Here is a 55,827-nt window from a genome sequence, read left to right as displayed (position 1 = left end):
TGAAGCGGGAGGTCAGCTCGCCGATGGTCTCGCCGTTCTCCACCGCGCGACGGATGATCTTGTCGTCGATGTCGGTGATGTTGCGCACGTAGGTCACGCGATAGCCGAGCTGGCGCAACCAGCGCTGCACGATGTCGAACACCACCATCATCCGCGCATGGCCGATGTGGCAGTAGTCGTAAACCGTGATGCCGCACACGTACATGCGCACTTCGCCGGGCTGACGCGGCACGAAGACTTGCTTGTCACGCGCGAGCGTGTTGTAGATGCGCAGTGATTCCATAGAGAACAAACGAGAGCCGATGAGTGCCGCCCTGGCGAAGGGCGCCTGCGTGTGAATCCGCTCGGAGCACCCGCCGCTGCCCGGCACGACGCACCGTCGACATGGAGGCGTCGGTCGGACGACGGGCGAAGCGGTAACGGCCGCGAGAGGCAAAAGACAGTCCGCGGCTCGCCGGAACGCGCGGACGATTTGCTAGAATGGCTCGGAGTATAACATTGCGATTTGAGCCTATGAAATCTTCCCGCGGCCGCGCGACGAGCGCTGCGACCCTCCTTGCGACCACCGTCCTGGGCGTCGCGCTGGCGCTCCCGGCCTGGGCGCAGAAGGCCCCCGCCACCGCCGACGGCACCCCGGAGATCGACGCCTCGATCACCAGCCGCAACTGGTCGGCAGCCCTCTCGCAGCTCGATGCGCGGATCGCCGCGAACCCGCGCGACGTGCAGGCGCAGTTCAAGCGCGGCACCGTGCTGGCCCGGCTCAATCGCGACGACGACGCGATCGCGCAGTTCCTCGCGCTGACCCAGGCCTACCCCGAACTCCCCGAGCCGTACAACAACCTCGCCGCGCTCTATGCCAAGCATGGCCGTTACGACGACGCGCGCGCGGCGCTGGTCACGGCCACCCAGGCGAACCCCGACTACGGCCTCGCCTACGAGAACCTCGGCGACCTGTACCTGCGCCTCGCCTCCGAATCCTACAAGCGCGCGCGCTCGCTGGGCCGCACGAGCGGCGCGAGCGCGCAGCGCCTGGCCGACATCGAGCGGATCATCGCGCCGCCGGCCGCCGCGCAACAGGCAGCGCAGGCCAAGGCCGACAAGCCCGCCGCCGCGAGCCGGGCCGAGGGCGTCTCGGCCGATGCCACCTCGAACCTGTCGATCATCACGCCGCCTCAGCAGTCGAACTTCGAGTTCAACGGCGGCGGCGGCGCGACGCTGGCCACCCCGCCCTACGTCGCGCCCTCGCACTGAGGCGGCCGGGCCGTCATTTTTTCATCAACCAGAGGATCGTCATGAAACGTCTGTTGTTGGCGCTCGGCAGCGCCGCCCTCGTCGCGACCGCGCCGGCCCATGCGCAAACGGCCGCCGCGCATCCCGTCGTGCAGTTCAAGACCACGCAGGGCGACATCCGTGTCGAGCTCTACCCGGAGAAGGCGCCGAAGACGGTGGCGAACTTCCTCGACTACGTGAAGGCCGGCCAGTACAACGGCACGATCTTCCATCGCGTGATCCCGGGCTTCATGATCCAGGGCGGCGGCTACAAGGCGAACTTCGACGAGAAGCCGACGCGCGCGCCGATTCCCCTGGAAAGCCGCAACGGCCTGAAGAACCTGACGGGCACCATCGCGATGGCGCGCACCAGCGATCCGAATTCGGCCACCGCCCAGTTCTTCATCAATACCGTCGATAATTCCAACCTCGACTACCCGAACCCGGACGGCAACGGCTACGCCGTGTTCGGCAAGGTGGTCTCGGGCCTGGATGTCGTGAAGAAGATCGAGGCGACCCCGACCACCTCGCGCGGCTCGATGCGCGACGTGCCCGAAAAGACGATCACGATCGAATCGGCGAGCGTCGTCGGCAAATAATCCGGCGCGCCACAAGCGCCCCTCACGCGGCCGCGTCGTCACGACCGGCCGCGTGCCATTTCACCCACCTCAACGAAGGAACCATCATGGTTGAACTGCATACGAACCACGGCGTGATCAAGCTCGAACTCGACGCCGCCAAGGCACCGAAGTCGGTGGAGAATTTCCTGAACTACGTGAAGGCCGGCCACTACGACAACACGGTGTTCCACCGCGTCATCAACGGCTTCATGATCCAGGGCGGCGGCTTCGAGCCGGGCATGAAGCAGAAGCCGACCGAGGCACCGATCGACAACGAGGCCAACAACGGCCTGAAGAACGACACCTACACGGTGGCGATGGCACGCACCAATGATCCGCACTCGGCCACCGCGCAGTTCTTCATCAACGTCAACGACAATGACTTCCTGAACCACTCGTCGCCGACGCCGCAAGGCTGGGGCTACGCCGTGTTCGGCAAGGTGGTCGAAGGCCAGGACGTGGTCGACGCGATCAAGAAGGTCAAGACCGGCAGCAAGGGCTTCCACCAGGACGTGCCGGCCGACGACGTGATCATCGAAAAGGCCGTGGTGGTCTGACGCCGTCGAGGGAGGCACTTCGATGCTGCAGGAAACACCGCCGCGAAGCGTCTCCGGGGGCGTGCCGGGCGAGCAGGGTCTCGCGCATGCGGCACGCCCGTTTCTGTTCATCTCCGACCTGCACCTGAGCGAGGCGATCCCGCGCACCGTCGCCGCGTTCGAGCATTTCGTGCGCGTCACGGCCGACAGCGCCGACTCGGTGTTCATCCTCGGGGACCTGTTCGAATACTGGGTCGGCGACGACATCCTCGACGACGACCCGTTCGCGCAGCGCATCGCCGCGCTGCTGCACAGCTTCTCGGAGCGCGGCATCGCGCTCTATGTGATGCACGGCAATCGCGACTTCCTGCTCGGCCGGCGCTTCATGAAGGCCGCGGGCGCGATGCTGGTGCCGGACCCGTCGGTGGTGCTCGCCTTCGGCCGGCGCATCGTGCTCACGCACGGCGACGCGCAGTGCACGGCCGATCGCGGCTACCAGTGGTTCCGCGGCTTCGCGCGCAATCGCCTGGCGCAGTGGCTGTTCCTCGCGCGCTCGCTGCGCTGGCGGCGCGGCCTGGCCGAGCGCATGCGCGCCAGGAGCGAGGCGGGCCGCGACCGGCCGATGCTGCCGCGCTACGACGTCACGCGCGAGGGCATCGCCGAGCTGTTCGAGCGCAGCAGCGCCGACACCATGATCCACGGCCATACCCATCGCCCCGCGCGGCACATCGAGCCCGAGGGCACGCGCTGGGTGCTGCCCGACTGGGATCTCGACCATGGCAGGCCGCGCGGCGGCTACCTGCGCATCGACGCCGAGGGCGTCGCGGCGCTGCCGCTGGAGCACTGAAACGACAAGGGCGGCCTCTCGGCCGCCCTTTTCCATTGGCGATTCCTTTCGCGATCCGGGCTCAGCCCGTGTGCTCGACCGCGCGCCCTTCCAGCGCGGCCGACAGGCGGCGCAGGTCCAGCCGGCCATCGGCCTGGAGCGCCTCGAAGCGCTCGCCGAGCCGCTCCAGCGCGGCGACGATCTCGTCGACGCGCTGCGATTCCTTGGCCGCATGATCGATCAGGCCGTGGATCGCCAGCGACATCGGATCGTCGGCGTTCGGCGTGATGCCGTAGGCGCAGAACGCGGCGCGCTCGGGCGCGGCGGGCCGGCTCTCGGCCGGCAGCACCACGCGCGCGGGATTGCCGACCGCCGTGCCGCCCGCCGGCACCGGCTTGACCACCACCGCATTCGAGCCGATCTTGGCGCCCTCGCCGATCGTGAAGCCGCCCAGCACCTTGGCGCCCGCGCCGACGATCACGCCGCGCTCGAGCGTGGGATGCCGCTTCGCGCCGCGCGTGAGCGAGGTGCCGCCGAGCGTCACGCCCTGGTAGATGGTGCAGTCGTCGCCGACCACGGCGGTCTCGCCGATCACCACGCCCATGCCGTGATCGATGAACACGCGCCGGCCCAACGTCGCGCCGGGATGGATCTCGATGCCGGTCATGAAGCGCCCGACCTGCGAGACGAAGCGCCCCGCCCAGCGCTGGCCGCGTCGCCAGAAGGCGTGCGCGAGCCGATGGAAGATCAGTGCATGGATGCCCGGATAACAGGTGAGCACTTCCCAGGCGCTGCGAGCGGCGGGATCACGCTCGCGGATCGTCGCGATGTCTTCTCGAAGTCTCGTGAACATGGTGTGTCGGTGACCGGGGAGGAATGTTCTTGCCGCCTGCCGCGCGGCGCTTATGCCTTATCGCCATTTGCTTATGACGCGCGACGATTGTAGGGCGACTCGCGCGCGGCTGCTGGCGACGGATTTTGTCCCCATCGGCGCCGGGGGTATTCGCCGGCGCGCATCGCGGCTAGGCTCGGAGAATCCTCAGGAACGCCAAGCAAGCGCCGGGCGCCTGCCGCCGTCGACGGCGGCCTCGGCGCCCGTGCCCGAGGCTCAGTGCTCGCCGCCCGACTTCATCAGGATGTGCTTGGCGACGCCACGCAGGATGTTGACCTCCTCGCGCTCCAGCCCGGCGCGCGAGAACAGCCGCCGCAGCCGCGGCATCAGCTTCTTGGGATTGCGCGGATCGAGGAACTCGAGCGCGACCAGCGCCTGCTCCAGATGGGCGAACATCTTCTCGATCTCGTCGGCCTGCGCCAGCGTGCCGGCGGCACCGTCGTGGTGCTCGGCGGCCTGGCCCTCCAGCAGCGCGACGCGCAGCTCGTAGGCCAGCACCTGGATCGCCTGCGACAGGTTCAGCGAGCTGTAATCGGGATTGGCGGGGATATGCGCGATCGCGCTGCAGCGCTCGACATGCTCGTTCGACAGGCCGACGCGCTCGTTGCCGAACACGAAGGCGATCTCGCCGCCGTCGAGCTGGCGCCGCGCCTCGCCGGCGGCGGCGCGCGGCGCCAGCCGCGGCGGCCCGTATTCGCGGCTGCGCGCGGTCAGCGCGGCCGACCAGGACACGCCGGCCAGCGCCTCGTCGAGCGTGGCCACGATGCGGGTGGCGGCCAGCACGTCGTCGGCGCCGCTGGCCATCGCGATCGCCTCCGGGTCGGCCAGCACCTCGGCCACGCGCGGCGCGACCAGCACCAGTTGCGAGAAGCCCATGGTCTTCAGCGCGCGGGCGGCGGCGCCGACATTGCCGGGATGGCTGGGCTCGACGAGCACGAAGCGCGCGGCACGGAAGGCTTGCGGCGGGGCGGGGATCGGGGGCGAAATGTCCAACGTCGATGGGTCCGGCTGAGAAAACGGCAAGGAAATGGGAAACAATCGGGAAACGAACAGGCGGTATGGTATCGCCAACGCCGTCCCAATCCCACCCGTCCGAACGGCCGGGCCGGCGGCCCCGGGCGCGAGACAGTCGGAAAAACGCCGCGACTCGGGTAAAATGCCGCTTTCCGCGCTCGCCGGCCGCCCCGTCTCCCCGTTTTCCGAGGCTGTCCGCCGCCTGGCGCCCCGTTCTTTGCCAATTCGCGTCTTCCGTCGACGAAACGTCCGTCCGCCTTGCGGCGGGCGCGCTTCGCCGGTTCCAGTCACCTCGTGGCGGCCCCGTGCCGCCGGCTACAGGATCCAGCTCCATGCATCCCATGCTCAATATTGCTGTCAAGGCTGCGCGCCGCGCCGGACAGATCATCAACCGCGCCTCGCTCGATCTCGACATGATCGAGATCCGCAAGAAGCAGCAGAACGATTTCGTGACGGAAGTCGACAAGGCCTCGGAAGAGGCCATCATCGATACGCTGAAGACGGCCTACCCCGACCACGCGATCCTCGCCGAGGAATCGGGCAAGTCGGACAACGAGTCCGAATTCGTCTGGATCATCGATCCGCTCGACGGCACCACCAACTTCATCCACGGCTTCCCCTACTACTGCGTCTCGATCGCGCTCGCGCATCGCGGCGTGGTCCAGCAGGCGGTGGTCTACGACCCGAACAACAACGACCTGTTCACGGCCACCCGCGGCCGCGGCGCCTTCCTGAACGACCGCCGGATCCGCGTCGGCCGCCGCGACCGCCTGTCGGACGCGCTGGTCGGCACGGGCTTCCCGTTCCGCGAGAAGGACGGCCTCGAGGCCTACACGCGCCTGTTCGTCGAGATGACCCAGGCCTGCACGGGGCTGCGCCGCCCGGGCGCGGCCGCGCTGGACCTGGCCAATGTCGCCGCAGGGCGCCTGGACGCCTTCTTCGAGCAGGGCATCAGCGCCTGGGACATGGCCGCGGGCAGCCTGCTGATCACCGAGGCCGGCGGCCTGGTCGGCAACTACCACGGCGACGCCGACTTCCTCGACCGTCATGAGATCGTCGCGGCGAACCCGAAGATCTACGCGCAGATGATCCCGATCCTGAACCGCTACTCGCGCGTCGGCGGCGAGGCACCGGCCCAGCAGTAAGCATCGGCGCCGGGCAGCACGGCCCGCATCCCCCGGGATGCGGGCCGTTGTCGTTTACGGCCGGCCGCATCGATCACGCCGCGCACCAGGATCGGACGTCCGCACCATTTCGGACGCCGCCGCGCACCAGCCGCGCAGTCCGCCGCCGATGCGATCGAAACGCGTCGCACCCGGGCCCGCTCGCTCCTGCCTCCCGCCGAGCCTTGCCCGGCAAGCCTTCCCCGCCTTCCCGCCGCTCACGCCGGCGCCCCTGGCACGCAACATGCATCTTGAACGCCATCTTGAATACAAGATTGAGTTCCGAATGCCAGACCGACAACGCACCTCGATGACCACCCTGCTCGCCGACTACGCGGCAGGCACGCTGACCGTCGCGAACCGGATCGACGCGGCGCTCGCCGCGCTCGAGGCGATGGACCGCCCCGAAGCCTGGATCCACCGCGTCGACCCCGCCGAACTGCATGCTCGCGCGGCCGAACTCGACGCGCTGCGCGCCGCGCACGGCCCCGCCGTCGTCGAGCGCATGCCGCTGTTCGGCGTGCCCTTCGCCGTCAAGGACAACATCGACGTGGCCGGCCTGCCGACCACCGCCGCCTGCCCCGCCTTCGCGAGCACGCCGGCCGAATCGGCCCAGGTGGTCGCGCTGCTGCTGGCCGCCGGCGCGGTGCTGATCGGCAAGACCAACCTCGACCAGTTCGCCACCGGCCTGGTGGGCGTGCGCTCGCCCTATGGCGCGGTGCGCCAGGTCGACCATCCCGACTACGTCTCGGGCGGTTCCAGTTCGGGTTCGGCGGTAGCGGTGGCGGGCGGCGCGGTGGCCTTCTCGCTGGGCACCGACACGGCCGGCTCGGGCCGCGTGCCGGCCGGCTTCAACGGCATCGTCGGGCTCAAGCCGACGCTCGGCCTGCTCAGCAAGCGCGGCGTGGTGCCGGCCTGCCGCACGCTCGATACCGTGTCGATCTTCGCGCCCGAGGTGGAAGACGCCTGGCGCGTGCTCGGCGTGCTGGCCCGCTTCGACGCGGCCGATCCCTATTCGCGCGCGGTGCCCTCGCTCGGCCTGCCGAACCGCGCCTGGCGCATCGGCGTGCCGGCCCAGCCCGAATTCTTCGACGACGCGCAGGCCGAGGCCGCCTACATGCAGACGCTGCGCCACCTGGCCACCGACCTGCTGGCCGACCCGGTCGCCGTCGACATGGCGCCCTTGAACGCCGTCGCGCGCCTGCTCTACGACGGCCCCTGGGTAGCCGAGCGGCGCGCCGCGATCGGCGGCTTCCTCGACACCGAGCGCGAGGCGATGGACCCGGTGGTGGCCGCGGTGGTGGCGCGCGCCGATGCCTTCAGCGCCGTCGACGCGTTCAACGCCCAATACGAACTGGCCGAGCTGCGCCGCGCCGCCGAGGCGATCTTCGCCGAACTCGACGTGCTGATCGTGCCGAGCGCGCCGACCCATCCGACCATCGCCCAGGTTCGCGCCGATCCGATCGCCGTCAACAGCCGGCTGGGCTACTACACCAACTTCGTCAACCTGCTCGACCTGTGCGCGCTGGCGATCCCCGCCCTGCCGCGCGCCGACGGCCTGCCGGCCGGCATCACGCTGATCGGCAAGGCGGGCGCCGATCACCAGCTCGCCACGCTCGGCCGCGCGCTGGTGGCGCGGTTGGCTGCGCAATCCGGCGCTCGCACGGGCGCGCAAACGGCTGCTCCGTCGCCCTCTTCGGCGGGCGCGTCATCGACCCTGTCATCGGCCCTTTCATCGACTGCTGGATCGCCGGCTTCATCAGCCTCCCTGCCCGGCTCGCAATCGGGCGCGCGCCCCGCCGATACGTCCGCCAGTCAGCCCTCGACATCCGGCCCGGCAGCCGAACCCCTGCCGCCGCTGCCCGCCAACGAGCCCACCCTGATCGTCGCCGTGGTCGGCGCGCACCTGCGCGGCCAGCCACTCAACGGCCAGTTGCTCGAAGCCGGTGCGCGCTTCGTCGAAGCCACCGTCACCAGCGCCGACTATCGCCTCTATGCACTGGCCGGCACCACCCCGCCCAAGCCGGCCCTGGTCCACAGCCCCGGCGACGCCGACGGCCGCGCGATCGCGATCGAACTGTGGGAGCTGCCGCTGCGCCTGTTCGGCGGCCTGGTCGCCCAGGTGCCGGCGCCGCTGGGCATCGGCACGGTGCGCGTGGCCGACGGCCGCGCGGTGAAGGGCTTCATCTGCGAGCCGGCAGCGCTCGCCGCCGGCCGCGCGCTGGACATCACGGCCCACGGCGGCTGGCTCGCCTACCTGCGCGAGCACGCCGCGCCGACGAGCGCCGCCACCTCCTCCCTCCCCCTGAACGCCTGACGCTGAACGAGAACGCCTCATGACCACACGCCGCCATTTCCTCCACACCGCGGGCGCCCTCGCGCTCGGCGCGATGCTGCCGCTCGAGCGGGCGCTGGCCGCCTCCGGGCTCACCGTCGGCGCGCTCTATGTCGGCGCGCGCGGCGACTACGGCTACAACCAGGCGCAGGCCGCCGCCACCAACGTGATCCGCAAGCTGCCCGGCGTGAAGATCGTCGAGGAGGAGAACGTGCCCGAGACCATCGCCGCGCAGAAGTCGATGGCCGCGATGATCGAGCAGGACGGCGCGAGCCTGGTGTTCGCCACCTCGTTCGGCTATTTCGACCCGCACGTGCTGAAGATGGCGGCCAAGTATCCGAAGGTGCGCTTCGCGCATTGCGGCGGGCTCTGGAAGGCGGGCAACCCGGCCAACATCACCAGCTATTTCGGCTACATCGACGAGTGCGAGTACCTGAGCGGCGTGGTGGCCGGCCACATGACGAAGACGAAGAAACTCGGCTTCGTGGCCGCCAAGCCGATCCCGCAGGTGCTGCGCAACATCAACGCCTTCACGCTCGGCGCGCAGTCGGTCGATCCGTCGATCACCACGCACGTGATCTTCACCGGCGACTGGTCGATGCCGGTCAAGGAAGCCGAATCGGCCAACAGCCTGGTCGACCAGGGCTGCGACGTGCTGACCTGCCACGTCGACGGCCCCAAGGTGGTGATCGAAACCGCCGAGAAGCGCGGCGCGATGAGCTGCGGCTATCACGCCAACCAGTCGGCGCTCGCGCCCAAGGGCTACCTGACCGGCGCCGAATGGGACTGGGCCACGCCCTACACGCAGCTGGTGCAGGCCGTCCAGGCCGGCAAGACGCCGCCCAACGTGATGCGCGGCGGCCTCAAGGAAGGCTACGTGAAGCCCTCGCCCTACGGCGCGAAGGTGACGCCCGCCGCGAAGCAGGCGGCCGACGCGGTGAAGGCCAGGATGCAGGCCGGCGACTTCGTGATCTTCAAGGGCCCGCTCAAGGACAACAAGGGCGGCACCGCGATCGCGGCCGGCGTGAGCCATGCGCAGACCGACATCGTGCTGGAGAGCATGAACTACCTGGTGGCCGGCGTGGTGGGCCAGATCTGATGAAGGCGCCGACCGACCGCGCCCGATCAGGAGCCCGATCAGGAGCCCGATCAGGAGCCCGACCATGCGCCTGAATCCGCTCGCCGCGCGCTGCGCGCTCGCGCTGCTGCCGGCCCTGCCGACGCTGGCCGCGCTGGCGGCCACCGTGCTGCTGTTCGCGGCCTTCCTGGCCGCCGCGCACGCCCCGGCGCTCGATGCGCTGGGCCTGATCGCGCAAGGCGCGTTCGGCTCCTCGTTCGCCTGGCAGAACACGCTGCTGCGCGCAGCCCCCCTGATGCTGACCGCGCTGTGCGTGGCGCTGCCGGCCCAGGTCGGGCTGATCGTGATCGGCGGCGAGGGCGCGCTGGCGCTGGGCGGCCTGGCCAGCGCGGCGGTGCCGCTGCTGCTGCCGGCCGGCACGCCGCCCTGGCTCGGGCTGGCCGCGATGGCGGTTGCCGCGATGCTGGCCGGCGGCCTGTGGATCGGCGCGGCCGGCGCGCTGCGCCAGTGGCGCGGCGTCAACGAGACGATCAGCAGCCTGCTGCTGTCCTATATCGCGATCGCGGTGTTCAAGTTCCTGGTGGAAGGGCCGCTGCGCGACCCGGCCAGCCTCAACAAGCCCTCCACGCGGCCGATCCCCGACGCCTTCGCGATCGGCTCGCTGCCCGGCCTCGACGTGCACTGGGGCCTGCTGTGGGGCGCGCTGGCCTGCCTCGCGGCCTGGGTGCTGGTGCGCCACGCCACCCAGGGTTTCGCGATGCGCATCGTCGGCGGCAACCCGCGCGCGGCGCGCCTGGCCGGGCTGCCGGTGGCGCGCCTCACCTTGCTGGCCTGCACGCTCGGCGGCGCGGCCGCGGGCCTGGCCGGCCTGTTCGAGACCGCGGCCGTGCAGGGCGCGGCCAATGCCTCGCTGCTGGTCGGCTACGGCTACGGCGGCATCCTGGTGGCCTTCGCGGCGCGCCACAACCCGCTCGCGATCGTGCTCTGCGCGATCGGCATCGGCGGCATGGAGGCCAGCGGCAGCCTGCTGCAGCGGCGCCTGGACCTGCCCGATGCCACCACCCTGGTGCTGCAGGGCCTGCTGTTCGCCAACCTGCTCGCCTTCGAGGCGCTCGGCCCGCGCCTGGCCGCCTGGCGCCTGAAGCTGCAGGACACGGCCCGCGCCGCCCGGCCGCTCGACACCGACACAGCACTCGCCACCATGGAGAACACCCATGCCTGAGCTGCATTCGCCCCTGGCGATCCTGCTGTTGTCGCTGGCGGCCGGCGCGATCCGCGTCAGCACGCCCTACCTGTTCGTGAGCCTCGGCGAATGCCTGACCGAGAAGGCCGGCCGCGTCAACCTGGGCCTGGAAGGCGTGCTGGTCTCGGGCGCCATGACCGGCTACGCCACCGCCTGCCTGAGCGGCTCGCCCTGGCTCGGGGTGCTCGCCGCGGCCGGCGCCGGCCTGCTGCTGGGCGCGCTGCACGGCCTGGTCTGCTCGCTGCCGCGCGTCTCGGACATCGCCTTCGGCATCGCGCTGATGCTGCTCGGCACGGGCCTGGCCTTCTTCCTCGGCAAGCCCTTCATCGAGCCGCAGGCGCCGATGCTGGGCTCGCTCGATCTCGGCCGCTGGGCCGCCGGCCTGCCGCAACTGCACAACGCGCTGCGCATCAGCCCGCTGTTCCTGCTCGGCATCGTGCTGGCGCTCGCGCTGCAATGGGGCCTGCGCCACACGCGCTGGGGCATGGTGCTGCGCCTGGTGGGCGACCACGCCGAAACCGCGCGCGCGCTCGGCTACCACGGCACGCGGGTGCGGATCGCGGCCACCTCGGTGGGCGGCGCGCTGGCCGCGGTGGGCGGCGCCTACCTGTCGCTGGTCTACCCGGGAAGCTGGAACGAGGGGCTGTCGAGCGGCCAGGGCCTGATGGCCGTGGCGCTGGTGATCTTCGCGCGCTGGCAGCCGCTGCGCTGCCTGGCCGCCTCGCTGCTGTTCGGCGCGGCCGGCGCGCTCGGCCCGGCCCTGCAGGCGATCGGCGTGACCGCCGGCTACGACCTCTGGAACGCCGCGCCCTATGTGCTGACGCTGGCCATCATGATCCTCCACTGCCGTCCCGATCGCCGCTTCGCCGGCGCGCCGGGCGAGCTGAGCCTCACGCGCTGACGCGCATCGCCAAGGAACGCCTCACCGATGAACCGCCATATCGAAGCCAAACCCTATCCCTGGCCCTATGACGGCGCGCTGCGCCCCGACAACACCGCCCTGGTCGTGATCGACATGCAGACCGATTTCTGCGGCCACGGCGGCTACGTCGACAAGATGGGCTACGACCTGTCGCTCACGCGCGCGCCGATCGAACCGATCGGCCGCGTGCTGGCGGCGATGCGCGCGCAGGGCTACACCATCATCCATACCCGCGAAGGCCATCGCCCCGACCTCTCCGACCTGCCCGCCAACAAGCGCTGGCGCAGCCGCCAGGCCGGCACCGACGGCGTCGGCATCGGCGACGACGGCCCCTGCGGGCGGATCCTGGTGCGCGGCGAGCCGGGCTGGGAAATCATCGAGGAACTCGCGCCGCTCGCCGGCGAGGTGGTGATCGACAAACCCGGCAAGGGCTCGTTCTACGCCACCGACCTGGAGCTGATCCTGCGCACGCGCGGCATCGCCAACCTGATCCTGACCGGCATCACCACCGACGTGTGCGTCCACACCACCATGCGCGAGGCCAACGATCGCGGCTTCGAGTGCGTGATACTGGCCGACTGCTGCGGCGCCACCGATCCCGCCAACCACGCCGCCGCCTTGCACATGGTGACCATGCAGGGCGGCGTGTTCGGCGCGGTGTCGAGCTCGGCGGCCCTGCTCGCCACGCTGGGAGCCGCGTCGTGATGCGCCGCGTGGCGCGCCCGATCGGCGCCGCCGGCGCCGCCGATGCGCTGGACGCCGCCAACGGCCGCGCGCTCGGCATCGAGGTGATCGGCGCGAGCAAGTCGTTCGGCGCGTTCCGCGCGCTCGACCAGGTCTCGCTGAAGATCGCGCCGGGCAGCGTGCATGCGCTGCTCGGCGAGAACGGCGCGGGCAAGAGCACCCTGGTGAAGGGCCTGGTCGGCTACGGGCCGCTCGACGCGGGGCAGATCATCGCCGGCACGCGCGAGGTGCGGATCGCCTCGCCGCGCGACGCGCAGGCGCTCGACATCGGCATGGTCTACCAGCACTTCACGCTGGCCGCGGGCATGTCGGTGGAGGAAAACCTGCTGCTCGCGCGCGCCGCGCTGCCCTGGCGCATCGACTGGCGCGCCGAGCGCGGCCGCCTGGAACGCTTCCTGGCGCGCATGCCGTTCCGGCTAAGGCTGGATGCGCCCGTGTCCAGCCTCGCGGCGGGCGAGAAGCAGAAGCTGGAGATCCTCAAGCAGCTCTACCTGGAGCGGCGCTTCCTGATCCTCGACGAGCCGACCTCGGTGCTCACGCCGCAGGAAGCCGACGAGGTGCTCGGCCTGATGCGCGAGCTGGCCAGCGCGCGCGTGCTGACGGTGCTGATGATCACCCACAAATTTCGCGAGGTGCTCGATTTCGCCGACGCGGTGACGGTGCTGCGCAAGGGCCGCGCGGTGGCGCAGGCGAACGTGGCCGATACCAGCCGCGACGAGCTGGCGGCCTGGATGATGGGCGTGGAGACGGCGGCACGAGAAGCGGCCGATGACGCGACCACGAATGCGACGATTGCGACGACAAGCGCATCGGCAAACTTGACGACAAGCGCGGCGAAAAACGCGGCAACGAGCGCAACGACGATCGCGACGACAGGCGCCGTGACGAGCGCGACCTCCAGCCCCGCCGCATCCCTGCCCGACACGACACTCGCGGCGCGCGCCACGCGCCGCCCCTGCCTCGCCGACGCGCCGATCGGCCTCGAGGCCAGCGGCCTCACGGTGCGCGACGACCTCGGCCTGCCGGCCGTGCGCGAGCTCTCGCTGGCGGTGCGTCGCGGCGAGATCCTCGGCATCGCCGGCGTCTCCGGCAACGGCCAGAAGGCCCTGGTCGAGGCCCTGATCGGCCAGCGCCAGCCGGCGGCGGGACGCATGGCGGTGGGCGGCCGCCCCTATCGCGCCACCCGCGAGGAGATGCGCGAGCGCCGCGTGTTCGCGATCCCCGAGGAGCCGCTGCGCAATGCCTGCATCGCCTCGATGAGCGTGGCCGAGAACCTCGCGCTGCGCGACTTCGACCGCGCGCCGCTGCGCGCGCAAGGCTGGCGTCTCGACCGGCGCGCGCTGCGCCGGCGCGCGGCCGAGCGCATCGCCGAATTCAAGGTCAGCCCGCCGCTGCCCGAGCGCGCGATCGGCACCCTGTCGGGCGGCAACGTGCAGCGCGCCGTGCTGGCGCGCGAGCTGGGCCAGCCGGTGGAGGTGCTGATCGTCGCCAACCCGGTGTTCGGCCTCGACTTCGCCTCGGTGGCCGACATCCACGCGCGCCTGCTCGCCGCGCGCGAGGCCGGCGCCGCGATCCTGCTGGTCAGCGAGGATCTCGACGAGCTGCTGGCGCTGTCGGACCGGATCGCCGTGATGTCGGCGGGACGGCTGGTGTTCGAGACCGAGGCGGCCGGCGCCGATCGCGCCGTGCTGGGCCGCCACATGGCCGGGCACGACGAGGCCGACGAGCCTGCCGCGTCTTCCGGCAGGCCCGGCGCCGCGCACGCGCATCGCGAGCCGGCCCGGCCGGCCGATGCGCCGGGCACCCATCGCTGAAAGAGAGAACATCCCGATGCACTTCGAGGTCCCCGCCCGCCCCGCGCCCTATCGCTACGACCCGGCGCATACCGCGCTGATCGTGATCGACATGCAGCGCGACTTCATCGAGCCCGGCGGTTTCGGCGCCGCGCTCGGCAACGACGTCGCGCCGCTGGCCGCGATCGTGCCGAGCGTGGCCGCCCTGCTCGCCTTCGCGCGCGAGCAGCGCTGGAGCGTGGTGCATACGCGCGAATCGCACGCGCCCGACCTGTCCGATTGCCCGCCCGCCAAGCGCCTGCGCGGCGCGCCCAACCTGCGCATCGGCGACAGCGGCCCGATGGGCCGCATCCTGGTGCGCGGCGAGCCCGGCAACCAGATCGTCGAGGCGCTCGCGCCGCTGGCCGGCGAAACGGTGATCGACAAACCCGGCAAGGGCGCCTTCCACGCCACCGCGCTCGACGCGCTGCTGCGCGAGCGCGGCATCACGCACCTGGTGTTCGCGGGCGTGACCACCGAGGTCTGCGTGCAGACCTCGATGCGCGAGGCCAACGACCGCGGCTACGACTGCCTGCTGGTGGAAGATGCCACCGCCAGCTACTTCCCGGCCTTCAAGGCCGCTTGTCTCGAAATGATAAGCTCGCAGGGCGGCATCGTCGGCTGGACCGCGCCGCTGGCCGCCCTGCTCGAAGCGGCCCCGCTGCCCGCCGCCCCATCCGCCAGCCCACAGCCATGACCATCGAACTGAATCGCCCCGAGATCCTTGCCGAAGTGCGCGCGGCCTTCGAGGCCTACGAGCGCGCGCTGGTCGACAACGATGTGCCGACCATGGACGCGCTGTTCTGGAACGCGCCCGAGGTGGTGCGCTACGGCATCGCCGAGATCCAGCACGGCGGCGCGGCGATCCGCGCCTGGCGCGCGAGCTGCGAGCCGGTGCCGCCCTCGCGCCGCCTGCATCGCACCGTGATCACCAGCTTCGGCGGCGAGCACGCGACCGTCAGCACCGAATTCAGCAGCGACGCCACCACCCTGCTGGGCCGTCAGATGCAGACCTGGGCGCGCCTCGACGGGACCGACACGCTGCATCGCGGCTGGCGCATCGTCGCCGCGCACGTGAGCCTGATCGACGCGCCCGAGCCGCGCGCCGCGCACTCCTCCACCGGACCCAGCCCAGCGTGAGCGATTCCCCTCTCTCCCCCGGGCTCGCCGACGACGAGCAGGCGGTCAATCGCGCCAACCCGCTCGCCGAGCAGGTCTACCAGCAATTGAAGAGCGATATCTTCGGCTTCCGGCTGCTGCCGGGCGACCGCTTCTCCGAAACCGATATCGCCCGGCATTACGGCGTATCGCGCACGCCGATGCGCGACGGGCTGTTCCGGCTGCAGCGCGAGGGTTATCTGGAGGTGGGTTTCCGGCGCGGCTGGAAGGTCGCGCCGATCGACTTCGCCCAGCTCGACCAGCTCTACGAGCTGCGCATCGTGCTGGAGCTCGCCGCGATCGAGCGGCTCACGGCCGGCGCCGGCAACTGGGCCGATGCGCTGGCCACGCTGCACGCCACCTGGTGCGTCGCGCCCGAGGCGCGCGAGACCGATCCCGCCGAGATGTTCCGCATGGACGAAGCCTTCCACCGCCAGTTGGTGGCGGCTACCGGCAATGCCGAGATGCTGCGCGTGCATAACGAGGTGACCGAGCGGATCCGCATCGTGCGGCGGCTCGACTTCCTGAAGGCGCATCGCACCTCGGCCACCTACGAGGAACACGCCAAGATGATCCGCCTGCTGGAGCGCGGCGCGATCGCCGAGGCCGGCATGCTGCTGCGCGCCCACATCACGCAGAGCCGGCTGGAAGTGCGCAAGATCACGCTGTCGATGCTGGCCGAGGCGCGCGGCAGCAAGCTGCCCTTCGTGCTCTAGCTGCGTGCTCTAGCTGCGTGCTCTGGCGCCGTGCTGCAGCCGCACGCGCGCGCCATCGCCGATCGACCGGCGCGCGATGCCCGGCGCTCAGGCCTCGATCGGCCCCATCGGCCCCTGGCCGCGAATCCACGACCAGTCGGCGCGCTCGGCCATCTCCTTGTCGCCGCGGCTGTCGCCATAGGCATAGAGCTTCGCGGGCGGCTCATCGCCCCACCAGGCCGCGAGCCGCACCACCTTCTGCGGTCCCCAGCAGTTCTCGCCGTCGAAGCGCCCCGCGAAGACGCCGTCCCGCCAGGCCAGCCGCGTGGCCAGCACCGCGTCGAGACCGAGGGTGGCGGCCCACTTCTCCAGGTACAGCGAGGGCGAGGCGCTCACCAGCACCACCTGGTGGCCGCGCGCCTGATGCTCGCGCACGCGCTCGAGCATCTCGGGACGCACCAGCGTGGGCAGCTCGGTCTGCACGAAGGCGGTGGCCAGCGCATCGAGCTCGCGCGCCGGCATCGGCCCGAAGGCGAACCAGGCGAAGCGCGCCTTGGCCGCGCCGCGCGAGATCAGCCCGGTCTTCATGGCGAGGATCCAGGGCAGCGCGCGCAGGCCCGCGCAGGCGAAACGGCGGGTGCCGACGGCTCGCCGGACGAAGTGCTGGAAGCTGTCGGCGGTGGTGATGGTGCCGTCGAAATCGAAGGCGGCGACGATGCGGTCGGTCATGGATTCGGGGGCGGGAGAAAGCAGGGAAACGCGTGCGACCCCGGAAGATAGCAAATTTGCGCGGCCGGCTCGCCAAAACGACAAGGCCGGAGCGCACATGCGGCCCGGCCTCTCGCCCGTCGCGGCGAATCCGCGACGGCGCGCGCCGCCTCTGCCGATGGCGCGCTTGCCCTCCTGCGAGCCTCAGATATGGCCCTGGTGCCCCGACACGCCGACCTGCTGCAGCTTCGCATCGGCCGCGGCCGCGTTGCTGGCCGGCAGGTTGCGGCTGAAGCGGCGCGCCCAGATCGCGGTGACGATCGGCACCAGGATCGCGGTGATCAGGCAGGCGGTGGCCACCGTGGCGGTGGCGGCCGGCACCAGCGGCTTGAACCTGGGTACCATCTCGCCGATGATGGCCGGATTCGCCACCGCGGCGCCCGCGGTCGACGAGGCGGCGATGCCGGCCGTGCCGTTGCCGCCGCCGATGAAGCGGTCGGCCAGGATCAGCGGAATGCCGGTGACGATGATCACGGCCACGCCGAGGATGATGCCCGGGATGCCGCTCTTGACGATCACGTGAAGGTCGATGCCGTTGCCGAGCGCGAAGCCGAAGAACGGAATCAGCGGATGCACGCAGCGGCCGAACAGGTCGCGCAGGTCGCGATCGAGGTTGCCCAGCGCGAAGCCGATCAGGAACGGCAGCACCGCGCCCACGAACAGGCGCGGCTCGAACACCGCCACGCCGGCCGCGCCGAGGATCGTCATGCTGACCAGCGGCCCCGATTCGAGCGACATCAGCACGAAGGCGCCGGCCTCCTCACGCGTGCCGTACTGCTGCATCACGGCCGCGTAGAGCCCGCCGTTGGTCATGTCCATCGAGGCCACGATGGCGAGGATCGAGAGCCCGGCGAACAGCCCCCCCTTCACCCCGTCGTCGGGAATGAACTGCGCGCAGATCAGGGTGACCAGCCAGGCCACCAGCGTCTTGGTCACCACCAGGGTGCCCGACTTGCGCAGCACCACCCCGGTGGCGCGCAGGTCGATGGTGGCGCCCATGCAGAAGAACCACACCGCGAGGATCGGCACCGTGCCGGCGATCAGCCCGTTGGTAAACGAGCCGAAGTATTTCCCCGCATCCGGCGCGAAGGTGTGGACGCAGGCGCCCAGCACCATGGGCACCAGCATCAGGCCGCCCGGTACGCGATCGATCGCTTTCTTGATATTCACAAGGTTCTCCATCCATGGACGTTCGCGTCCGTTGTCGAATCCGCCGTCTCCCCGACGTGATTTCGGAACGTTATTCCATTCTGTGATCGCCTTACATCGCGGTTAACCCTGCAATTGCCGACCGTCACTCAAGCAAACCATCGGCTGTCCCGCCCGTTTCGAAAAAATATATGGAACAACGTTCCGATTTTTATTCGACTGTGATCTAATGCGGAACACGCAAAGGGGCCCCGGCGCCCCGCCTCATCGATCCCCAGGAGACAGCAGATGGAAGTCCGCCAGGCCATACACAGCGAACACGCGAAAACTCTCGATACCGCCGGCTTGCGGCGCCACTTCCTGGTCGAACAGGTGTTCGAGGCCGACGCGCTCAAGCTGACCTACAGCCATATCGACCGCATCATCGTCGGCGGCGCCTTCCCGGCCACCCGCGCGGTGGAGGTGCCCAACGCGCTGGGCAAGACCATCGGCGTGGAGCACCTGCTGGACCGGCGCGAGCTGGGCGCGATCAACATCGGCGGCGACGGCTGGGTGGAGGTGGACGGCCAGCGCCACGCGGTGCGCTTCGAGGAGGCGATCTACATCGGCCAGGGCACGCAGTCGGTGGTGTTCGGCAGCGACGATGCCGCCCGCCCCGCCAAGTTCTACCTGAACTGCGCGCCGGCCCACACCCGCTACCCGACGCGCGTGATCACGCTGCAGCAGGCCTCGCCGGAAACGCTGGGCGACCCGTCCACCAGCAACCGCCGCACCATCTACAAGTTCATCGTTCCGGAAGTGGTGCAGACCTGCCAGCTCTCGATGGGCATGACCAAGCTGGAGCCGGGCAACCTGTGGAACACCATGCCCTGCCACACCCACGAGCGCCGCATGGAGGTGTATTTCTACTTCGGCATGCAGGAGAACTCGGCGGTGTTCCATATGTGCGGCGAGCCGCAGGAAACGCGCCACATCCTGGTCCACAACGAGCAGGCGGTGATCTCGCCGAGCTGGTCGATCCACTCGGGCGTGGGCACCCAGGCCTATACCTTCATCTGGGGCATGGTCGGCGAGAACCAGGTGTTCAAGGACATGGACCACGTCAAGATCGGCGAGCTGCGCTGAAGCACGGCCGCCCGGCCCGCGCCGGGCGTCGCCCGATCCATCACTGGCAATCGAGAGGAGCCCCATGCCAGCCAATTTCTTCGACCTGACCGGCAAGGTCGCGGTCGTCACCGGTTGCAATACCGGCCTGGGCGCCGGGATGGCGATCGCGCTCGCCGAGGCGGGCTGCGACATCGCCGGCGTCAACCGCGGCGCGCCCGACGAGACCATGGCGCGCGTCGAGTCGCTCGGCCGCCGCTTCCTCGATCTGCGCGCCGACCTGTCGAGCACGCAGCCGATCGACGACGTGGTGAACGCCACGGTCGAGGCCTTCGGCCGCATCGACGTGCTGGTCAACAACGCCGGCATCATCCGCCGCAACGACGCGCTCGCGTTCACCGAGGAGGACTGGGACCTGGTGATCGACACCAACCTGAAGACGGTGTTCTTCCTCGCGCAGGCGGTGGCGCGCCAGTTCGTCAAGCAGGACGGGCCCGGCAAGATCATCAACGTGGCCTCGATGCTGTCGTTCCAGGGCGGCATCCGGGTGCCCTCCTACACCGCCTCGAAAAGCGGCGTGCTGGGCTTGACGCGCCTGCTCGCCAACGAATGGGCCTCGCGCGGCATCAACGTCAATGCGATCGCGCCCGGCTACATGGAAACCAACAACACCACGCAGCTGCGGCACGACGCGCAGCGCAACGAGGAAATCGTCGGCCGCATCCCGGCCGGGCGCTGGGGCGTGCCGGGCGACCTGGCCGGCCCCGTGGTGTTTCTCGCCTCGCCCGCCTCCGACTACGTGCACGGCCACACGCTGGCCGTGGACGGCGGCTGGCTGGCCCGCTGATTCAACTCCGACCCGGGACGCGCTATGCTCACGCCTGAATCAAATTCGAGGGATGGTCTGCACATGGAAGCGATGCTCAGGCGCCGGAAGGACGAGGCCGCCTCCCGGGCGCGGAACGACGAAGGCGGCGAGAAGACGGAATCGGCCTCGGCCGCGGGCAAGGTGTTCGCCGTGCTGGAAGCGCTCGGCGCGCACGGGCCGATCGGCATCAGCGAGCTGTCGAACCGGCTCGACATGTCGAAGACCACGGTCCACCGTTTTCTGCAGACGCTGAAGACGCTCGGCTTCGTCGCGCAGGAGGACGAGACCGAGCGCTACCGGCTGACGATCCGGCTGTTCGAGCTCGGCTCGCAGGCGCTGGAGAGCGTCGACCTGGTGCGCGAGGCGGACGTGGAGATGCGCCGCATCGGGCGCCTGACGCGCGAGGCGCTGCACCTGGGCGCCTTCGACGAAGACCACATCATCTACATCCACAAGATCGACGCCGACTACGGGCTGCGCATGCACTCGCGGATCGGCCGCACCAATCCGCTCTACAGCACCGCGATCGGCAAGGTGCTGCTGGCCTGGATGGCGCCCGAGGAGGCGCGCGAGGCGCTCTCGCGCATCGAGTTCCGCAAGTCCACGCAGAAGACGCTGGCCTCGGCCGAGGCGGTCTGGAGCATCCTGCCGCACGTGCGCGAGCAGGGTTACGGCGAGGACAACGAGGAACAGGAAGACGGGCTGGTGTGCCTGGCGGTGCCGGTGTTCGACCGCTTCGGGCGGGTGATCGCCGGGCTGTCGATCTCGTTTCCGACCATGCGCTGCGGCGCCGACACCAAGGCGCATTACGTGGCCCTGCTCAAGCAGGCGGGGCAGGTGATCTCCTCGAAGCTCGGTTATCGCGGCGAGCCGCTCTGAGCGGCGGCGGCGCGCCAGCCCGAACCCAGGCATGACGAACGATCAGGCGGCCCGGCGGGCCGCCTTTCTTTTTGGCGCGGGCGCGGGCGCGGGTGCGGCCGGCTCGTGGCTCGCCGAGGCGAAGGACACGTCGTGCGCGACCTCGCGCATCAGGCGACGGAACCACATCAGCGCCGGGTCGTGCTCCTGGAAGCGGTTGTACTGCACCACCTCGGCCAGCTTCGGGATCGCGAACGGGCAGCGCAGCACGCGCAGCGAGGGCGAGGCGCGCTGCAGCAGGGTGGCCAGCCGCGTCTGCAGCGTCGCCACGCGCTGCGTGCCGTGCAACAGGTGCGGCACCACCTGGAAGGTTTCGGCCGTCACCTCGGCACGGCGCCGGTAACCCAGATCGAGCACGGCGCGGCTGTCCAGCGTGACGATCGCGCCGCCGGCCCACTCCATGATCACGTGCCCCAGCTCCAGGTAGCGCTCCAGCGTCAGGCGGCGCCCCACCTGCTGGTTGCCGTCCCACACCAGGCAGGACCAGCCGTCCTCGAACAGCGGCTCCGAGGGATAGGCCGCGCCGGCGCGGAAATCCGGCGTGATCAGCAGGTCGATCTCGCCGTTCTCGAGATGGACCAGGCCGAGCGTGGCGGCGGTACGCACCCGGAAGCGCATGTTCGGCGCCTCGATCGAGGCGCGCCGCAGCACCTCGCCGAGGAACACGCTGATCACATAATCGGAAGCCTCGATCACCAGGGTGCGGTCCGAGCTGCCCGGATCGAAGCGGGGCGCGTCGTGGGTGATCGACTGGATCTGCCGGAGCACCTCGCGCACCGGCTGGCGCAGATTCTCGGCGCGCGAGGTCGGCACCAGGGTCTTGCCCACCGGCACCAGCAGCTCGTCGTCGAAATACTCGCGCAGCCGGGCCAGCGCGCAACTGGTCGCCGACTGGCTGAGGAACAGCCGCTGGGCCGCCTGGGTCACGCTGCGCGCGTCGAGCAGCGCATCGAGCACCACCAACTGGTTCAGGTCGAGCTTGTTGAAACGCATGGCGGCGGCTCCATTGATGGCCTCAATACATCGGGCGCGAACAATCAATTTTACACAGGCTCGGCGCGCGGGCATCGTGCGGATTCACGCCGCTCCCGGCGCGTCGCCACCGCCTCCTCCCAGCCAAGGAACCGCCCCATGTTTCGCCCCGCTTCACGCTGTCTTGCCTCACGCTTTCTCGCCGCCCTGCTGGCCGCCTCGGCCTGCTTCGCCGGCCCCGTCGCGCATGCCGATCCCGTCTCGTATCACTACGCCAGCGTCGACGGGCTGCGCCTGTTCTATCGCGAGGCCGGCGATCGCGCCAAGCCGACCTTGCTGTTGCTGCACGGTTTCCCGAGTTCGTCGCACGAGTTCCGGGATCTGATGCCCCTGCTCGCCGGGCAATTCCACGTGATCGCGCCCGACTACCCCGGCATGGGCTACAGCGAGGCGCCGCCCGCCGAGCGCTTCGTGCCGAGCTTCGACAAGGTGACGAGCGTGATCGAGCACTTCGTCGCGAGCCTGGGCGAGCCGCATCTGATCGTCTACATGACCGATTTCGGCGGCCCGGTGGGCATGCGCCTCGCGCTAAATCATCCGGACTGGATCGACGGGCTGGTATTCCAGAACGCGGTGATCTCGGAGGACGGGGTCGATCCCGCCCGGCGCCGGCGCGACGCCGCGATCACGGGCGAGGCCACGGAGGCCAAGCGCGCGCTGGCGGAAAGCCATGTCTCGCTGGCTACCGCCCTGCTGCTCTATCGCCACGGCGCGCGCGAGCCCGATGCGCTGAACCCCGATGCCTGGACCAACGACGCGGCCGCGCTCGCCAACCCCGACAGCCGCCGCATCATGACCGACCTGCAACTCGACATCCCGAACAACGTGGCCGCGTTCCCGGCCTGGCAGGCCTGGCTGCGCGAGCACCAGCCGCGCACCCTGGTGGTGTGGGGCAGGAACGATCCGATCTTCGTGCCGGCCGGCGCCGAGGCGATCCGGCGCGAGGTGCCCGACGCGGCGATCCACTACTACGACACGGGGCACTTCGCGCTGGAGGAGGATCACGACGATATCGCCAGGCAGATCGGCGGCTTCTTCGCGCCGGTTCACGTGCGCGGCCGGATCGAGTCGGTGGAGGGCGCGACGGTGACGGTGCGCACCCGCGAAGGCACGAGGCAAGTCCTGAAGCTCGATGCGCGCACGCGGCTGGCCGCCGTCAAGCCCTACGACCGCGCCCGGCTCGAGCCCGGCAGCTATGTCGGCGCGGCGGCCGTGCCGAGCGGCGCCGGACTCGGCGCGCTGGAGGTGATGGTCTATCGCGAGGAGCGGCGCGGCACCGGGGAAGGCCATTACGCCTGGGATCTCGCGCCCGGCAGCAGCATGACGGGCGCCACCGTGACGGCGGTGACGGCCGAGCCCGGCGGCCGCGACCTGGACCTGCGCTACGGCAGCGAGACGCTGCGCGTGCATGTGCCCGATTCGGCGCCGGTGGTGACCTACGCGCCGGCCGGGCGGGAGGATCTGGTGCCGGGTGCCTACCTGTTCGCGGTCGCGGCACCCGGCGATCACGGGCAGTGGCGAGCCGGCGCGATCTCGGTGGAGAAGGACGGCGTCAAGCCGCCGCTGTGATACCCGGCAGGCTTGGCGGGCGCCGCCCTCAGCGCGTGGCCATCACCACCGCCGCGCCGGCCATCATGGTGGCGCTGGCGCGGTTGGCCACCTTCACCGCGCGGCGGCTCCTGAGCAGCCGGCGCGCGCGCGCCGCGAGCAGCGCCCAGCTCAGGTCGACGGCGGCCATCACCACCAGCATGGTCAGCGCCAGCTCGGCCCAGGCCAGCGGCCCGACATGGGAGAGGTCGACCAGCGTGGGCAGCAGCGCCACGTAGAACACCATGATCTTGGGATTGCCGAGCGAGACGGTGAGGCCGGCGGCGAACATGCGCAGCGGCGACTGGCCGCTCGGCAACTGGCCGTCGTCGACGGCGGCCGGCGCGAGCCACATCTTCACGGCCAGGAACAGCAGGTAGACGATGCCGGCGATCTTCAGCAGCAGGAAGGCGGTCGCGAAGGTCTTGGCCAGCGCGGCCAGGCCCGCCACCGCGAAGCTCATCCACAGGATCTCGCCGATCCACATCGCGGCCAGGAACGGCAGCACGTCGCGAAAGCCGTTGCTCATCACGCGCGCGACCAGGGCGGCGATCCCCGGCCCCGGCGAACCGGCGGCCACCATCAGGGCCAATGCGAATACCAACAGGGCGGACAGCGCCATCGAAGCCTCCAGGACAGGCGGCGGCGCACCGGGGCGATGGCTCCGGCAAGGCGCCGCGAGCCGCCATCTTAGCGCAGCCGCGTGCGGCCCTGGCCCGGCTTGGCCGCCAGCGCCGCCTGGCTATCGTCGGCTTGTCGTCGCTGGCTTGTCGTTGCCGGCTTGTCGTCGGCTTGCCGTCGCTGGCCTGCCGCGCCCGCCCTGCCTTCGATGCCTCGCCTCGCCGCAGGCCGGCAGCAGCGCGGCGGCGCGCGGGTCGATGCGCGCGCCGCCGGTTTGCCTGCCTGCTCCCTCGTGCCAAACCCCTTCGCCTCGCCTGCCCGCCTAGCGCGTATTGGCTTCCGCCTGGTGAGGAATCCCCTCGATCGGACATTCGGGCGTGCCCGGCATCGGCCGCGTGATCGCCTCGGCGGCCGCGCGCGCCTTCTGCGGATCATTCACCCAGTCGCGGTAGAAGCCGAACGGGCAGTCGGCCACGCCATGCACGCTGTCGCCCGAGTTGATCGTGCCGGTGTAACCGCGATGCAGCAGCTTGTAGAGATGGTTCTGCGACTGCAGGTTGCGGCGCGCGTCGCGGATCTGCGAGACCGACAGCTCCGCGTACTGCACGCCCATCTCCTCCTCGCCGCATTCGCCGAGCGTGCGGCCGTCGAAGCCGACGATCGCCGAGTGGCCGAAGTAGGAATAGACGCCGTCGAAGCCGGCCGCGTTGGCCACCGCCACGTAGGTGTTGTTCATCCAGGCCATCGCCTTCGAGACCAGCACCTGCTGCTCCTTGGCGGGGTACATGTAGCCCTGGCAGCGCACGATCAGCTCGGCGCCCTGCATCGCGCAGTCGCGCCAGATCTCGGGATAGTTGCCGTCGTCGCAGATGATCAGGCTGATCTTCAGGCCCTTCGGCCCGTCCGTCACATAGGTTCGATCGCCCGGGTACCAGCCCTCGATCGGCGTCCAGGGCATGATCTTGCGGTACTTCTGGACGATCTCGCCCTGGTCGTCGATCAGGATCAGGGTGTTGTAGGGCGCCTTGTTCGGGTGCTGCTCGTGGCGCTCGCCGGTGATCGAGAACACGCCCCACACCTTGGCCTGGCGGCAGGCGGCCGAGAAGATCTCGGTTTCCGCGCCGGGGATGGTGGAGGCGGTCTCGTACATCTCGGCCTCGTCGTACATGATGCCGTGCGTCGAATACTCGGGGAAGATCACCAGGTCCATGCCCGGCAGGCCGCGCTTCATGCCGACCAGCATCTCGCCGATCCTGCGCGCGTTCTCCAGCACCTCGGCCCGGGTATGCAGCCGCGGCATCTTGTAGTTCACCACCGCGACGCCCACGCCGTCGCGGCTGCTCGAAATATCGCCATGTCGCATCGTCTTGCTCCGTTCGCTTGATGAGCGGGATGGCCCCGCTCAGTGACTGATCATCCAGGGCCGGCCGGCGGGCCGCTTGAGCGCGCCCGCCGCCCCACCGCCGCCCGCCGCGCCGATCGCGCTGCCGCCGCTCGCGCCGGCCAGCGTGGCACGGCCGCCCGAACAACACCCGCAGCCGGGCCGGTGCCGGGACGCGGCGCCCTCGCCCGACTGGCGCGGCGCGTGCGCGGCGCGCTCGTTGGTGGCGTGCGCGATGCGCCGCTCGCCCGACATCAGCGCCAGCGACGGCGCCGTGAGCTGGCGCGCGGCGATGGTCCCGCACACGGGACAGGGCGCGGGCCGGTCGCGCTCGGCGATCGAACGCAGCGCCGCGAAGGGCCCGCAGGTGTCGCAATGGAAGTCGTAGATCGGCATCGCGCGCTCCCGGCCCTCAGGCCTTCACGAGGTCGTAGGAGATCGGCAGGTCGACCTCGCCCTTCACATGGCGGATCGGCCCTTCGGCGTTCGGCCGGATGTCGAAGTCGAAGATCTGGGTGGGCAGCCAGAGCGTGGCGCAGGCGTTCGGGATGTCGACCACGCCGCTGATATGCCCCTGCACCGGCGCGCAGCCGAGCAGCGAATAGGCCTGCGCGCCCGAATAGCCGAACTTCTTCAGGTACTCGATCGCGTTCAGGCAGGCCTGCCGGTAGGCCACCGTCACGTCGAGATAGTGCTGGCCGCCCGTCTCGTCCACCGAGATGCCCTCGAAGATCAGGTAGTCGTTGTAGTTCGGCGTGATCGGGCTGGGCTGGAACACCGGGTTGCGGATCCCGTACTTGGCCATGCCGCCCTTGATCAGGTTCACGCGCATGTGGACCCAGCCGGCCATCTCGATCGCGCCGCAGAAGGTGATCTCGCCGTCGCCCTGGCTGAAGTGCAGGTCGCCCACCGAGAGGCCCGCGCCGTCCACGTAGACCGGGAAGAACACCTTCGAGCCGCGCGACAGGTCCTTGATATCGCAGTTGCCGCCATGCTCGCGCGGCGGCACGGTACGCGCGCCCTCGGCGGCGGCGCGGGCCTTGGCGTCACCGCTCAGGCTGCCCATGTGCGCGGTGGCCGCGAACGGCGGATTGGCCAGCGGCGGCACGCGCTCGGGGTGGGTGGCGATCAGGCCGGTCTCGCGCGCATTCCAGGTTTCCAGCAGCTTGGGATCGGGCAGGCAGCCGATCAGGCCCGGGTGGATCAGGCCCGCGAAGTTCACGCCCGGGATATGGCGCGAGCTGGTGTACATGCCGTGGAAATCCCAGATCGACTTCTGCGCCGAGGGGAAATGGTCGGTCAGGAAACCGCCGCCGTTGGTCTTCGAGAAGAAGCCGTTGAAGCCCCACTGGCTGTCCGACTTCGCGCCGATGTCGAGCAGGTCCACCACCAGCAGGTCGCCCGGCTCGGCGCCCTTCACGCCCACCGGGCCCGACAGGAAGTGCACGATCGACAGGTCGATGTCGCGCACGTCGTCGGCGCTGTCGTCGTTCTTGATGAAGCCGCCGGTCCAGTCGTAGGTCTCCAGGATGAAGTCGTCGCCGGGATTGACCCAGCAGGCCATCGGGATGTCGGGGTGCCAGCGGTTGTGGACTTGGGCGTTCTCGTAGGCGGACTGGTTCAGGTCGACCTTGATCAGGGTATCGGTCATCTCGTGTGCTCCTCGCTTCGGCAATGAATGGGATGGCGCGCCTCGGGCGGCGCGCCCTCAGACGGACAGGTATTCGCGGATGCGGTCGGTGTCGCCGGCCTCGCGCGTGCTCTGGTGGACGAAACGGCCGCCCTCGATCACGAACAGCCGGTCGGCCACCTCCAGCGCGAAGCTCAGCACCTGCTCGGACACCACGATCGCGATGTCGCGCGTGGCGCGGATCTGGTTGAGCGCGCGGGCGATGTCCTTGATCACCGAGGGCTGGATGCCCTCGGTGGGCTCGTCGAGCAGCAGCACCTTGGGATCGGTGGCCAGCGCCCGCGCGATCGCCAGTTGCTGCTGCTGGCCGCCCGAGAGGTTGCCGCCCTTGCGGCGGCGCATGTCGAACAGCACCGGGAACAGCGCGTAGAGATCGTCGGGCACGGTCTGCGATTTCGCGTTCTCCAGGCCGGTGCGGATGTTCTCCTCCACCGTCAGCGAGGCGAAGATCTGCCGGCCCTGCGGCACGTAGCCGATGCCGCGCGCCACGCGCCGGAAGCTCTCGTCCCTGGAGACGTCGGCGCCGCCCACCTTCACGCTGCCGCGGCTGGCCGGCAGCATGCCGATCAGCGCCTTGAACAGCGTGGTCTTGCCCATGCCGTTGCGGCCCATCACCGCCACGCTTTCGCGCGTGCCGACCGAGAAGCCGATGCCGTGCAGCACCTCGCTCTGGCCGTAGCTGACGACGAGATCGTCGACTTCGAGCATCTGGGGTTCCTCCTGTTCAGTGGCCGAGATAGACGTCGATCACGCGCGGGTCGGCCTGCACCTTGGCCATCGGCCCCTCGGCGAGGATCCTGCCCTGGTGCATCACGGTGACCTTGTGCGCGATGCGCTCGACGAAGGCCATGTCGTGCTCGATCACGATCATCGAGCGCTGCTGGCAGATGCGCCCGAGCAGCTCGGCGGTGATCTCGCGCTCCTTCACGCTCATGCCGGCGATCGGCTCGTCGAGCATCAATAGTTCGGGGTCCTGCATCAGCAGCATGCCGATCTCCAGCCACTGCTTCTGGCCGTGCGAGAGCAGCCCCGCCTCCAGGTCGAGCGCGGCGGCCAGGCCGATCTCCTCGGCCACCGCCAGCACCCGGTCGCTCACCTCGGCGTCGCGCTTGAAGGCCAGCGCGCCGAACACGCCGCGCCCGCGCGGATAGGACACCTCCAGGTTCTGCGAGACCGACAGGTTCTCGTAGATCGAGGGCGTCTGGAACTTGCGGCCGATGCCCTTGCGCACGCGCCGGTACTCGGCGAGCTGGGTGATCTCCTCGTTGCGGAACTTGATGCTGCCGCCGGTCTCGCGGGTCTTGCCGCAGATCAGGTCGAGCAAGGTGGTCTTGCCGGCGCCGTTCGGGCCGATCACCACGCGCAGCTCGCCGCGCTCCAGGTAGAGGTTCAGCGAGTCGATCGCCTTGAAGCCGTCGAAGGACACGCTCAGGTCCTCCACCGCCAGCAGGAAGTCGGTATTGCTCATGGTCATGCCCCCCGCTGGGTGGTGTCGCCGAGCCAGCGGCGCAGGCGAGCACGCAGATGCGCCTCGTAGAGGCCGGCCAGGCCGTTCGGGAAGGCCATCACCACGCCGATGAACATCGCGGCCATCAGGTACAGCCACAGGTTCGGGAAGCTCTCCGAGAACCAGGTCTTGCCGAGGTTGACCAGGATCGTGCCGACCACCGCGCCCACCACCGACATGCGCCCGCCCACCGCCGCGTAGATCACCATCTCGATCGAGGGCACGATGCCGACGAAGGACGGCGACATGAAGCCGACCTGCAGCGTGAACATCGCGCCGCCGATGGCCGCCAGCATGGCGGCCACGCAGAACGCGAACACCTTGAACATCGCCACGTCGTAGCCGGAGAAGCGCACCCGGTCCTCCTTGTCGCGCATCGCCAGCAGCAAGGTGCCCACCTTGCCGCGCTGGATCCAGCGGCAGGCCAGCATCGCGCCGATCAGCAGCGCCGCGTTGACGAAATACAGCACGTACTTGGCCGAGTTGCCCTGGATGTTCCAGCCCAGCAGCGTGCGCAGGTCGGTGATGCCGTTCACGCCGCCGGTGTAGCCCTGCTGGCCGATGATCAGCACCGAGAGGATCAGCGCCACGGCCTGCGTGATGATCGCGAAATAGACCCCGCCCACGCGCCGCTTGAACATCGCGAAGCCGACCACGAAGGCGAGCAGGGTGGGCACCACCAGCACCGCCAGGATCGAGAACGGCAGCGAGTGGAAGGGCTTCCACCAGGCCGGCAGCGCGGTGAGCTGGTTCCAGTCCATGAAGTCGGGAATGCCCGGCGTGGTCTGCGTCCTGGTCGAAACCGGATCGGACGATTCGAGCTTGAGGAACATCGCCATGGCGTAGCCGCCCAGGCCGAAGAACACGCCCTGCCCCAGGCTCAGCACGCCGCCGTAGCCCCAGGCGATCACCAGGCCCACCGCCACGAAGGCATAGGTCAGGTACTTGCCCATCAGGTTCAGGCGGAACGCGTCGAGCGCGAGCGGAAACACCACGACGATCAGGATCGCCAGCAGCACGATGCCGGCATAGCCGGAGGCGTCGGCGCGGCGCGCCAGCGCGCGCCAGCCGCCGGGGCTGGCCCGGCCGGCGGGCGGCGTCGCGGTGCCGGTGGCGCCGGCGACAGGTTGGATGGGTTCCATGATGGCTCTCCGGTGGGGAGGTCGGGATTCGGTTGAACGGGTCGTGAAGCGGCTCGCCCGCGCTCAGGCGCGGCGCACCTTGGAGGCGAACAGGCCTTGCGGGCGCAGCATCAGGATGATCACCACGGTCAGCAGGGTCAGCACGCGGGCGGTCGAGCCGGACAGGAAGAACTCGCTGATCGACTGCATCTGCGCGATGCCGAAGGCCGAGGCCACCGTGCCGAGCAGGCTGGCCGCGCCGCCGAAGGTCACCACCAGGAACGAGTCGACGATGTAGAGCGAGCCGCTGGTGGGGCCGGTCGAGCCGATCGCCGTGAACGCGGCCCCGGCCACGCCGGCCACCCCGCAGCCGATCGCGAAGGTCATGCGGTCGGTGAGCCGCGTATTGATGCCGGCGGCGTTGGCCATCGGCCGGTTCGCCACCGTGGCGCGCACCCTCAGGCCCCAACGCGAGCGGTACAGCGCCAGCAGCAGGCCGCCCGTCATGATCAGCGCGAGGCCCATCACGAACATGCCGCTCACGGGGATGTCGAGCCCTTGCGACGGCTCCCAGGAACCCATCAGCCAGTCGGGCAGCGCGGGGCTCACCTCCTTCGGGCCGAACGCGGAGCGGAACACCTGCTGCATGCCGAGGCTCAGGCCCCAGGTGGCCAGCAGCGTGTCGAGCGGGCGCCGGTACAGATGGCGGATCAGCGCCCATTCGGCCAGCCAGCCCGCGGCGAAGGCGATGAAGAAGGCCGCCACGATCGCCACGAAGAAGTAGACCGGCGTGAAGCCGTGCCAGACGTTCTGCGCGAACCAGGAGAACAGGTAGACCGTGTACGCGCCGATCGTCATGAACTCGCCATGGGCCATGTTGATCACGCCCATCTGGCCGAAGATCACGGCGAGACCCAGGCCCATCAGCAGCAGCACGCTGAACAGGCTCAGGCCGGCGAAACCCTGCATCAGGGTGATATTGAAAATGTCGGTGGCGGACATCGGTTTTCTCCTCGCGCGGTGGCCGCAAGCGGCCGCCGCGCGTCGGCTAGGCGCAAGGCGGGATGGCGGGACGGGCGTGGGCGGCTGGGCCCGCGCCGCTTACATGTAGCCCTTCGGAAACGGGTTCGGCTGGATCGGGTCGGTGGATTGCGCCACCACCTTGAACTGGCCGTCGGCCTGCCCCTCGCCGATCAGCGAACGGCTCCAGAGGTGGTGGTTCGCGTCGACCTTGGCGTAACCCTGCGGCGCGTTCTTCAGCTCGATGCCGGCCGAGGCGGCCACCACCTTGTCGACGTCGAAGCTGCCGGCGCGCTCGCAGGCGGCCTTCCAGATCCAGGGCCCGAGGTAGGCGGCCTGGGTGACGTCGCCGATCACGGCCTTCTGGCCGTAGCGCGCCTTGAAGGCCTGCACGAAGGCCTTGTTGTTGTCGTTGGTGAGCGACTCGAAATACTTCATCGAGGAATAGAAACCCGCGAAGTTCTCGCCGCCGATGCCGAGCACCTCGTCCTCGGTGACCGACAGGGTCAGCAGGAACTGCTTCTGCGGCGTGATGCCGGCGGCCTTCAACTGCTTGTAGAAGGCCACGTTCGAGCCGCCCACCACGGTCGTGAAGATGCAATCCGGCCGGGCCAGCTTGATCTTGTTCATCAGCGAGTAGAAGTCGGTGGTGCCCAGCGGGTAGTACTCCTCGCCGACCACCTTGGCATGCAGGTGCTGCTCGATATGGCGGCGCGCGATCTTGTTCGAGGTGCGCGGCCAGATGTAGTCGGAGCCGACCAGGAAGAAGCTCTTGGCCTTCTTGGTGTTGGAGGCCCAGTCGAGCGCCCAGAGGATCTGCTGGGTCGCTTCCTGGCCCGTGTAGAACACGTTCTTCGACTGCTCGAGCCCTTCGTAGAAGGTCGGGTAGTACAGCAGGCCGTTGTCCTTCTCGAAGATCGGCAGCACCGCCTTGCGCGAGGCCGAGGTCCAGCAGCCGAACACGGCGGCCACGTGGTCGTTCTCCAGCAGCTTCTTGGATTTCTCCGCGAAGGTCGGCCAGTCCGAGGCGCCGTCTTCCTGGATGATCTGGATCTTGCGGCCCAGCACGCCGCCCATCGCGTTGATCTGCTCGATCGCCAGGCGCTCGGCCTGGATCGAGCCCGTCTCCGAGATCGCCATGGTGCCGGTGGCCGAGTGCAGCTGGCCGACCGTCACGGTGGTGTCGGTGACGGCCAATTTGGTGGTGTTGACCTTGGCGGTCGGCGGGGTTTGCGCGCTGGCGGCGCGCGGCAGGCCCAGCGCCATCAGCGGGGCGGCCGCGAGGCTGCCGATCAGGCGCCGGCGCAGCGCCGAGGGGGCTTCGTCATCGTGTCGATCGTCCATGGACATCCCGTTCTCCTTGTCGGTTCGGTCCGCCGGAGCAGGTGGCCGGCGTGTGGAGCGGAATGTAGGAAGCCAAATAAAGCACCGGAATACGTCGATTGACGTATATGCCGAGGCGCGCCTGGAATGTAACTTGCGTGACGCATCCCGCCCGCCATCCGCGCACCAACCTGGATCACCCGACATGGCTCCGATGCACCAGTCCGTCGCCCCCGAGCCCGCGGGGCCCGATCTCCGGCCGATCACGCAGCGCATCGTCAAGGTGCGCCGCGACTACAACGCCTGGGTCGGCGACGAGACGCTGGAGGACTACGCGCTGCGCTACACGCCCAGCTCGTTTCGCCGCTGGTCGGAATTCCGGGTCGCGAACACCGCGATCGGCGCGGTCTCGTTCCTGGTGCTGGAGGCGATCGGCGGCAGCCTGGTGATCGACTACGGCTTCACCAACGCGGTCTGCGCGATCGCGGCGGTGTCGCTGCTGATCTGGCTGACCAGCCTGCCGATCAGCTACTACGCGGCGCGCCACGGCGTCGACATGGACCTGCTCACGCGCGGCGCCGGCTTCGGCTACATCGGCTCGACCGTCACCTCCCTGCTCTACGCGAGCTTCACCTTCATCTTCTTCGCGCTGGAAGCGGCCATCATGTCGCTCGCGCTGCAGCTGGTGTTCCCGATCTCGATCGGCCTGGCCTACGTGATCAGCTCGCTGGTGGTGATCCCGATCGTGATGTTCGGCATCACGCTGATCAACCGGCTGCAGAGCTGGACCCAGCCGCTGTGGCTGGTGCTGTTCGTGCTGCCCTACGGCGCGGTGCTCTGGCACCACCCCGGGCTGCTGCGCGAATGGACCACCTTCGCCGGCTTCGCGCCCGAGGGCCGCGCGTTCAGCGCGATCGCCTTCGGCCAGGCCGCCACCGTGGTGTTCGCGCTGATCGTGCAGGTCGGCGAGCAGGTCGACTACCTGCGCTTCCTGCCGCCGCTCACCGCGCGCAACCGGCGGCGCTGGTGGATCGCCCTGCTCAGCGCCGGGCCCGGCTGGATCGTGCCGGGCGCGCTGAAGATGCTGGGCGGCGCCTTCCTCGCCTTCATCGCGATCCAGCACGAGATCGACGCCACCCAGGCCGCGCAGCCCACCCAGATGTACCTGCTCGCCTACCACCTGCTGCTCGACCCGCTGGGGCTCGCGTCCTGGGCGGTGCCCGTGGCCGTGCTGTTCGTGATCGTCTCCCAGTTGAAGATCAACGTGACCAATGCCTACGCGGGGTCGCTGGCCTGGTCGAACTTCTTCGCGCGGCTCACGCACAGCCATCCGGGGCGCGTGGTGTGGCTGGTGTTCAACGTGCTGATCGCGCTGCTGCTGGTGGAGATGGGCGTGTTCGAGGCGATCGGCAAGGTGCTGTCGATGTACGCCAACGTGGCGATCGCCTGGGTGGGCGCGCTGTTCGCGGACCTGGTGGTCAACAAGCCGCTCGGCTACAGCCCGCGCGACATCGAGTTCAAGCGCGCCCACCTGTACGACATCAACCCGGTCGGGGTGGGCGCGATGACGATCGCCACCGTGGTGGCGATGCTCGCGCACGGCGGCGCGTTCGGCGAGCTGGCGCGCGCCATGTCGCCCTTCATCGCGCTGGGCGTGGCCTTCGTGAGCGCGCCGGCGATCGCGATCGCCACGCGCGGGCGCTACTATCTCGCGCGCCAGGCCGAGCCGGGGCCGCCCGGCGGCCTGCGCCGCTGCGCGATCTGCGAGAACGAATTCGAGCACGAGGACACGGCCCACTGCCCCGCCTACGGCGGCACCATCTGCTCGCTGTGCTGCTCGCTCGATTCGCGCTGCCACGATCGCTGCAAGCCGCATGCGCGGCTCGGCGCGCAGCTCGACCGGGTGCTGCACCGCCTGTTCCCGAACGCACGGCTCGGCGCCACCGGGCTGCGCCTGGCCCACTACCTGAGCCTGCTGCTGGCGATCTCGCTGCTGCTGGCCACGGTGCTCTACCTGATCTGGTCGCAGAGCGCCGATTCGCTGGCCACGCCGGGCTCGCCCGCCTGGCGCGAACTCGCCAACGCCTATGTGAAGGTGTTCGTCGCGCTCGCGCTGATCGGCGGCATCGCCGCCTGGTGGCTGGTGCTGGAGCGCGAGAACCGGCGCGTCACGCAGGAGGAATCGCAGCGCCAGACCGAGCTGCTGATGCACGAGATCGAGGCGCACCAGAAGACCGACGCCGCGCTCAAGCGCGCGCGGGCCGCGGCGGAAGCCGCCAACAGCGCCAAGAGCCGCTACGTGACGGGCTTGAGCCACGAGCTGCGCACGCCGCTCAACAGCATCCTCGGCTACGCGCAACTGCTGCTGCAGGCGCGCGAGGAGATCCCCAGCGCTCGGCTCAACGCGATCCGCACCATCCACCGCAGCGGCGAGCACCTGCTCGCGCTGGTCGACGGCCTGCTCGACGTGGCGCGCATCGAGGCCGGCAAGCTGCAGCTGAACATCGCGCCGATCTCGCTGCCCGACTTCCTCGCGCAGATGAATTCGATGCTGCGCCCGCAGGCGGTCGAGAAGGCGCTCGAGTTCGCGGTGCAGCCGGCCGGCTGGCTGCCGCCCACCGTCAAGACCGACCAGAAGTGCCTGAGCCAGATTCTCACCAACCTGATCGGCAACGCGATACGCTTCACGCAGGCGGGCGGCGTGACGCTGCGCGTGGGCCACGCGCTCGACACGCTGACCTTCGAGGTGGTCGACACCGGCCCCGGCATCGCGCCCGAGGAGATGGAGCGGCTGTTCCTGCCCTTCGAGCGCGGCACCGCGGCCAGCGCGCACGATCACGGCGCGGGGCTGGGCCTGACCATCTGCAAGCTGCTCACGCATGCGCTCGGTGGCAGCCTGGAGGTGGACAGCGAGCCGGGGCGCGGCACGCGCTTCGTGGTCAAGGTGTTCGCGCCTGCGGTGCGCAGCGCCGCGCCCGCGCGCACCGAGCTGGCCGATATCGGCGGTTACCGCGGGCCGCGGCGCACCCTGCTGATCGTCGACGACCTGCCCGACCAGCGCGCGATCGTCGCGCAGATGCTCGCGCCGCTCGGCTTCGGGATCGTCGAGGCCGGCAGCGGCATCGATGCGCTGCGCTGGCTCGGCACGCAGGCCGCCGACGCGATCCTGATGGACATCTCGATGCCGGCCATGGACGGCTACGAGACCAGCCGGCTGATCCGCGAGCGGCGCATCTCGGCCGCGCCGATCATGCTGCTGTCGGCCAATGCCTTCGCCGACGATCGCGAGCGCGCGATCGCGATCGGCTGCGACGACTACCTCGTGAAGCCCGTGCAGGTGCCGGTGCTGCTCGACAAGCTGGCGGCCCTGCTCGAACTCGAATGGGTGATGAAGGACGAGGGGCCGGCGCAAGCGAGCGCCGCGGCGTCGACGGCCACGCGCATCGAGCGCGCGGCAGCCGGCGGCCATGCGATGACGGCGGCGGCCGCGTCATCGATCACGGGCGGTTCGCCCGCGGCCGCCGACGCACCCGCCTTCGCGGTCGCGCCGACGCCCCTGCCCCGCGCGATCCACGCGCAACTGAAAACCCTGCTCGACGTCGGCTACGTACAGGGCCTGATCGAGGCGCTCGACGCGGCCGTCGCGTGCCGGCCCGGTCTCGCCCCCGCGCTGGCCGCGCTGCGCGAGCGCGCCGAGCTGTTCCAACTGAAGGATTTCGAGCATGAGCTTGACCGTCTCCCGCTCGGCGCCGATGACTGAAGCCGCGCGCCCGCTCCCCGATGCCGCGCTGCCCGGCGTGCTCGGCAACCGGCCCGTGGTGCTGATCGTCGACGACACGCCCGACAACCTCGCCCTGCTGTCCGACACCTTGCGCGCCGACGGTTACGCGGTGCTGGTGGCGCTCAGCGGCGACGACGCGCTGAAGTGCCTGGCGCGCGTCACGCCCGACGTGGTGCTGCTCGACGCGATGATGCCGGGGCTCGACGGCTTCGAGACCTGCCGGCGCCTCAAGCTCGACCGGCGCCACGAGCACCTGCCGGTGATCTTCATGACGGCGCTGGCCGAGAGCGAGCACGTGGTGCAGGGCTTTCGCGTGGGCGGCATCGACTATGTGACCAAGCCGGTGCGCCCCGAGGAGGTCTGCGCGCGCATCGCCGCCCATGTGCAGCGCTCGCGCGCGCAGCGTTATGCCGACACGGTGCTCGGGCTCGAGGCGCGCGCGGCGGTGATCGTCGACGGCGCGGCGGCGATCCGCTGGCAGAGCCCGCAGGCCGCGCCGCGGCTGGCCGGCTACGACCCGCTCGGGCGCGAGGCGGGCCTGTCGGTGGCGCGCGCGAAACTGCCGCCGCCGCTGGCGCGCTGGTTCGCGCAATGGCTGGAACAGGGTTGCCCCGAGGATGCCGTGCATGAGACCGCCGACGGCGGCGTGCGCCGCTCGGCGCGCGTGAGCGGCACGCGCGAGCAGGGCGAATGGGTGATCGTGCTGGAAGCCTGGGACGACGGCGCCCAGGTGGCCGCCCTGCTCGAACGCTTCGGGCTGACCACGCGCGAGGCCGAGGTGCTGCTGTGGGTCTCGCGCGGCAAGACCAATCGCGATATCGGCGACATCCTCGACATGGCGCCGCGCACCGTCAACAAGCACCTCGAGCATCTGTTCCGCAAGCTGCATGTGGAGACGCGCTCGGCCGCCGCGGCGCTGGCGGTGAAGGCGGTGGGACGCGCTTGAGGCTGGGGGCTCGCGGCGCGGGCTCAGCGGTCCGCGTGCGACGGCGCCCTAGCCGAGCATCGCAATCGCGGTTGCCAGCACTTCGCGCCTGAAGGCCGCCGGCCGCGCCGGCAGGGACGAGAACGCAGCCAGCACGTGGCTGTAGGAGACGGTCTTGCTGACGCCGTTGGCGATCATCGAGAACAGGATCTCGGGGTCGCGCGCGGGCATCTCGCCAGCCTTCATGGCGCGCGAGATCAGCGGCAGGAACACGTCGTGAACCGGGCGCACCAGGCGATCGATCAGGAAATCGAGCCGCTCGCCGTGCTCGGTGGCGGCCGTCGAGAAGAACATGCCGACATCGGGCATGGCGAACACCTGGTCGATGAAAAACGCCATCGCCTGCTCCACGCGCTGGCGCGGCGACAGCTCCGGCGTCTCGTGCAGCGCGCGGATGCGCTCGATCATCGGCGCCACTTCGTCCGCGATCTGCTCGACCACGGCCGCCCACAGCGTTTCCTTCGAACCGAAATGATGGCCGACCAGCGCCGCGTCGACGCCGGAGACGCGCGCGATCTCGCGCGCGCTGGTGGCGTGGTAGCCGCCCTTGGCGAAGGCCGCGCGCGCATTGCGCAGCAGCACGTCGGCACCGCCCGCGTCGCTGGCGGCGGGCCGGCCGCGCGCGCGGCGTCGTTGGGTGGCCGTCGCGGCAGCATCCAGGGAATCGTTCGGGGACTTCATCGGGTCGAGATCGGCAAACCGGGAAATGACGAAGTTTAACCCTTGCCTCCCACCCGGCAGCCCCCCTCGCATTGACAGCGAACAAGGCCTGCCCTTACCATCGTCCGTCGAATTCAACACATGATGAATAAATCGCGATGAAACACCGACCGAGAATCGTCGTCGTGGGCGGCGGCATTGCGGGCCTGTTGCTGGCCACGCGCCTGGGCGACACGCTCGGGCGCAAGCAGCGCGCCGACGTGACCCTGATCGACAAGAGCCCCACGCATATCTGGAAACCGATGCTGCACACGATCGCCGCCGGCACGCGCGAGATCCAGCAGCAGCAGGTGATCTTCCTCGCGCATGCGCGCGAACACGGCTTCACCTACCAGCCCGGCGAGATGGTCGGCATCGATCGCGCCACGCGCGAGATCGACCTGGCCGCGATCGAGACCTCGGCCGGCGAGACCCTGATCGGGCCGCGCCGGATCGGCTACGACGTGCTGATTCTCGCGGTGGGCAGCCGCGCCAACGATTTCGGCACTCCCGGCGTGACCAGCCATTGCCACTTCATCGACAACCAGGTCGAGGCCGAGGCCTTCAACGAGGCGCTGCGCGTGCGCATCTTCCAGAGCGTGGTGACGAATCGCGACCTGCGCGTGTCGATCGTCGGTGCCGGCGCGACGGGCGTGGAACTGGCCGCGGAGTTGAGCCACCTGCTCGAGGTGGCGAGCAGCTACGGCGACCCGGCGATACGCGAGCGGCTCAAGCTGTCCTTGTATGAAAGCGGGCCGCGCATCCTCGCGGCGTTTCCGGAAACCGTGTCGAAATCGAGCGAGGCGCAACTGCGCCAGATCGGCTTCGAGGTGCACACCGGAACGCGCGTGACGGCGGCCGGGGCCGATGGCCTGCAGCTCGCCGACGGCGGCAGCCAGCCGGCCGACATCATGGTCTGGTCGGCCGGGGTGAAGGCGCCGACCTTCCTCGGCCAGTTGGCCGGCATCGAGGTCAATCGCTCCAACCAGGTCGCGATCGGGCCGACCTTGCAGAGCGTGGACGACGAGCACATCTTCGCGCTCGGCGATTGCGCGAGCTACACGCCGGCAGGCCGGGAGCGCCCGCTGCCGCCCACCGCCCAGGTGGCCACGCAGCAGGCACGCTTCCTGGCCAGGCACCTGCCCGCCTGGCTCGACGGCAAGCCCCTGCCCGAGTTCCACTTCCAGGATCTCGGCGCGCTGGTGTCGATCAGCGACTACAACGCCTTCGGCACGCTCGGGCAGTTCGGCTTCTTCCGCGGCGGCTTCATCAAGGGACGTTTCGCACAACTGAGCCATGCGATGCTGTATCGCCAGCATCAATACGCGCTGCACGGCCTGAGGAAGTCGGCCCTGCTGTGGAGCGCCGAGCGCCTGAACGGCTGCGTGCGGCCCACGATCCGGATGACCTAGGCGTCACGATCATGGCGCGCACGGGCGCGGCTCAGAGCGGCATCACCATCTCGTGCCAGGCCATGCCGCCATGGTCCGATTCCGAAGGCTTCACGTACTGGTAACCGAGCTTGCGATACAGCTCGACGTGGCGGTCCTTGCACATCAGGTGGATGGTGGCCTTGCCCATCGCCCGCATGCGCGCCACGAAGCTGTCCATCAGGAGCTTCGCATAGCCCTTGCCCTGCTCGGCGGGGTCCAGCACCACCGACATGATCACCACGTTGGGCGCCTCGGCGTCGTGCCCGACCAGCTCCTTGAAGGCCTCGTTCGACATCACCACCTGGTGGGCACAGCCCGAATTGATGAAGCCGATCACGCGGCCCTCGCGCTCCAGGACGAGAAATCCCTGCGGATATTGCGCGATGCGCGTGGCGATCTTCTCGCGCGTGGCCGCCTCGTCGCCCTCGTAGGCCGAGATCTCGATCGCGTAGCAGCGATCCACGTCAGTCGGCAGCGCGTCGCGCAGGTGGAGTTCGTGGTTCATCCCGGGTACCTGTTCAATCCAATCGATTCCAAGCACGCGATCATAGGGCGCCGGGGCAAACCGCGCGCTGAAACTTCTTCATGGGCGGCTGTATGCCATGCAGTTTGCCGCTCGGCCGAGCCTCAGGTTCCGCGCCGCTTTTTCCGTAGCTTCGCGGGCAGCGAGGGATTCGCCGCCTCCAGCGCCTGCCGCAGTTGCTCGCGCATCCAGGCATGCGCGGGTGTGCCGGCATGCCGAGCGTGGAAATACACGCGCAGGGTGTAGTCGGGGCTCGCGAACGGCGTCGGGAACAGCGACAGCGACGTGGCCCGGCTCAAGGCCTCGGCCGCGCGACGCGGCAAGGTGAGCAGCAGCTCCGTGTTCGCGACGATGAAGGGCGCGGCCAGCACGCTCGGCAGGCAGACGGCGACCTGGCGCCGATGTCCGCCGCGCGCCAGCACCGCATCGATGATGCTGCCCGAACTCGCCCAGGGCAGCACCGCCACGTGTTTCTCCGCCAGGTAGGTGTCGAGCGGGAGCGAACCCGCGATGCGCGGATGCGGCTGGCGCGCGACGACCACATAGTCGTCGGTGTAGCAGGCGAAGGACTCGACGCCCTCGCCGGAAGGCCCTTCCTCGTCGGAGAATCCGAGCGCGAAATGCGCGCGGCCGGCAGCGAGATCCTCCAGGGCATCGCGATGGCTCGAATACACGACGTTCACCCGCAGCTCGGGCGCCAGCGCCTGCAGGCGCGCCATCAAGCCCGGCAGTACCGCGAAGGCCGTGAAATCGGTGGCCGCCAGCGTGAACACCTGGGTGCTGCTGGCGGGCACGAACGGGCCGGCCGCGCCGAGGTGGTCCGACAGCAGGCGCAGCGCGTCGCAGACGGCCGGCGCGATCTGGTCGGCCAGGGCCGTGGGCTGCATCGCGCTGCCGTAGCGCACGAACAGCTCGTCGTTGAAGCGCGTGCGCAGGCGCGACAACGCGTGGCTGCAGGCCGAGGCGCTCAGGGCCAGCTCGTCGGCGGCCGCCGCCACGCTGCGATGGCGGTGCAGCGCGTCGAGCACGAGCAGCAGGTTCAGGTCGAGACGGCGCAGAGCATCATGCATGACATACATTTTTCGAGACGAGAGATGCAGTATGCACAGCATTGGGCGGGCTCGCGAGAGGACGGCGCGGCAGCACCGCCGATTGGCCGGGCACGCATGGATTATTTGTTTTCCTGTGACGAATTCCGGTTCAATGGCGGTTCGTACATCCATGAACCCTCCTTGAACCTCATGACCAGTCATCCCATCGACAGCCAAGCGCCGGACCAGCCCTACTCGATTCGCCGCGCGCGCGTGGACGACCTGCCATTGCTTTACGAAGGCGAGCTGTCCTATATCCTGGCCATCGAACCCGAACAGGAAGCCGGCTGGCGCCGGGCCATGGGCGCGCATCTGCGCCAGTGGATCCGCGGCCTGCCCTTCATGTATGTGGCGCAGCAGCAGGGCACGCCGATCGGCTATTGCTTCTGGGAACGCCACGGCGAGCAGGCCGTGCTTGCCTCGATCCATGTCGTCGAGGCGCATCGGCGTCGCGGTGTCGCGCGCAAGCTGCTCGACGCCTATATCGCGGACGCCCGCTCGCACGGCCCGCTCGAACTGGTGCTCGGCGTGAAGGCCGACAACCCCGCCCGGCAGCTGTATGAAACCGCCGGCTTCGCGTTCACCCACGAGGCGGACGGTTATCGCCATTACCGCTACTCGGCCGGATAAACGCGCGCTCCCGCTGCTTGCCGGACGACGGTGACGCGAGCGGCCATGATAGCGCCGGAACATCGCCCTCCCCGGTCTCAGGCGCCGCCCGTCAACGGGCGCGGCTCCATGAAGGTGTGCCGGAAATACTCGCGCACGGCCAGCATCGCCGGGCTCAGCTCGGCGTTGCGGCGCCAGGCGAGCCCCACGCTCATCGGCGGCACCGGATCGCGCAGCTGCATGGTCTCGATGCGCCGCCCTTCCAGCGACCAGGGCCGATACACCATGTCCGACAGGATCGCCACGCCGCTGCCGTTCGCCACCATGCTGCGCACCGCCTCGACCGAGGACGTGCGCAGCTTCACGTTCGGCCGGTAAGGCGTTTCGTTCCAGTAGCGCAGGGCCGTGTAGGCGGCCTCGTCGACGGTCAGCATCACGAAGGGTTCGGCCGCCACGTCGGCGAGCGTGACGTTCTCGCGCTTGAGCAGCGGATGCTGCGCGCACAGCCAGAGACGCCGCGGCGAATGAATCACCGGCTCGAGCATCAGCTCCGGATTCGCGACGTTGGAGGTCAGCAGCACGGCCATGTCGTAGCGATCGGTGATCAGGCCTTCCTCGATCGACTCGCGATTGAGCTCGTGCAGCTGGATGTTCAGGCGCGGATACAGGGTGCTCATGCGCTGCAGGTGATGCGGCAGGAAATAGCCGAGCACCGTGTAGCTGGCGGCCAGCGTGAGCGTGCCGCTCAGCGTGCTTTCCAGGTTCGGGATGCGCATCGCCTCGTCGACCGAGGCGAGGATCGTGTAGGCCTGGTTGAGGAAGCGGCGCCCCGTGGTGGTGAGGGTCACGCCCGTCGCGGTACGCATGAAGAGCTGGGTGCCGAGGCTGTCCTCCAGCTCCTTGATCGCGTTGGTGACCGCCGACTGCGAAATCGTCAGTTGAATCGCCGCCTGGGAGATCTGGCCGAGTTCGGCGGTCGCGACGAAATACTTCAGCTGGCGCAGCGTCAGGGCCATGGCAATCATCCGAAAAATCGATATCGAGATGGCCGATATCTTATTCCCACCAAAATCCATCGGGTGCGAGCCTGTCGATACGCCCCTGGCGACCGGCTCCGCGCCGATTTTCACGCATTCCGGCGGCGCCCACCCCATCTGAAAAACAGATACGGTGCCATATAAAAATAGAACTATTTTGACCGGCGGCCAGCGGCTACTGTGCTTCTCGATGGGGTGAACGCGGCTTGCCGGCCGCGTCCTCGCCCCGCATCGAGGAGAACGCCAGCATGAAGAAACACCGCGTCGACCTGAACTCCGACATGGGGGAAGGCTTTGGGGTATGGACCGTCGGCGATGGCGTCGACGAGGAGATCATGCCGCTCATCAGCTCGGCCAATATCGCCACCGGCTTCCACGCCGGCGATCCCAACATCATGGCGCGCACCGTGCAGCTCGCCCGCCAGGCGGGCGTCGGCGTGGGCGCGCATCCGGGCTTTCGCGATCTGGTCGGCTTCGGCCGCCGCACGCTCACCGAGACGCCGCAGACGCTGGTCAACGACATCGTGTTCCAGCTCGGCGCGCTGCGTGAATTCGCGCGCCTGCACGACGTGAGCGTGCAGCACGTCAAGCCTCACGGCGCGCTCTACATGCTGGCCGCGCGCGACGAGAACCTGTCGCGCCTGCTGGTGGAGACGCTGCAGCGGCTCGACCCGACCTTGCTGCTGTATTGCATGGAAGCCTCGGTGACCTACCGGATCGCCCGCGAACTCGGCCAGCCGGTGGTGCGCGAGTTCTACGCCGACCGCGACTACGACCGCAGCGGCTCGATCGTCTTCACGCGCCGGGTGGGCCGGCTCGACCCCACGCAGGTGGCCGCCAAGGTGCTGCGCGCCTGCGTCGAGGGGTGCGTCGCGACGGTCGACGGCGAGGACATCGAGATCGACTTCGATTCGGTCTGCATCCACAGCGACACGCCCGGCGCGCTGCAACTGGTCGAGGCCACGCGCGCGGCGCTCACGGCGCACGACATCCGGGTGGCGGCGCCGAGCTACCCCGTCGCGCGCTGAACCGCGCGCCCCGAATATCGATGAGGACTACCGAGATGGCACAACACGAGATCGTCAGCCCCCTGCCCGGCACCTTCTATCGGCGCGCCTCGCCGGACGCCGCGCCCTATGTCGAGGTCGGCACGCCGGTCGACAGCGACACGGTGGTGGGACTGGTCGAGGTGATGAAGCAGTTCAACGACGTCGAGGCGGGCGCGGCGGGCCGCATCGCGGAAATCCTGGCCGAGGACGGCGAACCGGTCGATGCCGGCCAGGTCCTGATGCGCATCGAGGCCTGAGCATGATGAACCCGTCGAAACCTTCCCACGACAGCGCCGCCGGCGCGGCCTTCTATCGACCGAAACGGATCCGCACCGTGCTGGTCGCCAATCGCGGCGAGATCGCCGTGCGCGTGATCCGCGCGGCACACGAACTCGGCATGCGCGCCGTGGCGGTGGTCAGCGATGCCGATCGCGACAGCCTGGCGGCGCGCCTGGCCGACGAGGCGATCCCCATCGGCTCCTCGCACGCGGCCAAGAGCTACCTGAATCCGGCGGCCATCCTCGCCGCCGCGCAACAATGCGGCGCCGACGCGATCCATCCCGGCTACGGCTTCTTGTCGGAGAACGCGGACTTCGCGGCCCAGGTCGAGGCGGCCGGGCTGGTCTTCGTCGGCCCCTCGCCGGCCGTGATCGCCACCATGGGCGACAAGGCCAAGGCCCGCGAAACCGCGCAGCGCGCCGGCGTGCCGACCGTGCCAGGCAGCAACGGCGTGGTGCTGTCGCTCGACGAGGCACGCGGGATCGCAGAAAGAATCGGTTACCCGATCATGATCAAGGCCGCGGCCGGCGGCGGCGGTCGCGGCATCCGCGTCGCGCACGACGCGGCCCAGCTCGACGCCGAGCTGCCGCTGGCGCAGCGCGAGGCGCAGGCCGCCTTCGGCAACGGCGGCGTGTACCTGGAGCGCTTCATCGCGCGGGCCCGCCATATCGAGGTGCAGGTACTCGGCGACGGCCGCGAGGTGGTGCATCTGTTCGAGCGCGAATGCTCGCTGCAGCGGCGCCGCCAGAAGATCATGGAGGAGGCGCCCTCGCCCTCGCTCACGCCGGAACTGCGCCAGGCGCTGTGCGCCTCGGCCACGCGGCTCGCGCGCCAGGTCGCCTATCGCAGCGCGGGCACGCTCGAATATCTGTTCGACGAGACGCGCGGCGAGTTCTATTTCATCGAGATGAACACGCGCATCCAGGTCGAGCACCCGGTCACCGAGGCGATCACCGGCGTCGATCTCCTGCGCGAAACCCTGCGCATCGCCGACGGCGAGCCCCTGCGCCTGAGCCAGGACCAGATCGTGGCGCGCGGCGCGGCGATCGAATGCCGGATCAACGCGGAAGACCCTGTACAGGACTTCCGGCCCGGCCCGGGCCGCATCGACGAACTCGCCTGGCCGACCGGCCCCGGCGTGCGCATCGACTCGATGCTGTTCCAGGGCTGCACGGTGCCGCCGTTCTACGACTCGCTGCTGGCCAAGCTGATCGTCGCCGACGAGAGCCGGCCTGCCGCGCTGGCGAGGCTCGAGCGCGCGCTCGCGGAGCTGCATGTCGGCGGCGTGAAGACCACCGCGCAACTGCATCGCGCCCTGCTGGCCGACCCCGACGTGCGCGCCGGGCACTATCACACGAATTTCCTGGAAGCCTGGATCCCGGCCTGGCGCGAGCGGCTCGCCGCCGCTGCCGAGCCTCGCGAGGAGGCCGCATGACCACGCGCTACACCTTCGGCGGCGACGAATTCATCTTCGTCGAGATCAGCGAGGAGATGTCGCTCGACGCCTTCTTCAAGGGCACCGCGATCACGCGCGAGCTGCAACGGCGCGCGGTGCCCGGCATCGTCGACATCTGCCCGGCCAATGCCTCCTACCAGGTTCGCTACGATCCGGACCTCATCGATCCCGAGGCGCTGCTGGCCCTGCTCAAGCAGATCGAGGCGGAAACCGGCGACGCGCAACTGGAGATCGCCACCCGCATCATCGAGATCCCGGTGCTGTACAACGATCCCTGGACCCACGAGACGCTGATGCGCTTTCGCGAGCGCCACCAGGACCCGGATTCGACCGACCTGGAATACGCGGCGCGGATCAACGGCAAGCGCGATGTCGACGAGTTCATCGCCGCGCATTCCGGTTCGCCCTGGTTCGTGTCGATGGTGGGTTTCGTGGCGGGCCTGCCCTTCATGTTCCAGATGGTCGAGCGCGAGCGGCAGTTGCAGGTGCCCAAGTACGTGCGGCCGAGGACCGACACGCCGAAGCTGACGGTCGGCCATGGCGGCTGCTTCGGCTGCATCTACTCGGTGCGCGGCGCGGGCGGCTACCAGATGTTCGGCGTCACCCCGGCGCCGATCTTCGATCCCGAGCAGCGGCTCGACTACCTGCGCGACTTCATGGTGTTCTTCCGCCCCGGCGACATCGTCAAGTTCAAGCCGATCGACCGCGCCGCCTACGACGAGGCCGTGGCCGCCGTGGAAGCGGGCAGCTTCTCTCTGCGCGTGCGCGAGGTGAACTTCTCGCTCGAATCCTTCCTGCGCGATCAGGACGCGTACAACCGTTCATTGGTCGAGGTGCTCCATGCCGACTGACTCCCGCCCCGCCATCGAGGTCGTCAAGCCCGGACTCGCCACCTCGGTGCAGGATACCGGCCGGCCCGGTTATTACCGCGTCGGCATCCCGCCTTCCGGCGCGCTCGACCAATACGCGCTGCGCGCGGCCAACCTGCTGGTCGGCAACCACGAAAGCGCCGCGGCGCTCGAATGCACTCTGCTCGGCCCGCAACTGCTGTTCCATGCCGAGGCGCTGATCGCCGTGACCGGCGCCGACATGCAGCCGAAGATCGACGGCGTGCTCCAGGCCTGCAACGTGGCGCTGCGCATCAAGGCGGGCAGCACGCTGAGCTTCGAATACGTGAAGGGCGGCGCGCGCGCCTGCCTGGCCGTGGCCGGCGGCATCGACGTGCCGGTGGTGCTCGGCAGCCGCTCGACCTATGCGCTGGGGGCCTTCGGCGGCCACCAGGGGCGGCGCCTGCAGAAGGGCGACCAGCTCGCCATCGGCCGCGATCGCGGGCCGGCGCGCGAAGGCACCGAGCTGCCCGGGCGCCTGCGCACGCCGCTGGCGCGCGAGGTGGCGCTGCGCGTGCTGCCGGGCCTCTATCACCACCGGCTCACCGACGAATCCGCCCGGACCTTCTTCGAGGACAGCTGGACCGTCGCTCCCGAGGCCGACCGCATCGGCTATCGCTACAAGCAGGGCCGCCCGCTCGCCTTCCGGCCGCGCGAGCAGCCGTTCGGCGCCGGCGCCGATCCGTCGAACATCGTCGACGCCTGTTATCCGATCGGCTCGATCCAGGTACCGGCCGGCCTCGAGCCGATCATCCTGCATCGCGATGCCGTCTCCGGCGGCGGCTACGCGACCATCGGCACGGTGATCAGCGCCGACCTCGACCTGATCGGCCAGATGCAGCCGAACCACCAGGCGCGTTTCGTTTCCGTGACGATGTCCCAGGCGCTGGCCGCCCGGCGCGACGCGCAACTGCGGCTGGCCCGCCTGCGCGAAGTGCTGCTGCGCTAGCACGACGACGCGGCCGCGACGGGCAGCGCGCCCTGCTCGCCGCCGCGCTCGTCCAACACCCGGTTCCCGATCGTTCGCGCGATGTCCAGCATCGCGCGCGAAGCGTCGCGTTCGTTCGAGGCGCGCGCGGCAAGTCCTGCACGTCGTTCCGGCAACGTCGCGGCCGATCTCCTCCCTGGCTCGCGGCGCGGCCCTTTCCACATCCCTTGTGTATTGAGGAGCAGTTCGATGGCCAATCTGAAACAGGAAGCCGCCGCGGGCGATCTCGATCTATCGATCGCCGCGATTCCGGAGCAGGCCCGCATGCCGGCGTTCTCGCTCACCATGGCCTGGTGGGCCGTGTGCAGCGCGGTGTTCTATATCGTCGTGGGTGCAACCCTGGCGCTCGGTTATGGCGCGCGCAACGCGCTGATCGGGATGGCGCTGTCGGTGGTGGCCTATGGCCTGGTCAACTCGGTGATCAGCCGGTATGCCGTGCGTACCGGGCTGTCGGTCGCGCTGTTCTCACGCGTGCTGTTCGGCAGTTCGGGCGCGGCGCTCGCCACCCTGATCTTCTTCGCGACCGCCATCTACTACGCGGTGTTCGAGGGTTCGGTGATCGCCGTGGCGGCCCACACGCTGTTTCCCGTGCTCGACTACCGATGGGCGGCGTTGATCGTGGTGGCCTACAGCGTGCCCCTGGTGTTCGGCAGCGTGCAGCACTGGCTCGACAAGTTCAACGGCGTGCTGCTGCCCTTCTATCTGTTCGGACTACTGGCGGCCGTGGTGCTGACCACACACGAATACGGCTACAACGCCGCGTGGCTCGATTTCGGGCCGAAGGGCGCGGTGCCCGCCAACGGCTGGTGGAACTGCTTCGTGTACTACATGGGCGTCTGGGTGCTGATGATGTTCACCTTCGACTACGCCCGCTTCGGCCGCCGCGAGGACGCCGTCTATCACGGCCGCTTCAACTTCGGCATGCCGTTCTACCTGGTCACCTTCCTGCTGAACGGCGCGGTGGGCATCTACCTGGTCAGCACCACGCCGGGGCTCGGCACCTTGTCGGAAGTCTCGGTGGTGCTGGCCCTGCTCAAGCTGATGGGCATCTGGGGGCTGCTGTTCGTGTGGGTGACGCAATCGCGCATCAACACCGCGAACTACTACCTGGCCGCGATCAACATGCAGGCCTTCTTCGGCAAGCTGGCCGGGCTGCGCGCGCCGAAGTTCGCGTGGGCGCTGGTGGTCGGCGCGGTGGTCTATGCGCTGATGATGGCCGACGTGTTCTCGAAGATCCTCCAGGCACTCGCCTACCAGGGCATCTTCGTGGTCGCCTGGGTGGGTGTCGCGCTCGCGCATATCCTGTCGACCCGTTACGACGAACTGGTCGGCGAGACGATCGAGTATCGCGATTCGCATGTCCCGGCCTTCAATCCGGGCGGCTTGAGCGCGTGGTTCGCCGGGGCCTTCGCCGGCCTCGTGCTGATGAACATGACGGGCACCGCGCAGTCGCTGTCGGCACCGGCGAGCTTCGCGGTGTCCTGGATCGTCTATCGCGGCATGCTCGGCTCGGCGAAACGGACCTGGTTCGTGCGCGGCTGAGTTCAGGCCGTGAGCGGCTTGCTCATGAAGACGCGTTTCATGCCATCCGGCTCGCGGTGCGTCTCGACGTAGCCGATGCGCGTGTAGCGCGCGATGTTCTCCGTCATGGTCTCGTTCGTGTAGAGACGGATGACGCGGTAGCCCGACGCCCTGGCCGCCTGCTCGGCGTATTCCAGCAGGTGATGTCCGAGCCCCGTTCCCCTCGCGGCGGAAGCGACGGCCACGTTGTGCAGCAGCATCGCATCCGCTTCGGGGATCAGCACGAGCAGGCCCTGGACGACGCCGTTCGTCTCGACGACGCGGACCCGGCCGGCGTCGATCAGGGCCGCGTAGTCGTCCAGCATCGGGCCGGGTGGCCTGCCCATTCGCGCGATGTAGGGCGAGTAGGCCTGGTGGACGATTGCCTCGATGGCCTGGCGATCGGCTGGTGTGGCTGGGCGGGGAGTCTGGTGCATGGGGTGCTTGGGGATGGATGGGAACAGGTGCCGAGGTGATCGGTGCGAGGGCCCGGGAGCCGGGCGTCACCCGCCCTGATGCGCGCCCGCCGCCGTCCGACAGCCGGACGCACGCGCGGCATTTATAATAGGGACCTTCCATGCTGGCCAGCCTCGACGATAAGGGCGGCAACGCCCGCATGGCGTGGCTTTCGCACCGACCAGCCGCCGGCGCCGCCAGGGTGGATCCGGAGCGTTTTTCGCAGCCGGATCGCCCCAAAGCGGGAAAACGCCTCGGCAGCAGGCGCCTCGAGACGGCGCGCCGAATCCGCCCGGCCTGGTCAGTGTGCAGCCCCGCATACCGTTTTTCCGGCGATGAATGCCTTGCATCCCGATGCCAGGATGGCGAACCCAGCCGCCACCGGCATGCCGGCCCACATACGTCACAACATCGCCACGGCTGCGTGGCGACCGCATTCGAGTACTCATGTTACGGCTAAGCGAAGTCAAACTGCCCCTCAATCATGCCGAGAGCGATCTCGATGACGCGATTCGCGCGCGTCTGGCCGAACTCGGCGTGGCCGCGCACGAGCCGCTGCGCTACACGGTGTTCCGCCGCGCGCACGATGCCCGCAAGCGCGCCGACGTCAAGCTGACCTATATCGTCGATCTCGAGGTGAAGGACGAGCCGGCGGCGCTCGAGCGCATTGCCGGCAAGCCGAATTGCGGCCCGACGCCGGACATGCGCTACCACTTCGTCGCCAAGGCGCCCGAGCACGGCACGGCCTTGCGCCCGGTGGTGATCGGCATGGGCCCCTGCGGCCTGTTCGCCGGGCTGCTCCTGGCCCAGATGGGATTCCGCCCCATCATCCTCGAACGCGGCAAGGCCGTGCGCGAGCGCACCAAGGACACCTTCGGCCTGTGGCGCAAGAGCGTGCTGCATCCGGAATCCAATGTGCAGTTCGGCGAAGGCGGCGCCGGCACGTTCTCGGACGGCAAGCTGTACAGCCAGATCAAGGATCCGCATCACTATGGCCGCAAGGTGCTGGACGAGTTCGTCAAGGCCGGCGCGCCGGAAGACATCCTGTACCTGAGCCGGCCGCATATCGGCACCTTCCGCCTGGTCAGCATGGTGGAGAAGATGCGCGCGACCATCCACGAACTCGGCGGCGAGGTGCGCTTCGAAACGCGTGTCGACGACATCGAGATCGAGCAGGGCAAGGTGCGCGCGCTCAAGCTCTCGAACGGCGAGACGCTGCGCTGCGATCACGTGGTGCTGGCCGTGGGCCACAGCGCGCGCGATACCTTCCAGATGCTGCACGATCGCGGCGTGTTCATCGAGGCGAAGCCGTTCTCGCTGGGTTTCCGGATCGAGCACCCGCAAGGGCTGATCGATCGCAGCCGCTTCGGCAAGTTCGCGGGCCACAAGCTGCTGGGCGCGGCCGATTACAAGGTGGTGCATCACTGCAGCAACGGGCGCGCCGTCTACAGTTTCTGCATGTGCCCCGGCGGCACGGTGGTGGCGGCCACCTCCGAGCCGGGCCGCGTGGTGACCAACGGCATGAGCCAGTACTCGCGCGCCGAGCGCAATGCGAATGCGGGCATCGTGGTCGGGATCACGCCGGAAGATTATCCGGGCGGGCCGATGGCCGGCATCGCGTTCCAGCGCAAGTGGGAAGCGCGCGCGTTCGAGCTGGGCGGCGGCGATTATCACGCGCCGGGGCAGTTGGTCGGGGATTTCATCGCCGGCCGGCCGTCCACCTCGCTGGGCTCGGTGGTGCCGTCGTACAAGCCGGGCGTGCGCCCGACCGACCTCAGCACCGCGCTGCCGGATTATGTGATCGAGGCGATTCGCGAGGCGCTGCCGCAGATCGACAAGAAGATTGCCGGGTTCGCCATGCACGATGCCGTGTTGACCGGCGTGGAGACGCGCACCTCGTCGCCGATTCGCGTGCGGCGCAAGGACGATTATCAGAGCATGAATGTCGAGGGGCTGTATCCGGCGGGTGAAGGTGCCGGTTATGCGGGTGGGATCTACTCGGCCGCGATCGATGGGATCGAGGTGGCGCAGGCGGTGGCCTTGAGCATGATCGGGACGAAGGCGTCCTGATGCCACTGGGGGCGGCGCGCCGGTAAACCGCTCCTCCCGTCCGCCTCGACGGCAAGGCTGAATCATCGGTAAGGCCCGGCCTCAAACACCGATAGGCGCCCCCGTCATGAAACGATGAAGATGCGCTCCAGGCTGCGCCAGAGCATCGCCACGGTGATGGCGCCCCCGCCTGCGAAGGGGGCCGCCTGCATGTCGAACCACCTCCGCGCGTGAGCGCGTGCCGAGGAGGCCATATGAGGCGGCAGGCGCTGCCGTACGACGAAAGCATCGGCGATCTCCTCCGCCATGGTTCGGTCAATCAGTTCGGCGACACCCGTCTGCGCCGCGCGCAACGATCTGTTCATCGTTCTTTTCCCCGACATGCGGCCCGTGTGCGAGACCGCGACGCCCCGCGCCTCGTTGTTCTACGCTATCCGGCAAGCCTCAAAGGCACCTGTAGACGCTTGTGCGCGATGCTGCCGCCCCGTCACGCTGCAGGCACCGCCGGATTTCTCATCTCCGCTGGCGTCACGGCCTTCATCCTCGACCACCGCGGCGATTTCCCCGCGCTTCCCAGGCAACTTGCGATAGCGGTTCCCGTCAGTTCCCAACCAGGCATCTTCTGCAGCGGCAAGGGCCCTCGCGCGGGCGAGCCAGTCGCGCCGCGTGACGATCGACCTGGCGGGCGGACCGTTCCGCTTTTCGTGCCGCTTGACAAATACGGAATGCCATTCAAATAATCCGCCCAGCCCAATTCGATTGCTTCGGGATACTGATTACAAACAGCATGATTTCAAAATCATAATGAAAATATTCTTCGGCATCTTGAGTGCGGCGATTCTGCTCCTTTCCTTTCCGGCTCGTCCATGGGCAGCCACCACCTATATTTGCGGGTACGATATTTCAAAAAACTCAGCCTTTGAAATATCAGATGTCGTGATTTCGATCGACAAAAAGGATTCGGTGGCGATCGCCTGCAACCCAGGCGCCATGAACTACCGTGAAACCTTCCACCTGGTGGAGGACACCTCGACCGATATCGTTTTTTCAAGTCAGAATTCATCATCCGCCATCGACAAGGAAGCGACCTCCGTCTTCGGACTGGACCTTCGGACCGGCCGCTTGTATCACTGCCTGAATCGTTTCCGAATGCCAGGCAATCCCATATGGGTGGCCACTTGCATCAAGGCCGACAACCGGCAGACGATCTAGGCGACAAGCAGGAACCGGGAGCCGACGGGCTCCATGCCTCGATCGACAATCGCCATTGCTTCCGGTCTCGCGGCGAACCTCGCCCCGGTTCAGGCTCCTGTCTAAGCCATCTCGTCCAGTTTCCGCTCGGAAGATTGTCCGGGGAATTTGCACTGCCCGTATCGAATCACCAGCACCCCGATCGCCATCAATACAACCGCAAGTGCCGAGGCAAGCAGATGCGCCTCCGTATTCGTTGCAGCCCGAAGGATGATGTCTCGGGCAATGGAACCGATCGCGATATAAAGCGGGAAACGCACCGGTAATTGGCCGGACTTGAGATATTGACTGACCATCGCGAACACTTCCAGGAACAGGAACATCAGCAGCAGGTCGGTGAGGGTCACCTGCTCCGTTCGGATCACGCTCCATACCAGATTCGCCAATGCGATCGCGGTGCCGAGGCCGATGACGATGAGGCCGAGCATCTCGCAAATCTCCATCACCCATTTCAGATGAGATTCAAGTCTCTCTCGCAACATGGTGCTTCATCCAGGACGCGTGTCCAGGCATGGCCCGTGTCGACCAGACGCCAATACGAGCGCCTATTCGATGGACACGACTGAGGCGATGGGATCCCGGGAGCCGAGCCTGCCGGCATGGGGCGTGTCGGCTTGCTCCTTCTCGTTTGCGCCGAACGGGAAATCCAGCGGAACGCTCGGCTCCCAGGGGCGAACCTGGCCCTCAGCCACGACTCGCAGCTTGCGGCACCGCATTGATATCAAGATGATCGAATCGCACGCTGCCTTGTATCTGGCGCAGCACTTGTCCGGCCTCGTAATACTTTCCCGCGTCCAGCAACGCCGAGGCCTGGTCGATCCGGGTGGCCGTCTTTGCCAGCGGCACCACGTCGACGGTGTAATCGACGTTGACATCGGCCAGCTTGAGCGCGCGGATCGCCGCGGAGCGATCGCCGCTCTTCAGGGCCGCGTTGGCGTGATCCACCGCTTTGGCCTTTATCGGCTGGCCGGCGAAATCGTCGAGGATCACCACGTCGCCAGCGACCGGCAGCCATGCCGTCTGCGCCTCACCTGCCGGGCTTTGGTGTTTTCCCGCGGCATCGGTCAGCGACGATGCCGCCCGCAGAAATGCCGAATCGTCGGACGCGGCCGCTTTCATCGCGGTTTTGGCTTGGGCCAGCAGGTGCGCCGCGTCATCCGGATCGCCATTGAATAGCGCGGAACGTGCGGCTCTCACATCGTCCATGGCGTGGCTTCCGGCGCCGGACAACTTCGTGAAATCCTGCTTCATGGCAGTCGGTTCGGAAGTCGAAGCAAATGCGTAATGAATCGGCAAGACACCAATTGATAGAGCGACTGCCGCCATCAGGCAAGCTGCTGCATTTCTTTTTCTTTGGATCAGCATTTCAACTCTCCTTTCAACAACATCGACTTGGAAGACAACACCGGGATTGGCTTTCGCATGCAATACCCGCCCGGTGCTGCCAAAGATAGGGCGCGGAAATTAACCGACACTTAAGGCGGCATGGTCGCGCCGCTGCTCGTGCGCGATGCATGATCGGCATGTGTCCGGCACTGCGGGCAAGGCGCCCGGCGTCGAATGGCGTGGCGACCATCGAACCACGCGGCACGGCTCGCGCACGGGCGCCAAACCTCATTGACGACGTGCCGACATGGCGGCGTCTCGACGGGATTCTTGCTGCATGCCGCAGTCGAAAAAGAAAGGCCGCCGCGGTTGCCCGCAAGCGGCCTGCATCAGTTTCCCGTGGCACGCTACTTCGGCGCCGACATCACCGGATCGATTTTCCGGCCCGCCTTCTTGTGCCCGTCCCTTGCCCTCGTCCACTCTCCTCGAGATCGTGATCTCCGCGCGATTGTCTTTTCCACGGCAGGATCCGCCCGGCCGTGTATCGTCAGGCAGGTCACCCCGATCTCTCGAGCCTCGTGGGGAACAAGCCTGCGTGGCACGCAGGTCATTCTTCGGGAATGTCGTGTTTCGGCGATATGCCGAATTTACGCATGTAATCACGGCTGAACTGCGCGGCGCTTTCGTAGCCGACGTCAAATGCCGCCGTGGAAACCGAAAGCATGCCGGCACGCAACAAGCGGCGTGCCTCCATGAGCTGGAGCCCCTTTCGATACTGAAGCGGCGACGAAGCCGTGACCGCCTTGAAATGCTTGTGAAACGAGGACGGGCTCATCCCCACGCTGCGTGCGAGCTCGGGAATCTCGACCGAGGAACGAAACTCCCGCCGCAGTCGCCCTAACGCACGCGCGATGGCGCTGGCGTGACTGTCGCGGCGAATCAGATCGCGCAGCATTGCCCCGAACGGCGCCGTCGCGAGCCGGTAATGGATTTCGCGCGAGACCAGCGGCCCCAGCACCTCGGTATCGATGGGCCTGCCCGCCAGCGCGAGATAGCGATAAAACGCATCGACGAGCTCGGCGTCGCAGGACTGGACTGCCAGAGAACGCGATGGCGTGGCTGGGAAACGCGATGCGTCCAGTGCCTCGTACAGATCGCGCAGCAAATCCAGTTCGATGTTGAAGATCAGCGCAAGGTACGGGGCCTTCGTGACACGGGCGATTACCGGAAGGTCGTGACTGACGAGCAGGCACTCTCCCGCATGCATGGGATACGACTGGAGACCTAGCACCGTTTCTTTTCGCCCCTGGAGGATCAGGATAACCACCGGCTCGTAGATCGCGGCCTCGAACGAGGTCGGGCGCTGATGCCGGATGATGCCGAGGCCCTTCAGCGCTTGCACATACTGGCTGGGATGGGCGTTGGCGCGAGGAAACTGCCGCCCGGCGAGTTCAGCGAGATCGGTGAGGTTCATGGCGCGAGTCTAGCACCGTGCCTGCAGGATCCTGTCCGGGGCTGGAGGATCGAGCAAGAACCGGATAGATATCGGCAAGCCTTCCGGCGCATGGCGTCGTACATTGAGCCTACGCTCAACCACACATCGAACCATGACCAACCATTCGCTGACCGTGCATCACCTCGGGCATTCCCAATCGGAACGAATCGTCTGGCTCTGCGAGGAGCTCGGGCTCGAATACGAGCTGAAACGATACGACCGACGCAAGGACAACCGGATGGCGCCGCCGGAATATCAGGCGTTGCACCCGATGGGGACCGCCCCCGTCATCAAGGACGGGCCGCTGGTACTCGGTGAATCCGCTGCGATCGTCGAATACCTGATCGAGATTCATGGCAATGGGAAACTCGCCGTGAAAAAAACCGATCCCGGATTCGCCGACCATCTGTATTGGTTCCACTTCGCCAACGGAACACTGCAGCCCCTTGTCTTGCAG

56 protein-coding genes (2 of these 56 running past the window's edge) are annotated in these 55,827 nt (G+C 68.6%); 32 read left to right on the top strand and 24 right to left on the bottom strand.

The features are described 5' to 3' along the window. Window positions 1-283, bottom strand: the start of a protein-coding gene (gene cysS / locus FB600_RS27160; protein ID WP_096748575.1) for a cysteine--tRNA ligase. Its footprint begins 1,112 nt before the window's first position; only the first 283 of its 1,395 coding nucleotides appear in the window; the start codon lies at window positions 281-283; the stop codon falls past the left edge of the window. Window positions 284-513: 230 nt separating this feature from the next. Here cysS and FB600_RS27155 point away from each other — a divergent pair, with 230 nt between their 5' ends. The 4 genes from FB600_RS27155 (at window position 514) to FB600_RS27140 (ending at window position 3,272) form a co-directional block, all read left to right on the top strand. Then, window positions 514-1,251 carry a tetratricopeptide repeat protein gene (locus tag FB600_RS27155; RefSeq protein WP_145757689.1) on the top strand — a complete coding sequence of 246 codons (738 nt, stop codon included), beginning with the start codon at window positions 514-516 and terminating at the stop codon, window positions 1,249-1,251. A gap of 41 nt (window positions 1,252-1,292) precedes the next feature. Then, entirely contained in the window at window positions 1,293-1,868 is a 576-nt protein-coding gene (locus tag FB600_RS27150; protein ID WP_013698599.1) for a peptidylprolyl isomerase, read from the top strand. Between the two features lie 86 nt (window positions 1,869-1,954). Further along, window positions 1,955-2,446 (top strand): peptidylprolyl isomerase, encoded by a 492-nt coding sequence (locus FB600_RS27145; protein ID WP_013698600.1) that lies wholly within the window; start codon window positions 1,955-1,957, stop codon window positions 2,444-2,446. A gap of 22 nt (window positions 2,447-2,468) precedes the next feature. Continuing rightward, a complete protein-coding gene (locus tag FB600_RS27140; RefSeq protein WP_145757688.1) occupies window positions 2,469-3,272 on the top strand; it encodes a UDP-2,3-diacylglucosamine diphosphatase in 804 nt (267 codons plus the stop codon). A gap of 61 nt (window positions 3,273-3,333) precedes the next feature. Here the strand turns inward: FB600_RS27140 and cysE are convergent, their stop codons facing one another. Both cysE and FB600_RS27130 read right to left on the bottom strand, forming a co-directional pair. Continuing rightward, complete coding sequence (gene cysE, locus FB600_RS27135; RefSeq protein ID WP_098181784.1) at window positions 3,334-4,104, bottom strand: serine O-acetyltransferase; 771 nt, start codon at window positions 4,102-4,104, stop codon at window positions 3,334-3,336. Between the two features lie 255 nt (window positions 4,105-4,359). Further along, on the bottom strand, window positions 4,360-5,136 hold the full coding sequence (locus FB600_RS27130) for an RNA methyltransferase (RefSeq protein ID WP_013698603.1): 777 nt from the start codon (window positions 5,134-5,136) through the stop codon (window positions 4,360-4,362). A 353-nt stretch (window positions 5,137-5,489) separates the two neighbouring features. Between FB600_RS27130 and FB600_RS27125 the strand changes: the two genes are divergently transcribed. The 10 genes from FB600_RS27125 to FB600_RS27080 all read left to right on the top strand — a co-directional run bounded on the left by FB600_RS27125 (window position 5,490) and on the right by FB600_RS27080 (window position 16,348). Next, window positions 5,490-6,302 (top strand): inositol monophosphatase family protein, encoded by an 813-nt coding sequence (locus FB600_RS27125; protein WP_013698604.1) that lies wholly within the window; start codon window positions 5,490-5,492, stop codon window positions 6,300-6,302. A gap of 304 nt (window positions 6,303-6,606) precedes the next feature. Next, on the top strand, window positions 6,607-8,637 hold the full coding sequence (gene atzF / locus FB600_RS27120) for an allophanate hydrolase (protein ID WP_145757687.1): 2,031 nt from the start codon (window positions 6,607-6,609) through the stop codon (window positions 8,635-8,637). Window positions 8,638-8,656: 19 nt separating this feature from the next. Beyond that, a complete protein-coding gene (locus FB600_RS27115) occupies window positions 8,657-9,754 on the top strand; it encodes a BMP family ABC transporter substrate-binding protein (protein ID WP_013698606.1) in 1,098 nt (365 codons plus the stop codon). A 64-nt stretch (window positions 9,755-9,818) separates the two neighbouring features. Beyond that, a complete protein-coding gene (locus FB600_RS27110; protein ID WP_145757686.1) occupies window positions 9,819-10,955 on the top strand; it encodes an ABC transporter permease in 1,137 nt (378 codons plus the stop codon). Beyond that, a complete protein-coding gene (locus FB600_RS27105; protein WP_013698608.1) occupies window positions 10,948-11,877 on the top strand; it encodes an ABC transporter permease in 930 nt (309 codons plus the stop codon). Before FB600_RS27110 ends, FB600_RS27105 begins: the two co-directional genes overlap by 8 nt. A 27-nt stretch (window positions 11,878-11,904) precedes the next feature. After that, window positions 11,905-12,603, top strand: coding sequence for a cysteine hydrolase family protein (locus FB600_RS27100; RefSeq protein WP_036050193.1), 699 nt, complete (start codon window positions 11,905-11,907; stop codon window positions 12,601-12,603). After that, entirely contained in the window at window positions 12,603-14,456 is a 1,854-nt protein-coding gene (locus FB600_RS27095) for an ABC transporter ATP-binding protein (RefSeq protein ID WP_145757694.1), read from the top strand. Before FB600_RS27100 ends, FB600_RS27095 begins: the two co-directional genes overlap by 1 nt. 16 nt (window positions 14,457-14,472) lie before the next feature. Next, window positions 14,473-15,171: a cysteine hydrolase family protein gene (locus FB600_RS27090; protein WP_145757685.1), complete on the top strand. Its 699-nt coding sequence runs from the start codon at window positions 14,473-14,475 to the stop codon at window positions 15,169-15,171. Then, on the top strand, window positions 15,168-15,614 hold the full coding sequence (gene hpxZ / locus FB600_RS27085) for an oxalurate catabolism protein HpxZ (protein ID WP_096748569.1): 447 nt from the start codon (window positions 15,168-15,170) through the stop codon (window positions 15,612-15,614). The genes FB600_RS27090 and hpxZ overlap by 4 nt, the downstream gene beginning before the upstream one ends. Continuing rightward, on the top strand, window positions 15,611-16,348 hold the full coding sequence (locus FB600_RS27080; RefSeq protein ID WP_013698613.1) for a GntR family transcriptional regulator: 738 nt from the start codon (window positions 15,611-15,613) through the stop codon (window positions 16,346-16,348). The genes hpxZ and FB600_RS27080 overlap by 4 nt, the downstream gene beginning before the upstream one ends. A gap of 87 nt (window positions 16,349-16,435) precedes the next feature. On the opposite strand, the gene FB600_RS27075 is transcribed toward FB600_RS27080, so the two are convergent. Then, window positions 16,436-17,056, bottom strand: a complete 621-nt coding sequence (locus FB600_RS27075; protein ID WP_096748568.1) for an HAD family hydrolase — start codon at window positions 17,054-17,056, stop codon at window positions 16,436-16,438. A gap of 183 nt (window positions 17,057-17,239) precedes the next feature. Beyond that, window positions 17,240-18,265: a 2-keto-3-deoxygluconate transporter gene (gene kdgT, locus FB600_RS27070; RefSeq protein ID WP_098153855.1), complete on the bottom strand. Its 1,026-nt coding sequence runs from the start codon at window positions 18,263-18,265 to the stop codon at window positions 17,240-17,242. A gap of 267 nt (window positions 18,266-18,532) precedes the next feature. On the opposite strand from kdgT, the gene kduI reads away from it, so the two are divergent. The 3 genes from kduI to kdgR all read left to right on the top strand — a co-directional run bounded on the left by kduI (window position 18,533) and on the right by kdgR (window position 21,095). Next, complete coding sequence (gene kduI, locus FB600_RS27065) at window positions 18,533-19,369, top strand: 5-dehydro-4-deoxy-D-glucuronate isomerase (RefSeq protein WP_013698616.1); 837 nt, start codon at window positions 18,533-18,535, stop codon at window positions 19,367-19,369. A 64-nt stretch (window positions 19,370-19,433) separates the two neighbouring features. Further along, window positions 19,434-20,195: a 2-dehydro-3-deoxy-D-gluconate 5-dehydrogenase KduD gene (kduD, locus tag FB600_RS27060; protein ID WP_096748566.1), complete on the top strand. Its 762-nt coding sequence runs from the start codon at window positions 19,434-19,436 to the stop codon at window positions 20,193-20,195. A gap of 63 nt (window positions 20,196-20,258) precedes the next feature. Next, window positions 20,259-21,095: a DNA-binding transcriptional regulator KdgR gene (gene kdgR, locus FB600_RS27055; RefSeq protein ID WP_013698618.1), complete on the top strand. Its 837-nt coding sequence runs from the start codon at window positions 20,259-20,261 to the stop codon at window positions 21,093-21,095. Between the two features lie 42 nt (window positions 21,096-21,137). Here the strand turns inward: kdgR and FB600_RS27050 are convergent, their stop codons facing one another. After that, window positions 21,138-22,127: a LysR family transcriptional regulator gene (locus tag FB600_RS27050; protein ID WP_145757684.1), complete on the bottom strand. Its 990-nt coding sequence runs from the start codon at window positions 22,125-22,127 to the stop codon at window positions 21,138-21,140. A gap of 138 nt (window positions 22,128-22,265) precedes the next feature. On the opposite strand from FB600_RS27050, the gene FB600_RS27045 reads away from it, so the two are divergent. Beyond that, window positions 22,266-23,735, top strand: coding sequence for an alpha/beta fold hydrolase (locus FB600_RS27045; protein WP_145757683.1), 1,470 nt, complete (start codon window positions 22,266-22,268; stop codon window positions 23,733-23,735). A 28-nt stretch (window positions 23,736-23,763) separates the two neighbouring features. On the opposite strand, the gene FB600_RS27040 is transcribed toward FB600_RS27045, so the two are convergent. The 9 genes from FB600_RS27040 to urtA form a co-directional block, all read right to left on the bottom strand. Then, complete coding sequence (locus tag FB600_RS27040) at window positions 23,764-24,375, bottom strand: LysE family translocator (RefSeq protein WP_036039925.1); 612 nt, start codon at window positions 24,373-24,375, stop codon at window positions 23,764-23,766. 321 nt (window positions 24,376-24,696) lie between these two features. Then, window positions 24,697-25,737 (bottom strand): aliphatic amidase, encoded by a 1,041-nt coding sequence (locus FB600_RS27035; protein WP_046580812.1) that lies wholly within the window; start codon window positions 25,735-25,737, stop codon window positions 24,697-24,699. 39 nt (window positions 25,738-25,776) lie between these two features. Further along, entirely contained in the window at window positions 25,777-26,151 is a 375-nt protein-coding gene (locus FB600_RS27030) for an FmdB family zinc ribbon protein (RefSeq protein ID WP_096748563.1), read from the bottom strand. 16 nt (window positions 26,152-26,167) lie between these two features. Further along, on the bottom strand, window positions 26,168-27,406 hold the full coding sequence (gene fmdA / locus FB600_RS27025; RefSeq protein ID WP_036039930.1) for a formamidase: 1,239 nt from the start codon (window positions 27,404-27,406) through the stop codon (window positions 26,168-26,170). Window positions 27,407-27,463: 57 nt separating this feature from the next. Further along, window positions 27,464-28,153 (bottom strand): urea ABC transporter ATP-binding subunit UrtE, encoded by a 690-nt coding sequence (urtE, locus tag FB600_RS27020; protein ID WP_013698625.1) that lies wholly within the window; start codon window positions 28,151-28,153, stop codon window positions 27,464-27,466. A 16-nt stretch (window positions 28,154-28,169) separates the two neighbouring features. Next, window positions 28,170-28,913 carry an urea ABC transporter ATP-binding protein UrtD gene (gene urtD / locus FB600_RS27015; protein WP_013698626.1) on the bottom strand — a complete coding sequence of 248 codons (744 nt, stop codon included), beginning with the start codon at window positions 28,911-28,913 and terminating at the stop codon, window positions 28,170-28,172. 2 nt (window positions 28,914-28,915) lie between these two features. Further along, complete coding sequence (gene urtC, locus FB600_RS27010) at window positions 28,916-30,094, bottom strand: urea ABC transporter permease subunit UrtC (protein ID WP_096748562.1); 1,179 nt, start codon at window positions 30,092-30,094, stop codon at window positions 28,916-28,918. A gap of 63 nt (window positions 30,095-30,157) precedes the next feature. Further along, the gene (urtB, locus tag FB600_RS27005; protein ID WP_096748561.1) at window positions 30,158-31,075 is read right to left on the bottom strand and encodes an urea ABC transporter permease subunit UrtB; all 918 of its coding nucleotides are present in this window, start codon (window positions 31,073-31,075) and stop codon (window positions 30,158-30,160) included. Window positions 31,076-31,174: 99 nt separating this feature from the next. Then, window positions 31,175-32,443 (bottom strand): urea ABC transporter substrate-binding protein, encoded by a 1,269-nt coding sequence (urtA, locus tag FB600_RS27000; protein ID WP_013698629.1) that lies wholly within the window; start codon window positions 32,441-32,443, stop codon window positions 31,175-31,177. A gap of 178 nt (window positions 32,444-32,621) precedes the next feature. On the opposite strand from urtA, the gene FB600_RS26995 reads away from it, so the two are divergent. Beyond that, window positions 32,622-36,176, top strand: coding sequence for an ATP-binding protein (locus tag FB600_RS26995; protein ID WP_145757682.1), 3,555 nt, complete (start codon window positions 32,622-32,624; stop codon window positions 36,174-36,176). A gap of 55 nt (window positions 36,177-36,231) precedes the next feature. Continuing rightward, entirely contained in the window at window positions 36,232-37,143 is a 912-nt protein-coding gene (locus tag FB600_RS26990; RefSeq protein WP_044274411.1) for a response regulator, read from the top strand. Between the two features lie 48 nt (window positions 37,144-37,191). Here the strand turns inward: FB600_RS26990 and FB600_RS26985 are convergent, their stop codons facing one another. Beyond that, entirely contained in the window at window positions 37,192-37,863 is a 672-nt protein-coding gene (locus FB600_RS26985) for a TetR/AcrR family transcriptional regulator (RefSeq protein WP_096748559.1), read from the bottom strand. A 137-nt stretch (window positions 37,864-38,000) separates the two neighbouring features. Between FB600_RS26985 and FB600_RS26980 the strand changes: the two genes are divergently transcribed. Beyond that, entirely contained in the window at window positions 38,001-39,293 is a 1,293-nt protein-coding gene (locus FB600_RS26980; RefSeq protein ID WP_145757681.1) for an NAD(P)/FAD-dependent oxidoreductase, read from the top strand. A gap of 31 nt (window positions 39,294-39,324) precedes the next feature. On the opposite strand, the gene FB600_RS26975 is transcribed toward FB600_RS26980, so the two are convergent. Next, on the bottom strand, window positions 39,325-39,819 hold the full coding sequence (locus FB600_RS26975; RefSeq protein ID WP_145757680.1) for a GNAT family N-acetyltransferase: 495 nt from the start codon (window positions 39,817-39,819) through the stop codon (window positions 39,325-39,327). Between the two features lie 122 nt (window positions 39,820-39,941). Then, window positions 39,942-40,907, bottom strand: coding sequence for a LysR family transcriptional regulator (locus tag FB600_RS26970; protein WP_227742935.1), 966 nt, complete (start codon window positions 40,905-40,907; stop codon window positions 39,942-39,944). Between FB600_RS26970 and FB600_RS26965 the strand changes: the two genes are divergently transcribed. Further along, entirely contained in the window at window positions 40,848-41,558 is a 711-nt protein-coding gene (locus FB600_RS26965) for a GNAT family N-acetyltransferase (protein WP_261383474.1), read from the top strand. The genes FB600_RS26970 and FB600_RS26965 overlap by 60 nt on opposite strands. 77 nt (window positions 41,559-41,635) lie before the next feature. Here the strand turns inward: FB600_RS26965 and FB600_RS26960 are convergent, their stop codons facing one another. After that, window positions 41,636-42,553, bottom strand: a complete 918-nt coding sequence (locus FB600_RS26960; RefSeq protein WP_013698637.1) for a LysR family transcriptional regulator — start codon at window positions 42,551-42,553, stop codon at window positions 41,636-41,638. Here FB600_RS26960 and FB600_RS37330 point away from each other — a divergent pair. The 7 genes from FB600_RS37330 (at window position 42,552) to FB600_RS26930 (ending at window position 48,775) form a co-directional block, all read left to right on the top strand. Continuing rightward, window positions 42,552-42,695: a hypothetical protein gene (locus tag FB600_RS37330; protein WP_160292944.1), complete on the top strand. Its 144-nt coding sequence runs from the start codon at window positions 42,552-42,554 to the stop codon at window positions 42,693-42,695. The two genes, FB600_RS26960 and FB600_RS37330, sit on opposite strands and share 2 nt — an antisense overlap. A gap of 127 nt (window positions 42,696-42,822) precedes the next feature. Continuing rightward, the gene (locus FB600_RS26955) at window positions 42,823-43,602 is read left to right on the top strand and encodes a 5-oxoprolinase subunit PxpA (protein WP_145757677.1); all 780 of its coding nucleotides are present in this window, start codon (window positions 42,823-42,825) and stop codon (window positions 43,600-43,602) included. 35 nt (window positions 43,603-43,637) lie between these two features. Next, window positions 43,638-43,880 carry an acetyl-CoA carboxylase gene (locus FB600_RS26950; RefSeq protein WP_013698639.1) on the top strand — a complete coding sequence of 81 codons (243 nt, stop codon included), beginning with the start codon at window positions 43,638-43,640 and terminating at the stop codon, window positions 43,878-43,880. Between the two features lie 5 nt (window positions 43,881-43,885). After that, on the top strand, window positions 43,886-45,337 hold the full coding sequence (locus FB600_RS26945) for an acetyl-CoA carboxylase biotin carboxylase subunit (RefSeq protein ID WP_145757693.1): 1,452 nt from the start codon (window positions 43,886-43,888) through the stop codon (window positions 45,335-45,337). Continuing rightward, entirely contained in the window at window positions 45,334-46,209 is an 876-nt protein-coding gene (locus FB600_RS26940; protein ID WP_096748554.1) for a 5-oxoprolinase subunit B family protein, read from the top strand. Before FB600_RS26945 ends, FB600_RS26940 begins: the two co-directional genes overlap by 4 nt. Next, complete coding sequence (locus FB600_RS26935) at window positions 46,199-47,194, top strand: biotin-dependent carboxyltransferase family protein (protein WP_145757676.1); 996 nt, start codon at window positions 46,199-46,201, stop codon at window positions 47,192-47,194. Before FB600_RS26940 ends, FB600_RS26935 begins: the two co-directional genes overlap by 11 nt. Window positions 47,195-47,422: 228 nt before the next feature. Further along, window positions 47,423-48,775, top strand: a complete 1,353-nt coding sequence (locus FB600_RS26930) for a purine-cytosine permease family protein (RefSeq protein WP_046580827.1) — start codon at window positions 47,423-47,425, stop codon at window positions 48,773-48,775. A 2-nt stretch (window positions 48,776-48,777) separates the two neighbouring features. Here the strand turns inward: FB600_RS26930 and FB600_RS26925 are convergent, their stop codons facing one another. Further along, window positions 48,778-49,230: a GNAT family N-acetyltransferase gene (locus FB600_RS26925; RefSeq protein ID WP_096748552.1), complete on the bottom strand. Its 453-nt coding sequence runs from the start codon at window positions 49,228-49,230 to the stop codon at window positions 48,778-48,780. A 466-nt stretch (window positions 49,231-49,696) separates the two neighbouring features. Between FB600_RS26925 and FB600_RS26920 the strand changes: the two genes are divergently transcribed. Then, window positions 49,697-51,319 carry an NAD(P)/FAD-dependent oxidoreductase gene (locus tag FB600_RS26920; RefSeq protein WP_096748551.1) on the top strand — a complete coding sequence of 541 codons (1,623 nt, stop codon included), beginning with the start codon at window positions 49,697-49,699 and terminating at the stop codon, window positions 51,317-51,319. A gap of 104 nt (window positions 51,320-51,423) precedes the next feature. Here the strand turns inward: FB600_RS26920 and FB600_RS26915 are convergent, their stop codons facing one another. Continuing rightward, window positions 51,424-51,663 (bottom strand): hypothetical protein, encoded by a 240-nt coding sequence (locus tag FB600_RS26915; RefSeq protein WP_127841032.1) that lies wholly within the window; start codon window positions 51,661-51,663, stop codon window positions 51,424-51,426. A gap of 301 nt (window positions 51,664-51,964) precedes the next feature. Here FB600_RS26915 and FB600_RS26910 point away from each other — a divergent pair, with 301 nt between their 5' ends. Further along, window positions 51,965-52,510: a hypothetical protein gene (locus tag FB600_RS26910; protein ID WP_261383473.1), complete on the top strand. Its 546-nt coding sequence runs from the start codon at window positions 51,965-51,967 to the stop codon at window positions 52,508-52,510. Window positions 52,511-52,611: 101 nt separating this feature from the next. Here the strand turns inward: FB600_RS26910 and FB600_RS26905 are convergent, their stop codons facing one another. The 3 genes from FB600_RS26905 to FB600_RS26895 form a co-directional block, all read right to left on the bottom strand. Next, window positions 52,612-53,031 carry a phosphate-starvation-inducible protein PsiE gene (locus FB600_RS26905; RefSeq protein ID WP_145757675.1) on the bottom strand — a complete coding sequence of 140 codons (420 nt, stop codon included), beginning with the start codon at window positions 53,029-53,031 and terminating at the stop codon, window positions 52,612-52,614. 202 nt (window positions 53,032-53,233) lie between these two features. After that, window positions 53,234-53,914 carry a YfdX family protein gene (locus FB600_RS26900; protein WP_098181771.1) on the bottom strand — a complete coding sequence of 227 codons (681 nt, stop codon included), beginning with the start codon at window positions 53,912-53,914 and terminating at the stop codon, window positions 53,234-53,236. A gap of 568 nt (window positions 53,915-54,482) precedes the next feature. Continuing rightward, window positions 54,483-55,349: an AraC family transcriptional regulator gene (locus FB600_RS26895; protein WP_098153846.1), complete on the bottom strand. Its 867-nt coding sequence runs from the start codon at window positions 55,347-55,349 to the stop codon at window positions 54,483-54,485. Window positions 55,350-55,482: 133 nt separating this feature from the next. On the opposite strand from FB600_RS26895, the gene FB600_RS26890 reads away from it, so the two are divergent. Then, a protein-coding gene (locus FB600_RS26890; RefSeq protein ID WP_046580836.1) for a glutathione S-transferase family protein crosses the window boundary here: on the top strand, window positions 55,483-55,827 show its 5' portion. It continues 318 nt past the right edge of the window; the window shows 345 of its 663 coding nt (coding positions 1-345); its start codon is at window positions 55,483-55,485; its stop codon lies beyond the right edge, outside the window.

It is taken from the genome of Burkholderia sp. SJZ089 (genome assembly GCF_007828315.1).
Lineage (GTDB): Bacteria > Pseudomonadota > Gammaproteobacteria > Burkholderiales > Burkholderiaceae > Burkholderia > Burkholderia gladioli.
Note: the sequence above shows the minus strand (reverse complement) of the source record. Positions and strands in the feature narration are given on the sequence as shown.

Coding starts and splice junctions, on each gene's coding strand:
- hpxZ (WP_096748569.1), top strand. CDS start 15,168: ATGACCATCGAACTGAATCGCCCCGAGATCCTTGCCGAAGTGCGCGCG.
- FB600_RS27050 (WP_145757684.1), bottom strand. CDS start 22,127: ATGCGTTTCAACAAGCTCGACCTGAACCAGTTGGTGGTGCTCGATGCG.
- FB600_RS26950 (WP_013698639.1), top strand. CDS start 43,638: ATGGCACAACACGAGATCGTCAGCCCCCTGCCCGGCACCTTCTATCGG.
- FB600_RS27045 (WP_145757683.1), top strand. CDS start 22,266: ATGTTTCGCCCCGCTTCACGCTGTCTTGCCTCACGCTTTCTCGCCGCC.
- FB600_RS26985 (WP_096748559.1), bottom strand. CDS start 37,863: ATGAAGTCCCCGAACGATTCCCTGGATGCTGCCGCGACGGCCACCCAA.
- kduD (WP_096748566.1), top strand. CDS start 19,434: ATGCCAGCCAATTTCTTCGACCTGACCGGCAAGGTCGCGGTCGTCACC.
- FB600_RS27155 (WP_145757689.1), top strand. CDS start 514: ATGAAATCTTCCCGCGGCCGCGCGACGAGCGCTGCGACCCTCCTTGCG.
- FB600_RS27030 (WP_096748563.1), bottom strand. CDS start 26,151: ATGCCGATCTACGACTTCCATTGCGACACCTGCGGGCCCTTCGCGGCG.
- FB600_RS26960 (WP_013698637.1), bottom strand. CDS start 42,553: ATGGCCCTGACGCTGCGCCAGCTGAAGTATTTCGTCGCGACCGCCGAA.
- FB600_RS26925 (WP_096748552.1), bottom strand. CDS start 49,230: ATGCACCAGACTCCCCGCCCAGCCACACCAGCCGATCGCCAGGCCATC.
- FB600_RS27095 (WP_145757694.1), top strand. CDS start 12,603: ATGCGCCGCGTGGCGCGCCCGATCGGCGCCGCCGGCGCCGCCGATGCG.
- FB600_RS26915 (WP_127841032.1), bottom strand. CDS start 51,663: ATGAACAGATCGTTGCGCGCGGCGCAGACGGGTGTCGCCGAACTGATT.
- FB600_RS27145 (WP_013698600.1), top strand. CDS start 1,955: ATGGTTGAACTGCATACGAACCACGGCGTGATCAAGCTCGAACTCGAC.
- FB600_RS27150 (WP_013698599.1), top strand. CDS start 1,293: ATGAAACGTCTGTTGTTGGCGCTCGGCAGCGCCGCCCTCGTCGCGACC.
- FB600_RS26955 (WP_145757677.1), top strand. CDS start 42,823: ATGAAGAAACACCGCGTCGACCTGAACTCCGACATGGGGGAAGGCTTT.
- FB600_RS26895 (WP_098153846.1), bottom strand. CDS start 55,349: ATGAACCTCACCGATCTCGCTGAACTCGCCGGGCGGCAGTTTCCTCGC.
- FB600_RS37330 (WP_160292944.1), top strand. CDS start 42,552: ATGGCAATCATCCGAAAAATCGATATCGAGATGGCCGATATCTTATTC.
- FB600_RS27140 (WP_145757688.1), top strand. CDS start 2,469: ATGCTGCAGGAAACACCGCCGCGAAGCGTCTCCGGGGGCGTGCCGGGC.
- atzF (WP_145757687.1), top strand. CDS start 6,607: ATGCCAGACCGACAACGCACCTCGATGACCACCCTGCTCGCCGACTAC.
- FB600_RS26940 (WP_096748554.1), top strand. CDS start 45,334: ATGACCACGCGCTACACCTTCGGCGGCGACGAATTCATCTTCGTCGAG.
- FB600_RS27100 (WP_036050193.1), top strand. CDS start 11,905: ATGAACCGCCATATCGAAGCCAAACCCTATCCCTGGCCCTATGACGGC.
- FB600_RS27040 (WP_036039925.1), bottom strand. CDS start 24,375: ATGGCGCTGTCCGCCCTGTTGGTATTCGCATTGGCCCTGATGGTGGCC.
- urtD (WP_013698626.1), bottom strand. CDS start 28,913: ATGAGCAATACCGACTTCCTGCTGGCGGTGGAGGACCTGAGCGTGTCC.
- FB600_RS26995 (WP_145757682.1), top strand. CDS start 32,622: ATGGCTCCGATGCACCAGTCCGTCGCCCCCGAGCCCGCGGGGCCCGAT.
- urtE (WP_013698625.1), bottom strand. CDS start 28,153: ATGCTCGAAGTCGACGATCTCGTCGTCAGCTACGGCCAGAGCGAGGTG.
- urtC (WP_096748562.1), bottom strand. CDS start 30,094: ATGGAACCCATCCAACCTGTCGCCGGCGCCACCGGCACCGCGACGCCG.
- FB600_RS27125 (WP_013698604.1), top strand. CDS start 5,490: ATGCATCCCATGCTCAATATTGCTGTCAAGGCTGCGCGCCGCGCCGGA.
- FB600_RS27075 (WP_096748568.1), bottom strand. CDS start 17,056: ATGACCGACCGCATCGTCGCCGCCTTCGATTTCGACGGCACCATCACC.
- urtB (WP_096748561.1), bottom strand. CDS start 31,075: ATGTCCGCCACCGACATTTTCAATATCACCCTGATGCAGGGTTTCGCC.
- FB600_RS27110 (WP_145757686.1), top strand. CDS start 9,819: ATGCGCCTGAATCCGCTCGCCGCGCGCTGCGCGCTCGCGCTGCTGCCG.
- cysE (WP_098181784.1), bottom strand. CDS start 4,104: ATGTTCACGAGACTTCGAGAAGACATCGCGACGATCCGCGAGCGTGAT.
- FB600_RS26975 (WP_145757680.1), bottom strand. CDS start 39,819: ATGAACCACGAACTCCACCTGCGCGACGCGCTGCCGACTGACGTGGAT.
- FB600_RS27115 (WP_013698606.1), top strand. CDS start 8,657: ATGACCACACGCCGCCATTTCCTCCACACCGCGGGCGCCCTCGCGCTC.
- FB600_RS26980 (WP_145757681.1), top strand. CDS start 38,001: ATGAAACACCGACCGAGAATCGTCGTCGTGGGCGGCGGCATTGCGGGC.
- kduI (WP_013698616.1), top strand. CDS start 18,533: ATGGAAGTCCGCCAGGCCATACACAGCGAACACGCGAAAACTCTCGAT.
- urtA (WP_013698629.1), bottom strand. CDS start 32,443: ATGTCCATGGACGATCGACACGATGACGAAGCCCCCTCGGCGCTGCGC.
- fmdA (WP_036039930.1), bottom strand. CDS start 27,406: ATGACCGATACCCTGATCAAGGTCGACCTGAACCAGTCCGCCTACGAG.
- FB600_RS27035 (WP_046580812.1), bottom strand. CDS start 25,737: ATGCGACATGGCGATATTTCGAGCAGCCGCGACGGCGTGGGCGTCGCG.
- FB600_RS26935 (WP_145757676.1), top strand. CDS start 46,199: ATGCCGACTGACTCCCGCCCCGCCATCGAGGTCGTCAAGCCCGGACTC.
- FB600_RS26905 (WP_145757675.1), bottom strand. CDS start 53,031: ATGTTGCGAGAGAGACTTGAATCTCATCTGAAATGGGTGATGGAGATT.
- kdgR (WP_013698618.1), top strand. CDS start 20,259: ATGGAAGCGATGCTCAGGCGCCGGAAGGACGAGGCCGCCTCCCGGGCG.
- FB600_RS26920 (WP_096748551.1), top strand. CDS start 49,697: ATGTTACGGCTAAGCGAAGTCAAACTGCCCCTCAATCATGCCGAGAGC.
- FB600_RS27105 (WP_013698608.1), top strand. CDS start 10,948: ATGCCTGAGCTGCATTCGCCCCTGGCGATCCTGCTGTTGTCGCTGGCG.
- FB600_RS27090 (WP_145757685.1), top strand. CDS start 14,473: ATGCACTTCGAGGTCCCCGCCCGCCCCGCGCCCTATCGCTACGACCCG.
- FB600_RS26900 (WP_098181771.1), bottom strand. CDS start 53,914: ATGCTGATCCAAAGAAAAAGAAATGCAGCAGCTTGCCTGATGGCGGCA.
- FB600_RS26945 (WP_145757693.1), top strand. CDS start 43,886: ATGAACCCGTCGAAACCTTCCCACGACAGCGCCGCCGGCGCGGCCTTC.
- FB600_RS26970 (WP_227742935.1), bottom strand. CDS start 40,907: ATGCATGATGCTCTGCGCCGTCTCGACCTGAACCTGCTGCTCGTGCTC.
- FB600_RS26930 (WP_046580827.1), top strand. CDS start 47,423: ATGGCCAATCTGAAACAGGAAGCCGCCGCGGGCGATCTCGATCTATCG.